The organism is Rhizobium sullae (assembly GCF_900169785.1).
Taxonomy (GTDB): domain Bacteria; phylum Pseudomonadota; class Alphaproteobacteria; order Rhizobiales; family Rhizobiaceae; genus Rhizobium; species Rhizobium sullae.
The window spans coordinates 1-56739 of record NZ_FWER01000055.1 but is presented as its reverse complement, the minus strand read 5'-3'; the positions used below and the strand labels follow the sequence as shown (position 1 = coordinate 56739).

The 56739-nt window shown below is 58.3% G+C and carries 53 protein-coding genes and 4 pseudogenes (1 of these 57 only partly in view); 20 read left to right on the top strand and 37 right to left on the bottom strand.

Translation table 11 applies throughout. The features are described from left to right. The 3 genes from nhaA to BN1800_RS32040 all read right to left on the bottom strand — a co-directional run. On the bottom strand, positions 1–555 hold the 5' portion of the coding sequence (gene nhaA / locus BN1800_RS32055) for a Na+/H+ antiporter NhaA (protein ID WP_087003510.1). Its footprint begins 636 nt before the window's first position; 555 of the gene's 1191 nt are visible here — the first part of the coding sequence; it begins with the start codon at positions 553–555; the stop codon falls past the left edge of the window. 843 nt (positions 556–1398) lie between these two features. Continuing rightward, on the bottom strand, positions 1399–2037 hold the full coding sequence (locus tag BN1800_RS32045) for a glutathione S-transferase family protein (protein ID WP_143534197.1): 639 nt from the start codon (positions 2035–2037) through the stop codon (positions 1399–1401). An 80-nt stretch (positions 2038–2117) separates the two neighbouring features. Further along, positions 2118–2687 carry a recombinase family protein gene (locus tag BN1800_RS32040; protein ID WP_087003505.1) on the bottom strand — a complete coding sequence of 190 codons (570 nt, stop codon included), beginning with the start codon at positions 2685–2687 and terminating at the stop codon, positions 2118–2120. A 144-nt stretch (positions 2688–2831) separates the two neighbouring features. Between BN1800_RS32040 and BN1800_RS32035 the strand changes: the two are divergent. Continuing rightward, positions 2832–5832 (top strand): annotated as a pseudogene (locus BN1800_RS32035) (Tn3 family transposase). A gap of 7 nt (positions 5833–5839) precedes the next feature. Here BN1800_RS32035 and BN1800_RS32030 read toward each other — a convergent pair. Further along, on the bottom strand, positions 5840–6217 hold the full coding sequence (locus tag BN1800_RS32030) for a winged helix-turn-helix transcriptional regulator (RefSeq protein ID WP_087003502.1): 378 nt from the start codon (positions 6215–6217) through the stop codon (positions 5840–5842). Between the two features lie 94 nt (positions 6218–6311). Between BN1800_RS32030 and BN1800_RS32025 the strand changes: the two genes are divergently transcribed. Beyond that, the gene (locus BN1800_RS32025; RefSeq protein WP_087003499.1) at positions 6312–7058 is read left to right on the top strand and encodes an NADPH-dependent F420 reductase; all 747 of its coding nucleotides are present in this window, start codon (positions 6312–6314) and stop codon (positions 7056–7058) included. 197 nt (positions 7059–7255) lie between these two features. On the opposite strand, the gene BN1800_RS44160 is transcribed toward BN1800_RS32025, so the two are convergent. The 8 genes from BN1800_RS44160 to BN1800_RS31985 form a co-directional block, all read right to left on the bottom strand. Next, positions 7256–7399 carry a hypothetical protein gene (locus tag BN1800_RS44160; protein WP_425299086.1) on the bottom strand — a complete coding sequence of 48 codons (144 nt, stop codon included), beginning with the start codon at positions 7397–7399 and terminating at the stop codon, positions 7256–7258. Continuing rightward, positions 7381–7734 (bottom strand): hypothetical protein, encoded by a 354-nt coding sequence (locus tag BN1800_RS32015; RefSeq protein ID WP_087003493.1) that lies wholly within the window; start codon positions 7732–7734, stop codon positions 7381–7383. The genes BN1800_RS44160 and BN1800_RS32015 overlap by 19 nt, the downstream gene beginning before the upstream one ends. Further along, complete coding sequence (locus tag BN1800_RS32010; protein ID WP_087003490.1) at positions 7731–8267, bottom strand: gamma carbonic anhydrase family protein; 537 nt, start codon at positions 8265–8267, stop codon at positions 7731–7733. The genes BN1800_RS32015 and BN1800_RS32010 overlap by 4 nt, the downstream gene beginning before the upstream one ends. Before the next feature lie 26 nt (positions 8268–8293). Next, positions 8294–9571, bottom strand: a complete 1278-nt coding sequence (locus BN1800_RS32005; protein ID WP_087003488.1) for a TRAP transporter large permease — start codon at positions 9569–9571, stop codon at positions 8294–8296. A gap of 16 nt (positions 9572–9587) precedes the next feature. Continuing rightward, on the bottom strand, positions 9588–10175 hold the full coding sequence (locus BN1800_RS32000) for a TRAP transporter small permease (RefSeq protein ID WP_087003485.1): 588 nt from the start codon (positions 10173–10175) through the stop codon (positions 9588–9590). A gap of 6 nt (positions 10176–10181) precedes the next feature. Continuing rightward, positions 10182–11093, bottom strand: coding sequence for a TRAP transporter substrate-binding protein DctP (gene dctP, locus BN1800_RS31995; protein WP_179213948.1), 912 nt, complete (start codon positions 11091–11093; stop codon positions 10182–10184). A gap of 109 nt (positions 11094–11202) precedes the next feature. Then, the gene (locus tag BN1800_RS31990; RefSeq protein WP_087003479.1) at positions 11203–12147 is read right to left on the bottom strand and encodes a beta/alpha barrel domain-containing protein; all 945 of its coding nucleotides are present in this window, start codon (positions 12145–12147) and stop codon (positions 11203–11205) included. Then, positions 12147–13328 carry a CaiB/BaiF CoA transferase family protein gene (locus BN1800_RS31985; protein WP_087003477.1) on the bottom strand — a complete coding sequence of 394 codons (1182 nt, stop codon included), beginning with the start codon at positions 13326–13328 and terminating at the stop codon, positions 12147–12149. The genes BN1800_RS31990 and BN1800_RS31985 overlap by 1 nt, the downstream gene beginning before the upstream one ends. A 95-nt stretch (positions 13329–13423) precedes the next feature. Here BN1800_RS31985 and BN1800_RS31980 point away from each other — a divergent pair, with 95 nt between their 5' ends. Then, a complete protein-coding gene (locus BN1800_RS31980; RefSeq protein WP_087003474.1) occupies positions 13424–14389 on the top strand; it encodes a LysR family transcriptional regulator in 966 nt (321 codons plus the stop codon). 278 nt (positions 14390–14667) lie between these two features. Here the strand turns inward: BN1800_RS31980 and BN1800_RS31975 are convergent, their stop codons facing one another. Then, positions 14668–15738 carry a LacI family DNA-binding transcriptional regulator gene (locus BN1800_RS31975; protein WP_244564729.1) on the bottom strand — a complete coding sequence of 357 codons (1071 nt, stop codon included), beginning with the start codon at positions 15736–15738 and terminating at the stop codon, positions 14668–14670. Between the two features lie 65 nt (positions 15739–15803). On the opposite strand from BN1800_RS31975, the gene iolG reads away from it, so the two are divergent. From iolG to BN1800_RS31955, 4 genes are read left to right on the top strand one after another with little or no spacing between them, the layout of a single operon-like run. After that, entirely contained in the window at positions 15804–16811 is a 1008-nt protein-coding gene (iolG, locus tag BN1800_RS31970; protein ID WP_179213947.1) for an inositol 2-dehydrogenase, read from the top strand. 29 nt (positions 16812–16840) lie between these two features. Further along, positions 16841–17755 (top strand): myo-inosose-2 dehydratase, encoded by a 915-nt coding sequence (gene iolE / locus BN1800_RS31965; protein WP_087003466.1) that lies wholly within the window; start codon positions 16841–16843, stop codon positions 17753–17755. Between the two features lie 22 nt (positions 17756–17777). Beyond that, complete coding sequence (locus BN1800_RS31960; RefSeq protein ID WP_087003463.1) at positions 17778–18950, top strand: Gfo/Idh/MocA family protein; 1173 nt, start codon at positions 17778–17780, stop codon at positions 18948–18950. A gap of 37 nt (positions 18951–18987) precedes the next feature. Beyond that, positions 18988–20034, top strand: a complete 1047-nt coding sequence (locus BN1800_RS31955; RefSeq protein WP_087003460.1) for a Gfo/Idh/MocA family protein — start codon at positions 18988–18990, stop codon at positions 20032–20034. Between the two features lie 14 nt (positions 20035–20048). Here BN1800_RS31955 and BN1800_RS31950 read toward each other — a convergent pair whose 3' ends face one another. From BN1800_RS31950 to BN1800_RS31875, 15 genes are all read right to left on the bottom strand, one after another. Then, a complete protein-coding gene (locus BN1800_RS31950) occupies positions 20049–20891 on the bottom strand; it encodes a MurR/RpiR family transcriptional regulator (protein ID WP_087003457.1) in 843 nt (280 codons plus the stop codon). Between the two features lie 73 nt (positions 20892–20964). Beyond that, positions 20965–21354: a tautomerase family protein gene (locus BN1800_RS31945; protein WP_087003454.1), complete on the bottom strand. Its 390-nt coding sequence runs from the start codon at positions 21352–21354 to the stop codon at positions 20965–20967. 58 nt (positions 21355–21412) lie between these two features. Then, positions 21413–22222 carry a 5-deoxy-glucuronate isomerase gene (gene iolB / locus BN1800_RS31940; RefSeq protein WP_087003451.1) on the bottom strand — a complete coding sequence of 270 codons (810 nt, stop codon included), beginning with the start codon at positions 22220–22222 and terminating at the stop codon, positions 21413–21415. Positions 22223–22233: 11 nt separating this feature from the next. After that, a complete protein-coding gene (gene iolE, locus BN1800_RS31935; RefSeq protein WP_087003448.1) occupies positions 22234–23151 on the bottom strand; it encodes a myo-inosose-2 dehydratase in 918 nt (305 codons plus the stop codon). 31 nt (positions 23152–23182) lie between these two features. After that, the gene (iolD, locus tag BN1800_RS31930) at positions 23183–25018 is read right to left on the bottom strand and encodes a 3D-(3,5/4)-trihydroxycyclohexane-1,2-dione acylhydrolase (decyclizing) (protein ID WP_087003445.1); all 1836 of its coding nucleotides are present in this window, start codon (positions 25016–25018) and stop codon (positions 23183–23185) included. A 1-nt stretch (position 25019) separates the two neighbouring features. Next, a complete protein-coding gene (locus BN1800_RS31925) occupies positions 25020–26957 on the bottom strand; it encodes a bifunctional 5-dehydro-2-deoxygluconokinase/5-dehydro-2-deoxyphosphogluconate aldolase (protein WP_087003442.1) in 1938 nt (645 codons plus the stop codon). An 82-nt stretch (positions 26958–27039) separates the two neighbouring features. Continuing rightward, on the bottom strand, positions 27040–27825 hold the full coding sequence (locus tag BN1800_RS31920) for a TIM barrel protein (RefSeq protein WP_087003439.1): 786 nt from the start codon (positions 27823–27825) through the stop codon (positions 27040–27042). A gap of 8 nt (positions 27826–27833) precedes the next feature. Continuing rightward, positions 27834–28844 carry a Gfo/Idh/MocA family protein gene (locus BN1800_RS31915; protein ID WP_087003436.1) on the bottom strand — a complete coding sequence of 337 codons (1011 nt, stop codon included), beginning with the start codon at positions 28842–28844 and terminating at the stop codon, positions 27834–27836. Positions 28845–28854: 10 nt separating this feature from the next. Continuing rightward, positions 28855–29754 carry a sugar phosphate isomerase/epimerase family protein gene (locus BN1800_RS31910; protein ID WP_087003433.1) on the bottom strand — a complete coding sequence of 300 codons (900 nt, stop codon included), beginning with the start codon at positions 29752–29754 and terminating at the stop codon, positions 28855–28857. Positions 29755–29847: 93 nt separating this feature from the next. Beyond that, on the bottom strand, positions 29848–30771 hold the full coding sequence (locus tag BN1800_RS31905) for a sugar ABC transporter substrate-binding protein (protein WP_087003430.1): 924 nt from the start codon (positions 30769–30771) through the stop codon (positions 29848–29850). A gap of 86 nt (positions 30772–30857) precedes the next feature. Continuing rightward, complete coding sequence (locus BN1800_RS31900; RefSeq protein ID WP_087003427.1) at positions 30858–31874, bottom strand: ABC transporter permease; 1017 nt, start codon at positions 31872–31874, stop codon at positions 30858–30860. A 25-nt stretch (positions 31875–31899) separates the two neighbouring features. After that, positions 31900–33438 (bottom strand): sugar ABC transporter ATP-binding protein, encoded by a 1539-nt coding sequence (locus BN1800_RS31895; RefSeq protein ID WP_087003425.1) that lies wholly within the window; start codon positions 33436–33438, stop codon positions 31900–31902. 68 nt (positions 33439–33506) lie between these two features. Further along, on the bottom strand, positions 33507–34448 hold the full coding sequence (locus BN1800_RS31890; protein WP_087003422.1) for a sugar ABC transporter substrate-binding protein: 942 nt from the start codon (positions 34446–34448) through the stop codon (positions 33507–33509). Between the two features lie 258 nt (positions 34449–34706). Then, entirely contained in the window at positions 34707–35735 is a 1029-nt protein-coding gene (locus tag BN1800_RS31885; protein ID WP_087003419.1) for a LacI family DNA-binding transcriptional regulator, read from the bottom strand. Positions 35736–36396: 661 nt separating this feature from the next. Next, positions 36397–36591: a hypothetical protein gene (locus tag BN1800_RS31875; RefSeq protein ID WP_087003413.1), complete on the bottom strand. Its 195-nt coding sequence runs from the start codon at positions 36589–36591 to the stop codon at positions 36397–36399. A gap of 163 nt (positions 36592–36754) precedes the next feature. Between BN1800_RS31875 and BN1800_RS31870 the strand changes: the two genes are divergently transcribed. After that, positions 36755–38007, top strand: a protein-coding gene (locus BN1800_RS31870; RefSeq protein WP_425299085.1) for an IS3 family transposase whose coding sequence is annotated in 2 segments (ribosomal slippage) — positions 36755–37007 and positions 37007–38007 — 1254 coding nt in all. Because the reading frame shifts where the segments join, the coding sequence is not laid out codon by codon here. Positions 38008–38076: 69 nt separating this feature from the next. On the opposite strand, the gene BN1800_RS31865 is transcribed toward BN1800_RS31870, so the two are convergent. The 4 genes and pseudogenes from BN1800_RS31865 to BN1800_RS31850 all read right to left on the bottom strand — a co-directional run. Further along, positions 38077–38511 (bottom strand): GNAT family N-acetyltransferase, encoded by a 435-nt coding sequence (locus BN1800_RS31865; RefSeq protein WP_087003410.1) that lies wholly within the window; start codon positions 38509–38511, stop codon positions 38077–38079. Positions 38512–38603: 92 nt separating this feature from the next. Next, entirely contained in the window at positions 38604–39257 is a 654-nt protein-coding gene (locus BN1800_RS31860; protein ID WP_087003407.1) for a class I SAM-dependent methyltransferase, read from the bottom strand. Positions 39258–39630: 373 nt separating this feature from the next. Continuing rightward, on the bottom strand, positions 39631–40206 hold the full coding sequence (locus BN1800_RS31855) for a histidine phosphatase family protein (RefSeq protein WP_087003521.1): 576 nt from the start codon (positions 40204–40206) through the stop codon (positions 39631–39633). Between the two features lie 107 nt (positions 40207–40313). Further along, a pseudogene (locus BN1800_RS31850) lies at positions 40314–40922 on the bottom strand (carbon-nitrogen hydrolase family protein); the annotation flags it as partial. Between the two features lie 24 nt (positions 40923–40946). Here BN1800_RS31850 and BN1800_RS31845 point away from each other — a divergent pair. From BN1800_RS31845 to BN1800_RS31820, 5 genes are all read left to right on the top strand, one after another. After that, on the top strand, positions 40947–41246 hold the full coding sequence (locus BN1800_RS31845) for an antibiotic biosynthesis monooxygenase family protein (RefSeq protein WP_087003402.1): 300 nt from the start codon (positions 40947–40949) through the stop codon (positions 41244–41246). 670 nt (positions 41247–41916) lie between these two features. Next, complete coding sequence (locus tag BN1800_RS31835) at positions 41917–42648, top strand: autoinducer binding domain-containing protein (RefSeq protein ID WP_087003518.1); 732 nt, start codon at positions 41917–41919, stop codon at positions 42646–42648. Positions 42649–42858: 210 nt separating this feature from the next. Next, the gene (locus tag BN1800_RS31830) at positions 42859–43929 is read left to right on the top strand and encodes a class I SAM-dependent methyltransferase (RefSeq protein WP_179213946.1); all 1071 of its coding nucleotides are present in this window, start codon (positions 42859–42861) and stop codon (positions 43927–43929) included. Positions 43930–44099: 170 nt separating this feature from the next. Further along, positions 44100–45335: a hypothetical protein gene (locus BN1800_RS31825; RefSeq protein ID WP_179213949.1), complete on the top strand. Its 1236-nt coding sequence runs from the start codon at positions 44100–44102 to the stop codon at positions 45333–45335. Positions 45336–45387: 52 nt separating this feature from the next. After that, the gene (locus tag BN1800_RS31820; RefSeq protein ID WP_179213945.1) at positions 45388–45957 is read left to right on the top strand and encodes a GNAT family N-acetyltransferase; all 570 of its coding nucleotides are present in this window, start codon (positions 45388–45390) and stop codon (positions 45955–45957) included. Between the two features lie 162 nt (positions 45958–46119). Here the strand turns inward: BN1800_RS31820 and BN1800_RS41685 are convergent, their stop codons facing one another. Beyond that, positions 46120–46329, bottom strand: coding sequence for a hypothetical protein (locus BN1800_RS41685; protein ID WP_179213944.1), 210 nt, complete (start codon positions 46327–46329; stop codon positions 46120–46122). Here BN1800_RS41685 and BN1800_RS44155 point away from each other — a divergent pair. After that, on the top strand, positions 46246–46491 hold the full coding sequence (locus BN1800_RS44155) for a M48 metallopeptidase family protein (RefSeq protein WP_087003394.1): 246 nt from the start codon (positions 46246–46248) through the stop codon (positions 46489–46491). The two genes, BN1800_RS41685 and BN1800_RS44155, sit on opposite strands and share 84 nt — an antisense overlap. A 177-nt stretch (positions 46492–46668) precedes the next feature. Here BN1800_RS44155 and BN1800_RS31810 read toward each other — a convergent pair. Then, positions 46669–47017, bottom strand: a pseudogene (locus BN1800_RS31810) (transposase); the annotation flags it as partial. Between the two features lie 23 nt (positions 47018–47040). Between BN1800_RS31810 and BN1800_RS40770 the strand changes: the two are divergent. After that, the gene (locus tag BN1800_RS40770) at positions 47041–47427 is read left to right on the top strand and encodes a hypothetical protein (protein WP_143534195.1); all 387 of its coding nucleotides are present in this window, start codon (positions 47041–47043) and stop codon (positions 47425–47427) included. Positions 47428–47543: 116 nt separating this feature from the next. On the opposite strand, the gene BN1800_RS31800 is transcribed toward BN1800_RS40770, so the two are convergent. Further along, a complete protein-coding gene (locus BN1800_RS31800; protein WP_087003388.1) occupies positions 47544–47831 on the bottom strand; it encodes a DUF3892 domain-containing protein in 288 nt (95 codons plus the stop codon). A 133-nt stretch (positions 47832–47964) separates the two neighbouring features. Next, a complete protein-coding gene (locus tag BN1800_RS31795) occupies positions 47965–48216 on the bottom strand; it encodes a hypothetical protein (protein ID WP_087003384.1) in 252 nt (83 codons plus the stop codon). Positions 48217–48383: 167 nt separating this feature from the next. Between BN1800_RS31795 and BN1800_RS31790 the strand changes: the two genes are divergently transcribed. The 5 genes and pseudogenes from BN1800_RS31790 (at position 48384) to BN1800_RS31770 (ending at position 55605) form a co-directional block, all read left to right on the top strand. After that, a complete protein-coding gene (locus tag BN1800_RS31790; RefSeq protein WP_087003381.1) occupies positions 48384–49007 on the top strand; it encodes a restriction endonuclease subunit S in 624 nt (207 codons plus the stop codon). 8 nt (positions 49008–49015) lie between these two features. Next, positions 49016–50611 carry a type I restriction-modification system subunit M gene (locus BN1800_RS31785; protein ID WP_087003378.1) on the top strand — a complete coding sequence of 532 codons (1596 nt, stop codon included), beginning with the start codon at positions 49016–49018 and terminating at the stop codon, positions 50609–50611. Beyond that, positions 50601–51773: pseudogene (locus BN1800_RS31780) on the top strand (restriction endonuclease subunit S); the annotation flags it as partial. The gene BN1800_RS31785 and the pseudogene BN1800_RS31780, both read left to right, overlap by 11 nt. A gap of 125 nt (positions 51774–51898) precedes the next feature. Further along, positions 51899–54868: a type I restriction endonuclease subunit R gene (locus tag BN1800_RS31775; protein WP_087003371.1), complete on the top strand. Its 2970-nt coding sequence runs from the start codon at positions 51899–51901 to the stop codon at positions 54866–54868. Continuing rightward, positions 54865–55605, top strand: a complete 741-nt coding sequence (locus BN1800_RS31770) for a M48 family metallopeptidase (protein WP_087003368.1) — start codon at positions 54865–54867, stop codon at positions 55603–55605. The genes BN1800_RS31775 and BN1800_RS31770 overlap by 4 nt, the downstream gene beginning before the upstream one ends. 603 nt (positions 55606–56208) lie before the next feature. Here the strand turns inward: BN1800_RS31770 and BN1800_RS31765 are convergent. Further along, positions 56209–56448, bottom strand: a complete 240-nt coding sequence (locus BN1800_RS31765; protein WP_087003366.1) for a transcriptional regulator — start codon at positions 56446–56448, stop codon at positions 56209–56211. Between the last annotated feature and the right edge of the window lie 291 nt (positions 56449–56739).

Here is a 56739-nt window from a genome sequence, read left to right as displayed (position 1 = left end):
GTAGTTCAGGTCGTTTGCGTAAAAGAGCGCAATGATCACGACCGCCCCGAGGTCGTCGATGATGGCAAGGGCTGCCAGGAAGACCTTGAGAGTTACCGGAACACGCGGGCCAGCCAAAGACAGGACGCCAAGCGCAAAGGCGATGTCGGTCGCTGTCGGGATCGCCCAACCCTGTGCTGCGGTGGGATCGCCCTGATTGAAAACAATGTAGATTAATGCGGGAACGACCATGCCGCCAACGGCGCCAGCACCCGGCAGGACGCGGCGCGACCAACTTGAAAGCTGGCCATCCAGCATCTCACGCTTGATTTCAAGGCCGACGAGCAGGAAGAAAAGCGCCATCAGCGCATCGTTGATCCAGTGCTCCAGGCTCATCGGCCCAATGAAAACGTGCAGTGCATCGAAATACACGGAGGCCAACGGCGAGTTGGCGGTAACGACAGCCAGCAAAACGACGATCATGAGCAACATGCCTGCGGACGTCTCGCTGCCGAGAAATCGTCGGACAGTAGAATGGATCGGGCCCTGGCCGCTCGGGCGGTGTGACAAAGACATAGGGTCACGCTCCCGTGTGAGAGTTGATCGAAGTCTCCGTCAATTTCGGGAATCCCGTGGCGCACGCAGCACACGCCATCGCCTGTAATCTAGGTCATTGACCGCAGTCGTGCCACTAAAATCGGTGTGATCGAAGCTAGATTGCCGGCGGTCACGCGATGGCGCTGCTACTGTTGCGGTTCTCCAAGCTGAGGTTGTTTGTGAAAACTCGATTTAGGAAGGTCGCCCGATCAAAATGAAACGCAAGCGCGTCTACCACACACTTGTTGATGTGCGAATGATCTTACTGACAAAGAGCTCTGCGAATACATCCACCTCATCGCGCAATCTGAAGGCTGAGCGCACGAACCGACCACGTGCGGACTAAGGCGACCTTCATGGCGCTCCCTCAAAGCTGCCCTTCGCGCAACGGCTCGAGCCGGACCTATAGCTGACCTTTGGCGAGCGGTTTGGAGACGTTTTCATTGCCAGCCGCCTACGCCCCGTCCGCGATCCATTCGAGCGAGGCGCCATGCGGGTCGGTCCAAGCGACAGGGGAGCCGTTCACAGATAGGAGGAAGCGGCCTGGCGGCCGGCTTTTTCCGGCGCGTGTTGCGATGCACGGGAATACGCGAGGGAACTCGTTCGATACCCAATACGGAGAGAGACGCATCACCTGCTCAGCGAAAGCCTCTCTGTCTGCGGGGTCGGAAACATAGTCGAGGACGGCTGTGTGAAAGACGACGAGGGTAGCATCCTTTGAGGCCGTAGCGTTGGTTTCCCGCTAAACAACGCTACGAGACATTTAAACACGACCGGGTATGATCGATGGTTTGCTAATTTTAGGATTCGGCAACGCGACAGCTACTCCCAGAGGGATATTCCCTCTTGTGTTAAGGCTCGTTGCACAGCCGCCCGCTCCTCCAACCGACGTGCATGAGCGGTCCAAGCGGGGTAGGTATTTCGCATGTCAACGGCCATACGATTTCCCCACCTGTAGAATACGAGCAAATACGGATCAACGATTGAATAGGCCTCTCCTATGGCCCAATCTCGGTCCGTCAACTTGGATTCTATAAGCGCAAACGCGGAAGCCAAGTGCTCTTTTCCTTTATGAACCAAGGGCCCGTACATCGATTGATCCGGTAAGAAAAAGTCGGCGCGCCAGATCATTCGGACGGCGACGGCGTGAACCGCACTCGATAGCCAGTTAAACCATTCGATGGAACGGACGATGTTTTCGGCATCCGCTCCCAGGAGCCGCGCGCCTGGATTCGTCAGGCCCAGGTGAAATAAGATTGCCGGCGCTTCAGTGAGAGTGAAATTCTCGGCAATGAGAACAGGGATTCGCCCTTTCGGGTTTAAGCGGCGAAACTCGTCGGTCTTGGCTTCGGGATGGCCTGGCGACATCAACGCCAGCGAATAGGGCCTTCCAATCTCCTCCATCACGATGTGAGGTGCAAAAGAGCACGAGCCTGGCGCAGCATGAAGCGTGTAATGCATCAGTTCCTCCGAAAACCGTATCTTTCCTGTTTCACTCTGTACTGAGTTGCCAAAGACGTCTTGCTGGATTTGAAAGACGCTCAAGTTGGGCGGCTGATGCCCAGCCGGCGCATTTCCCGATAGACGGTGGAGCGCCCAAGCCCAAGCTGTCGGGCGGCTTCAGCCGGAGTTGTTTTTGCCTCGATGAGTTTAATCGCCGCCTCGACCCTCTTCATGTCGAGGGGCTGCCTACCAGGCAACTTTCCTTTTGCCCGCGCGGCGGCGATGCCGTCCTTCGTCCGCTCCGAGATCAGCCGACGCTCGAAATGAGCGATGGCACCGAAGACATGAAAGATCAGTTCGCCAGCGGCTGAAGACGTGTCGATCTTCTCTTCGAGGCTCAGCAGGTCGACCTGGCGCTCGCGGAGCATCTTCACGGTTTCGAGCAATTCCGCCAGCGACCGACCGAGCCGATCCAGGCGCACGATCGCCAGCGTGTCGCCGGCGCGAGCATAGGCGAGCAATTCCGCTAGCCCCGGTCGATCCATGGTTTTGCCCGACTTGATGTCGGTGAACACCTTGATGGCGCCGGCCTCCTTCAGACGCATCGTTTGACCGGCGACATCCTGATCGCCAGTCGAAACGCGCGCGTAGCCGAGAATGCCAACCATAAAACTGTCCCCGAAACGGCCGTTCTGTGGACAACCGGCATTATGTATGTCGCACGGATTCGATTCCGTCCACAGAATATGTCTCTTTATTCCAGTCTGTCCAGGAACTCGTGAAGCCTTTTATGGACGCCGAGAGGACCGCCTATGCGCAAGCACGAACTGCTGAGCGAAGCCGAGCGGGAACAACTGCTGGGAATCCCGATCGACCGGGATGACCTGGTCCGGCTCTATACGCTTGAGCCGAACGAGATCGACCAGATCCGGCTGCGGCGGGAAGACCGCAATCGCCTCGGCGTTGCCCTACAGCTTGCGCTGTTTCGACACCCTGGCATGACCCTCGCTCAGATTCTTCAGAGCTCCGCCGGGCTTCCCGAAGAACTGGTATCCTTCGTCGCCGAGCAGCTCGACATATCAGCGATTGCCCTCGCGGATTACGCGGGTCGGGAACAGACGATGACGGATCACGCCCGTGAGCTCGCGGGCGCGTATGAGCTTCGCGGGGCGGCCAGGACAGATATCCCGTTCATGATTGAGGCGGCTGCTAAGGCTGCCTGGGCAACCGACAAGGGTATCGTGATCGCCGCCGGCATCATTGACGCGCTGCGTGAGGCCAAAATTCTCCTCCCTGCGGTTTCGACGATTGAGCGGGCCGGGCGCCCGCCAGGAAACAGGCGGCTCATGCGCTTCTCTCCGGTCTTCGGCCGGAACAACTGAACGCGCTCGATGCCCTACTGATCCCCGATGCGACCAAGGGTGCCATACCGCTCACGTGGCTCAAGGCAATCCCGGCGACTGCGAAGCCCGATCACGTCCGCGACGTCCTCGAGCGCCTGCGAATGGTAAGGGAAATCGGGATTCCGGCGAAACTGAGCGCCGCCGTGCATCCCGACCGATATCGACAGTTTGTGCGCGAGGGTCGCGCGTCTCCAGCCTATCTGCTCGAACGCTACACGACGCCACGCCGGCGCGCGACACTGGTCGCTTGCCTGATCGATCTGGAAGAACGTCTGACGGACGCCGCCATTGGCTTGGCCGACAAGCTGATCGGCAATGCCTTCAGCCGTGCCCAGAACAAACAAAGCCGGCACTACGCTGCCACCGCCAAGGATGTCGGCCGACTGATGCGCTTGTTTCACGGGACGATCGACGCACTTTCCACCGCTCTCAACAATGACTCCGATCCGATTGAGGCGATCGACGAGACCGTCGGCTGGGTGAACTTGCTCAAGGCTAGACCCGAAGTCGCAGCGCTCGCCGAAACGGCGGACGTGGATCCGCTCGTGGTAGCGGTGGACCGCTATGCGACGCTGAGAAAGTTCGCGCCGGCGCTGATCGAAGTGCTCGACTTCAAGGCCGGACGGGGAAGCGCCCGGACCCTCGCCGGCATTCATTTGCTTCGCGATCTCAACAGAGCGGGCAAACGAGATGTGCCGCCCGATGCGCCGATGCCCTTCAAGAAGGAGTGGCGCAAACTCGTGATCGGGCCGGATGGCAAGATCAATCGCCGGCTCTACGAGACCGCGATGCTCGCTCACCTGCGCAACAAGCTGCGTTCGGGCGACGTCTGGGTCGAGCGATCTGCCGCCTATCGGCGTTTCGACAGCTATCTCCTGCCGGAGCCTGCCGCCGCGCCGATCGTTGCCGAACTCGGCTGCCAACGGCCGCCGACGAATGGCTCCAACAACGTGGCCGCGAGCTCGACTGGCGGCTGAAGAAGTTTGCGCAGCGCGTCAAACGGGACGAGCTCGAAGGCGTGCGCTTTGTCGAGGATCGGCTGCAGATCTCGCCGGTCAAGACGGCGATTCCCTCCGAAGCGGAAGCGCTCGCCGATCGGCTCGATGCGATGATGCCGCGCATTCGCATCACCGAACTCCTGCACGAGGTCGCTCGCGAAACCGGCTTCATGGCCGCCTTCACAAACCTGCGCACCGGCGAACGCTGCCCCAACGAGAGCGCACTTCTCGCCGCCATTCTGGCCGATGCCACTAATCTTGGGCTCTCCCGGATGGCAGCCGCCAGCCAGGGTGTGACGCGTGATCAACTCATCTGGACGCAGGATGCCTATGTCCGCGAAGATACCTATCGGGCAGCGGTCGCCACCATCATCAACGCCCAACATCGTCTGCCGATCGCCCGGGCCTGGGGCGATGGCACGACGTCAAGCTCGGACGGGCAGTTCTTCCGCAGCGGAAAGCGCGGCGCCTCGGGCGGCGACATCAACGCCCGCTACGGCGTTGATCCGGGCTTCAGCTTCTACACTCATATCTCCGACCAGCACGGCCCTTATCACGTCAAGGTCATTTCGGCGGCGACGCACGAGGCGCCCTATGTCCTCGACGGCTTGCTTCACCATGAAAGCAATCTCTCAATCATGGAACATTACACCGACACTGGCGGCGCCACCGATCATGTGTTCGCACTCTGCGCCATGCTCGGCTTCCGCTTTTGCCCGAGACTGCGTGACTTTCCGGACCGGCGGCTGATCCCGATCGACCACCCCGCGAGCTACCCGACGATCGCGCCGCTTCTCGGAAAACGCATCCGCGCCGACGTCATCCGCGAGCATTGGGATGACGTCATGCGGCTTGTCGCCTCGCTCAAGGCCGGCCATGTCGCGCCCTCGGTGATGTTACGGAAGCTTGCCGCCTATGAGCGCCAGAACCAGGTGGATATCGCCCTCCAGGAAATCGGCAAGATCGAGCGGACCTTGTTCATGCTCGACTGGCTGGAGAATCTGGTGCTGCGCCGCCGATGCCACGCCGGGCTCAACAAAGGCGAGCAGCGCCATGCTCTGGCGCAGGCCGTCTACACGTTCGGACAGGGACGCGTAATAGACCGCAGCCATGAGGCCCAGCAATACCGGGCGTCGGGCTTGAACCTCGTCACCGCGGCGATCGTCTATTGGAACTCGATCTATATGGCCGACGCCGTGGCGCACCTGCGCTCGCAAGGCGAAATCGTCCCGGACGATCTCTTGACCCACACCTCACCGGTCGGATGGGAGCACATCGCCTTCTCCGCCGCTATAACTCGCGGCATAGAGACCGTCGTTCTCGTCGGCGACATCGCTCTCATCAACGAGATTGTCTTGGCGGCTCCGGCGAGCTTGCAGCGAACCACGGCGCTCCGGTTCGACGAGAACTAGCGATGGCTCACGGTGTGAGTTCGCCCGCCACCCACTCCCTTCGCATGAAGGCCCAGTCGATGAGTTCGGCCATGGACGGCCCCAGGGCCTTGCCCATCTCCGTCAGCGCGTACTCCACCTTTGGCGGCACCTGGGGATAGACGGTACGTGTCACGATCCCGTCCTTCTCCAGCTCCTTGAGTTGCTGGATGAGCATCTTCTGGTTCACGCCTTCGCACCGTCGTTCGAGTTCCGAGAAACGAAGGGCCTCCTTGGCTCCGAATAGTTGGCAGATGATGACGATCTTCCATTTGCCTTCGAGGACCCGCAGGGCGTCCGTCGTCGCGTCCGCCCACTTGCGCTGCTGCTGCGGGTCTCCGCATCTCCACTCTCGGTCCTGCGCCATACTTACCTTTTAGTGGGTAACCCACTTATCTGTCGGTTCTTGTTGAAGTCGCAGTATCCATTATCTTGGTAGGCAGCACGACAGGAGCACCAGCATGAAAATCGGCATTATCGGAATTGGCCACATCGGTGGCACTCTCGCCCGTAAGCTCGCATCAGCGGGACATGAGGTCTGGGTGGCGAACTCGAAGGGAGCCGACGCCGTCAGGCCATTCGCCGACGAGATCGGAGCCACTGCGACGGACACGAAGGGCGCGATCTCCGGCGCGGACGCGGTCATCCTTTCAATTCCGCTTCTCGCCATCGAAAACCTGCCCAAGGACCTCTTCAAGGACCTACCTGCCAACGTCCCGGTCATCGATACCAGCAACTACTATCCGGGCCTACGTGACCCGCAGATCGCCGACCTCGACGCAGGCGAGGTGGAAAGCGTCTGGGTCTCCAGACAGATCGGTCGCCCCATCATCAAGGCCTTCAACAACATCCTTGCGTATTCCCTGGCGGAACTGGGCCAGCCCGAGGGTACACCCGGTCGTCTGGCCGTGGCGGTCGCAGGAGACGACGACGCCGCGAAGAAGATCGCCATGGTAATAGCGAACGAGGTTGGGTTCGATCCGGTCGACGGTGGATCGCTCGCCGAATCCTGGAGGCAGCAGCCGCTGACACCCGGATATTGCTGCGACTTCGACGCCCCCACCATGCGCAAGGCGCTCGACGCTGCAGTTGAGGGTGAGGCACCCACGAGATGGCCGGTGTTCAAGAGCAAGATGGCAACGCTAGGGCCGGACGCGACTCACGAGGACCGCGTGGCGATGAACCGTTCGTTTGCACCGCTTCGATAACGCAACAGCACGCTATTCTCGATTCGCAACACGAAGAGATCGTGTTGCGGACCGGCGTCTACCGGAAAGCAACAAACCACCGCAGATTGGGTGTGCAACAGTCATTCCATCATCGAGTAGCGCGAAAGGCCTGCGAAGCGGGGCAATGTCTCCACTCACTCACCCAGCTTCAATGCCGAAACCGCACTCTTTGGAACTCAACCAGGCGAGCTCGCTGATGTGGTTCTTAGGACTAAGGTCAAAGACCCCGTATCGGCAGAGGCCAGCAGCCCTATACTGTCGCAATTCTGCCAGTAGATCCGCTCGAAGCTTGCCGCGATGATCAATCGAACACCGGCCAAATACTCTGACAACCGCGCATGTTCGCGCGATGACCCCTCGCCATAGCGTACCCCGCCACCAGCACAATGACAGCGCGATCCTCAAAGACGCCTTGAACCAGCGGCGTGTCGTTGCCGATCCGGGTTCCGGTATGGGATTCGCGAGCGAGTGCCTTTCCGTAATGAAGCAGTGCTGGCAGCGGGGTGATCTCGTTTGTCGATATTTTGTCGCGCAGCGGCCCCGCCTCAGCCAAGGTGAGGTCCTGCCCGGCCAATTGATGCTCGACCGCGCCCGGCGCAGTTCCCAGGATCAGGATGCGCCCATCCAGACGGAAACCATCTGCCCGGTCGTTCATTTGGTATCTATCTCTTTCAGTTTAGTGATGAAGCGTTTCCAGTGGCGGATGTAGGTCTGGGCGGAAATCTCCAGCCCTTCAATCGCGGCCTCGTCCAGGGCGCGCACGACCTTGGCCGGTGCCCCCATGACCAACAAGCCATCCGGAATCTCCTTCCCTTCCGTCACCAGTGCCCCGGCCCCGATCAGGCAGTTCCGGCCGATCCGGGCGCCGTTCAGCACCGTTGCCCCCATCCCGATCAGAGTGTTGTCCCCGATCGTGCACCCGTGCACAATCGCGCGGTGCCCGACAGTGACATGGCGGCCGATGGACACGGGATAGCCTGGATCGCTATGGACCATCACGTGCTCCTGAATGTTCGTTCCTTCGCCGATCTCCAGCACCTCGTTGTCGCCACGCAGGACCGCGCCGAACCAGACGCTTGAGTCGCGGGCAAGAACCACCCGACCGATGACGTGCGCGCCAGGCGCAATCCAGAACGATCCGGTCTCGGGCAGGGTGGGGCTTTGATCGTCCAGGGCATAGGCGGCCACGATTTCGGTCTCCAATCAAACAGGTGTCACAAAAGGCGTTCGGGAAGCCAAAGTGCGATGTCGGGAAAGGCGATAAGCAGGCCCAGAAACAAGAGTATCAGGATCACATATGGCGCCGCGCCGCTGACGATCCTGCCCATGGGTGCCGCCGTTATTGCCTTGATGGTAAATAGGTTCATTCCCACCGGCGGCGTGATCATGGCAAGTTCAAGATTGACGACAAGCAGGATGCCATACCAGATCGGGTTGATGTCCAGATGGATCATGGCCGGCAGGATCACAGGGGCCGTAATCAGGATGATGGCAACCGATTCCAGGAACATGCCCAGGATCAGGACCATGATCATCATGATCAACACGAAGCCGAAGGCCCCGAAGTCTGCCGCGACTAATGTCTCGACCACTTGCTGCGGTACCCGCATCTTTGTCAGCACGTGGCTAAAGACGGTCGCACCTGCCAGGATCATGAACAGCATGCCGGACATCCGCGCGGCCTCACCGGCCGAACTCCAGATCTCGCGCCATCCGACTGTGCGATAGATGCAAATGGTGATCACCAACGCAAGCCATGCCCCGGCTGCTGCGCCCTCGGTTGCAGTAAAAATACCGGCATACATGCCGCCAAGGACAAAGACGGGCATGAGGATGGCCCAAAACGACTTCCTCACCGCCCTTGCCAGTTCTCCGAGGCTCGCCATCTTTTCACGCTTGATGGTGCCTGCCGTCGCGTTGCGGAAGATTGCCCAAAGAATGAAAATCCCGGCCAACATGAAGCCGGGTACGATGCCCGCCATGAACAGACCGCCGATCGACGTATCGGTGGCCACACCGTAGAGGATCATCGGTGCCGATGGAGGTATGAGAATGCCAAGAGTGCCCCCCGCCGCAACGACACCATAGGCAAAGCGTTCGTCGTAGCCAAAGCGCAGCATCTGCGGGATTGCGACCGCGCCGACTGTCAGGGCCGTCGCAACGCTGGAGCCCGAGATCGCCGCAAAAACCGTGCACGCCAGAATAGTCGCCACGGCCAGTCCGCCCGGCAGGTGCCGGGTGAAGGTGTAGGCCGCGTCATACAGATCGTCGACCACCTTACCCTTGATCATGATGTTGGCCATGAAGCTGAAAAGTGGAATGGCCACGAGCAGATAGCGGTTGATCTCGTGGAAGACGATATCAGTGACCGGTCCCAGATTCCCCTGCGTCAGCAACAGCAGCGCGCCGCCATACAGAGTCAGACCGGCAAAGATGGGCAGGCCGGTGAACAACAAAACCAGCAGAGTGGCCAAAATAACGATAATGATCATCTTGTTCGTTCCGTTCCTAATCCAGCACCGCGGGTTCATGAACCGCCTCAGTCTCTGGGTGGTTGCAAGCGAAGACTGCCTGCCAGAACTGAAGAATGACAACGGGGAGCAGGAGGAAGCCGCCGAGCGGCATCAACAGTTGGAGCATCCAGAGCGGCAATTCCAAGTGCCCCTCGGTGAGCAGACCGATCATGCGCGAGAACATCGCCAGGGACCAACCGTTAAAGATCAAAAGCATGGCCGTCAGACAAACGGCCAAGGAAGACCACAACCGGATAAGAAAAGACAGGCGTCCCTTGGCCAGTTCCGTCACGATGTCCACTTCGATGTGACCCTTGTCCAGCAGCACCTGTGGCGCAGCTAGAACAGTGATTGCCGTCAGGGATAACGCGACGAGCTCGTCTGCCCAGGTGATCGGAGTGTTGGCCAAATACCTTGCAACGACCGAAATTCCCAGCAAACAAAAGTCAACCAGAACCAACATGGTCGCTACGGAAAAAGCGGCGTTGCATATCAGCGTGACGCCACGCTGATATGTCCGCAGGGCCGGTGACGCCGAGACAGGCCAGGCTTGGCCACCTGCTTTGTGATCAAGTCCCGCCATGATGACTTATCGCGGGCTGATCATGGAGAGAAGCTTTTCGCCATCTTGGCCCGTTTCGGCCAAGAAGGCTTTCTTCACGGCCGGTTGCATGATGTCACGCAGTACCGAGATTTCCTCGCCGCTCAGGACGTGAACTTCCATTCCTGCACCGGTCAGCGCCGTGACGTCATCGGGGTTCACCCCCTCACGCGTGATGATGGAGCTTTCCACCGCCGAATCCGCAGAGGTCTGAATGGCCGTGCGGATGTCTTGCGGCAGATCGCCCCACCATTTGGGGTTCACGACCAGGTTGTCAAAAGCGATGAAAATGGGCGAGGCCGTGCCATAGTCCTGCACTTCGTAGAACTTGCGGCTGAAGGCAGCGGACACACCCGTGATACCTGCGTCGATCACGCCGGTTTGCAATGATTGATATACCTCTGATCCCGGAAGCTGGACCGGCGTAGCGCCCAAAGCTTCCAGACCCTTGTCGAACAGCGGTGTCAAGCCGCGGATCTTAACGCCCTTGAAGTCTTCCGGCTTGATCATCAGCCCTTTTGAGGATGTGAAAATCAGATCGTTGGTATCGACGATCCAGCCGATGTTCTGGACGCCACGCTGGGCCATCTTGCGATCAAGGATTTCCGACGCTTCGGAGCCGATGAAGCTCTTCTGCGCCTCGGGCGAGGAGATCAGATATGGGATCACCGTAACCGCCATCTCGGGGATGGTGCCGCCCCATTGGAGGCTCACGATGGCAGCGGCCTCGATCTCGCCCGAGGCCACCGCAGCATGGTTCTGCTGCGGCTTGTAAAGCTGCCCGGCACCGAAGATCTGGACGTCAACCGCGCGGTCGGTGGCGGCCTCCACGTCCTTGGCGAACTTATCCAGGCGGATCGCCGTGTGATGTGTCGGCGGAAACTGGTGGCTGATGCGCATGACATAATCTTGCGCCATGACGGGGCTCGCCAACATAGCGGCAAGACCAAACACTGGAATTACGAAGTTCTTCATCTTACTCCTCCTTTGATGTTCATTCAGTCTGGTCTCAGGCGTCCTCCAACACCTTTGGCAGACCTGCACGCGCCAGGGCCCCGTGCAGCGGTTCGTCCGGCATCGAGGCAGCGACGACCTTGCGCGCAGCCAGAAGGCCGTCGATATCGATATTGGTTTGCAAACCCATCGTCTTGCAGAGGAAAACCATATCCTCGAAGACCGTGTTTCCGGTCGCTCCGGGGGCGAAGGGGCATCCACCCAGTCCGCCGAGGCAACCGTCAAGAACGCGGATGCCGTTGTCCAATGCCGCCGCGCAATTTGCGAGGGCAAGCCCGCGCGTGTCGTGAAAATGCATGGCGATCGGCTGGTCATCCCCGAGAGCGCGCCGTAATTCGCGGACCATCCACGCCACTTGCGCCGGGCCGCCAAATCCTACGGTATCGGCAATTGCCAGAACATCGGCACCCGCCTTGATCGCGCGTTCCGAGATATCGATCACGTCGCGCGGGTTCACCTCGCCTTCCAGCGAGCAGCCGAAGGACATGGCTATCCCGGCCGTCAAGACAGGAAGATCAGAGCGCCCTGCACGGCGCTGTGCATCTATCCGCGCGAGCATCTCGATCGCTTCCGCGCGGCTCCGCCGGGTGTTCGCCATGCTGTGGCTTTCGGTGGCGGAAACGACGAAGATCATCTCGTCGACCTGCGTTTCCAGCGCATCTGCGACGCCACGCTCGTTCAAGGTCAATGCCGTCGCGTAAGCGCCTTCCAATCGGCTCGTGGCGTCGATCAACTCACGGAGGTCCGCAAACTGCGGAAAGCGGGTGCTGGGCAGGAAAGAGCCGACTTCGAAGTGCCGTACGCCCGCGCGATATTCGCGGCTTAGCCAATCCAGCTTCTGTTGTGTCGTCGGATAGTGCCTGGTCAGCTGCAAACCGTCGCGGAGACCGACTTCTCTCAGGACGACCTGATCCACCGGGAAAAGGCGTCGCGCGTCCATTATGCGGTTTCCTTGCTGACGCCGGTCGCCGCCTCGACTTCCGCTATGGTCAGTCCCAGTGCCCCCAGCACTTCGGCATTGTCCATGCCGACGGTGGGCACGTCGCCGCCACCCGTCAACATCGTGCCGTCGACCTCAAAAGGCAGCGCGGGCGCCCGGAACGTGGTGTTTTCATAGGATGACACCGCGATACCGCCTGGGCGCATGACATGTGGATCGTTATACATGTCGCAAGGCTTCGAAATCGGAGAGAACGGCAGTCCTACTGCCTCGAATTGCGTTTCCAATTCCTGCACGCTGTGTTGCGCGATCTTCTCGGCAACGAGCGGAATCGTCCAACTGCGGGCGTTGATCTGGTCCATGCGCGTTTGCAGGCGCGGATCCGTCAGCAGATGGTCGAGGTCCAGCAGGCGGCAGATGGTCGCCCACTGGCCTTCCGTAACCGCCCCGACAAACATCTGCTTGCCGTCCTTGTCGGCGAAGATGTCGTAGACCGGCCAGGAAAATTCACGCTCCGGCATCGGAGGCGGGTTTTTCCCTTCCAGTTCGAACTGTACCATGTGCTGCGCAACAAGCAGGAGGCAGTTCTCGAAAAGACCGATGCGCATCTCGTGTCCGTTGCCGCTGCTCTGGCGATCCAGAATGGCCGCAAGCACGGAGAACGCGGCAAAAAGTCCGCCCATGATGTCGTTGGCCGACGATCCAACGCGCAGCGGCATGCCCGTTGGGCCGGTCATATAGGCAAGACCAGTCATCATCTGGACGACTTCATCCAGCGCCGTCCGGTTCTGGTACGGACCGGATAAAAACCCTTTGCACGCGGCAAAGATCAGACGCGGAAACTTCTTGCGCAGTGTTTCTGCATCTACCCCAGCCTTGACCAGCGAGGCGTCGCGGAAGTTTTCGACAAACACGTCTGCCGTCGAGAGCAGCCGCTCCAAGGCCTGCCGCCCCGCTTCGGTCCTGACATCGATGGTCACAGACTTCTTACCGCGGTTGAAGAGCGGAAACATCGGGCGCCCCATGCCGGTCAGCGTCCGTGTCTTGTCGCCTTGGGGCGGTTCGACCTTGATGACCTCCGCACCGAGATAGCCGAGGAACATGCCGCAGGACGGGCCCATAATCATGTGGCTCATCTCGACGACGCGAATGCCCTCCAAGGGACGAAACGTAGCTGACATGTAACTCTCCTCTTAATAAGAAGGTAGCTGACATCGCGACACTGAGGAATTACATAGTCTAGCGAGTTGATCTCAGGTTTTTAGAGAGCGTTGCCATGGACATCCGTCAGATTCGTATTTTCAAGGCGGTCTACGAAGCTGGAAGCATCGTAGGTGCAGGAGAGATCGAGCGTAGTGCCCCCTCAGTTATTGCCCATCACCTCGCCAACTTGGAACACAGCCTGAAGCAGCCACTGTTCGAACGCTCCTCCAGAGGCGTGATTCCAACCCCGGCAGGTCAACATTTCTATTCGCATGCATCTGCAATCCTGCGAGCCTTCGAGAATGCCGAAAGCGACATGCGCGACCAGACCGAAAAGCTTTCGGGGCATGTCATAATCGGGATGGCATTTTCGGCTGTTCTGGGCGCGGCAATGCCGATGGTGGTCCGGTTAGAAGAAGAACAGCCGCAACTGCGTATAGACATCGCCGAAAGCGTATCTGGCATGACTATAGAGAGGCTCATCGCGGCGGATGTCGATCTGGCGCTGGCATACAATCCGCCACGTGACCCACGGCTTTCTGTGAAGCCCTTGCTTGAAGAACAAATGATCTGCGTCGGACTGCCCGAACTTGTCGGGGACCCCGCCACTCCCCTGTCTTTCGAAGAATTCCTGACGATGCACTATGTGCTCACCAAGAAGGGGCGTCGCGGCAGGCCGACCCCTGAGGATACCGACATCCAGAAACGGCTGGAACACAACGCCGCGTTCTATTCCGAAAATGTGGCGGCTGCGCTTCTCTTCGTAAATCAGGGCTTTGGCGTCATGCTGGCAACGCGTGCAAACTTGGAACATGGAGTCTTTGCAACGGGCGTCATCGGGCGCGAAATCGTCAACCCTTCACTTACAAGATCGCTTTATCTGTGCGAGCGTCGGGACACACCGCCGTCTCGCTCGGCGATCTATATTCGCGACCTTATTCTGGACGTCATCTCCAAGGAGATCGAAGCGGGTAGGTGGAAGTGTCGATCACTCATGGTTAAGACCGAAAAAGCGCGGTCCAAAAAAACGGCGCACTGAAAAGATCTGGTCAGAGCATCTCAGCCTGAGAGCAGGCATTGCGGTTCGTTGCTTCCGCACATGACGAGACGATCGGTACGCGTCGCTTGCCAAATTCGGCGCACAGCTTGCCACGTTTGAAAGCAGCAGGCGGTCGACCGTCGGCGACGTTGGTGCTTTTGTCTTGGATGCGGCCGGCACTGTGGTGGCAAGCCCATTCCACTTGGCTGTATATATCGTGGGCACACCGTGAAGCCGCCCCTGCGCCAAGCCCGCTACGAATGTAAATGTGCAATTCGTCAACAATTCTCGATCATGTGAACCTGAATAGGCGTCATCAGCGAGATCGGAGGTTCATCTTTTCTCCGAAAGTATGCGGCAAGCGCTTCGACTGCAGTTCGCACCTCAACTACTGGATTTTGGTCGATGATTGCGTCGATCATGCCTTCGCGCATCAATTGGCGGCGCTCGTCAGTCAATTCGTGCGTGATGAAGACGATGTCACTCCTCCTCCCGAGAGCATTCATCGCGCTGGCCACCGATCGCGCTCCCGCGGAAGCATTGTAAATGCCTCGAATGCGAGGGTTGCCTATCAAGGCATTAAAGACGAGGTCCCCTGCCCTTTCCCCCCGCTCCATACTCTCTAGGACCTCTGCCACCTTGCACAGGGGATAGCGCTCGCGCAACACCGCGCGAAAACCCATCTCGCGCTCCTCGTGGCCAATCATGCTGAGCATGCCGGAGATGACGACGATCTCACCCCCTTCCTTACCAAGCAGGCGCCCCATCAAATCGCCGGCGACACGGCCTGCCTTCCTGTTGTCTGGTCCAACATAAGCGTATCTTTCGGCATCACGAATATCGGTCGCCAGTGTGATGACAGGCTTTCCGTTTCGGCCGAATGCCCTTAGGGCGGCTGCGATGTCCTCGTTCTGTGGGCTGACAATGACCAGTCCATCGCAGCGCAAGGAGAGTGCATTTGTGAGGGCGACCGTCGCCGCAGGCCGCGTTGGATCAATGTGGTAAACTTGAAACTGAAGATTATACTGGAGGAAATCCCTATTCGCGGCCTCAAAACTGTCCTGCACCGCAGCGTGAAACGGATTGGCGCGTGACTGAAGCAACACGGCAATGCGAAGGGTGCGTGCGGCTCGCTGATTCAGCGCCCGGTCGATCTTAAGCTTGCGCGCATATTCGAGCACGCGACGTTCCTTGTCCTCGCTTACTCCGCCGCGGTTGTTGAGAACTCGGTCGACCGTGGACAGCGACACCCCTGCCGCAGCAGCCAGATCCCGCGCCGTCGGCTTTCCCATCGCCCGATCTCCGTTTGAAGAAATCTCTTCAAAATTGACGTTCTCCTTCAGTAACACTCGGCTAATCTGGAGGCAACGGGATGGAGGCGGAAACGACGCCCGGCAAGAATGGGAGGCAATCAATGACGGATCTCGCTGTCTTCGGCGCGGGTCGTATCGGGCATGTGCATGCGTTGAATGCCGCCAGCTTGCCTTCGGTGCGAGTAAAGTACCTCGTCGATCCGGTCGCAAGCGAGCAGCGGGCCGGTCTTGCGGTAAGGATCGGGGCGGACATCGTCTCGGCCGATACCGTGTTTTCCGACGCGTCGGTCGACGGCATCATCATTGCCAGCTCGACCGATACCCATGCCGGGCTGCTCCTTCAGGCGGCCCGCGCAGGCAAGGCGATCTTCTGCGAGAAGCCGGTCAGCCTCGATTTCGTAACGGTGGAGGCCGTCACCAGCGCTGTCGAGACCTCCGGCGTTGTCTGCCTTCTGGCATTCCAGCGCCGCTATGATCCCGATTTCCGCTTCGTGCGCGAGCGGATCGTCAGCGGCGAGGCGGGTGCCCTTGAGCACATCGTCATGCACACCCGCGATCCCGCGCCGCCATCGCGCGATTATGTCGAGCGCTCCGGCGGCATGTTCCGCGACCAGGCCATCCATGATTTCGACATGGCTCGCTATCTGCTCGGCGAGGACATTGCCACCGTCTACGCCGTCGGCAACTGTCTCATCGATGCGGAGATCGGCGCAGCCGGCGACATCGATACGGCGATGGTGACGCTGACCTCCGTCTCCGGCCGGTTCGTGCAGATGGTCAACTGCCGTCGCGCGCCGTTCGGTTATGATCAACGGCTCGAAGTGCTGTGCTCGAAGGAGGTTCTCTATGTGGAGAACCGGCCGCAGCGTGGAGTGACCATCGCCGATGCCGACGGCTTTCGCGCCTCCGCCCCGATGAATTACTTCATCGAGCGCTTTGCCGATGCCTATCGCAATGAGATGGCGGCCTTTATCTCCCTGATCGAAACAGGAGGGCGGCCGCTTGCCGGCATCCGGGACGGACTGGAGGCGCAGCGTATCGCCGAGGCGGCACTTGTCTCCATGCAGCGTGGCATGCCCGTCCGCATCGGGCCGGACTGGCGACCTTAGCGCCTTCAACTTTCATCCAGGAGGACATCATGACGAGAGAGAAATTGGCGGCGCTGCCGGACGGGGTACGCCTTGCTGTAAGTCCGCTTTCCTGGGCAAATGACGTGCTCGAGGATCTCGGCGCTGATATAACGGTCGAGACCTGCCTGGACGATGCCGCCCATGCCGGCTACCAAGGCGTCGAGCTAGGGCGTAAGCTGCCGCGCAGCCGCGAGGCGCTGGCGCCGCTCCTGGAAAGCCGTGGCCTTGCGCTCGCCTCTGGCTGGCATTCCGGAGAGCTTGCCGAACGCGGTGTCGAGGCGGAGATGGCCGCGGTTGCCGCCCACGCCGAACTCCTGCGCCCCATGGGGTCAACGGTGTTGGTCTATGGCGAGGTGGCGATGATGGCGCCCGGTGCGCCGCTTGATGCGCCGATGTCGGCACGGTGCGTGATGCCGAAGAAGGACATCGCCGCCTATGCCGCCCGGCTCACCGAGTTCAGCGCAAGGCTGGCCGGAGAATACGGGCTGACGCTGGCCTATCACCATCACCTCATGATGGTGGCGGAAACATTTGACGAGGTCTCAGCCCTGTTCGACAAGGCGGGATCGGCCGCCGGACTGCTGCTCGACACCGGCCATGCCGCCGCAGGCGGCTTCGACTACACCCGGCTGATCGAGCGCTTCGGCGACCGCATCGTCCATATTCACCTGAAGGACGTGCGCGGGCCGATCATCGCCGAGGTCCGTGCCGGCGACCTCAGCTTCAATGCCGGCGTGCGCAGGGGTATGTTCACCGTGCCCGGCGACGGAATCGTCGACTTCGCCCCGCTTGCAGCCTTTGTTCGGCAAAGCGGCTATCAGGGCTGGCTGGTGGTCGAGGCGGAGCAGGATCCGGCGCTTGCACCGCCGCTACCGGCCGTCACCGCGGCCTTCCACCACATCCTCGACACTTTTGCCGCCTGAGCAGCTTCATCGGGAGAAAATTATGGGCAAGACAATCCTTAACATCGGCCTGATCGGCTCCGGATTCATGGGTCAGGCCCATGCCGATGCCTATCGCCGCGCGGCCATGCTCTACCGCGACTTGCCCGCCATTCCGCACCTCTGCCTTCTGGCTGATGCCACCGAGGAGCTGGCGGCCGGGGCCGCTGCCCGCTACGGCTTCGAGAGAAGCACGGGCGACTGGCGCAAGCTGGTCGAGGACCCCGAGGTGGACGTTGTCGACATTACCTCGCCCAACGCCCTGCATCATGAGATGGCGCTCGCCGCAATTGCGGCCGGCAAGCATGTCTATTGCGAAAAGCCCCTCTCCGTTACGCTGGCGCAAGCCGAGGAGATGGCCGCCGCCGCAAGGCGCAAGGGCGTCAAGACCATGGTCGCCTTCAACAATATCAAGACGCCCGCCGCCATGCTCGCCAAGCACTTGATCGACAGGGGCGACATCGGAGTGCCGATGCGGTTTCGGGGCTGGTTCGACCAGGGCTTCTTCAACGATCCGGACCTGCCGTTTTCCTGGCGCTGCACGCGCAAGGACGCCGGCTCCGGCGCGCTCGGCGACCTCGGCAGCCATGTGATTTCCGTCGCGCAATATCTGATGGGCGACGTCGACAGTGTCATCGCCCAGACGCAGACCTTCTTTCCGACGCGGCCGGTTCCGCAAGGTGGCTCCGGCTACGGTGCAAAGTCCGGCAGCGGCGCACCGCGCGCAGTGGTGGAAAACGAGGATCAGATCCAGACGCTCGTTCGCTTCAAAAGCGGCGCTGGCGGCACGATCGAAGCGTCGCGCGTGGCAGCGGGAAAGGTCTTCGGCATCTACTGGGAAGTGTCGGGCACGGAAGGCACGATCATCATGGACGGCGAGCGGTTCAACGAGCTGAAGATCGCGCGCTTCAATGATCCCAAACCCGACCGCGGCTTCAAGACGATCTATGCCGGCAGTCAGGTTCCGCAGTTTTCCGCCTTCTTCGGCTTCGACTTCGCCGGCGGCGGCCTCGGCTACTTCGACGTCAAGGTCATCGAGGTGCGCGACTTGATCGAGGGCATCGTCGACGAGCCGGACTGCTTTCCGAACTTCGAGTTCGGCCTTGCCAACGAGCGCATCATCGACGCGATGGAACGGTCACTGGAAAAGAAGACCTGGCAGCGGATCGCCGGCTGAGCGACGGGCGCTCACCGATCATGGGAGATAAAAAGACATGTCGTTTCCGCAAACCCTGCCCGCCGCGCGGACCGTGTCCGCCATGGAAGCCCCGCCGCTTCGCTGGGGCATCCTCGGCTCCGGCTGGATCGCCGCCAAGTTCACGGAATCGGTCAAGGCTCATACGCGCCAGGATATTGCCGCCGTCGGCTCGCGATCGCGCGCCGCAGCGGATGCATTTGCCGCGCAGTGGGGGATCGCACGGGCCTATGACAGCTACGAGGCGCTCGTCACCGCCGACGATCTTGACGTCATCTATGTAGCGACGCCGCACAATCTGCATCACGCACATGTGCTGCTGGCGATCGAGGCGGGGAAACATGTGCTCGTCGAGAAGCCTATGGCCCTCAACTGCGCACAGGCCGAAGGCATGGTCGCAGCCGCCCGCCGCAAGGGGGTGTTCTTGGCGGAAGCACTGTGGACCTATTTCCTGCCGAAATTCGATGTGCTCCAACAGGTGCTGGATGCCGGAGCAATCGGAGACATCCTGTCTGTTTACACCGAGTACGGCGAATATCTGCCGCGCAATCACCGTATTTTCGACGCGCGCCTTGCCGGCGGACCGCTTCTCGACCTCGGCACCTATCCGGTCTCGCTGCTGGCAAAACTCCTTGGCGTGCCAAAGAAGGTCGTTGGTATCGGACAGGCCGATTGCGCCGGCGTCAACGGGCAGCTGTCGGTCGTTCTCGCCAACGCCAGAGGAGCGCTCGGCACGATGTCGACCACGCTGTACGGCTTCACCCCGACGAACGCTGCCATCGTCGGGACCAGTGGGTCGATCCGGTTCAACACGGAATTCCACCTGCCTGGCTCCTTCGAAGTCCGGTCATTGGATGGATCCGCCCGGCTCCAATACGACGAGCCCAGGGGGGCGCATTTCGAGGGCCTCTACTATGAAGCCGCGGCCGTCGCATGGGCGATTTCGCAAGGACAACTGGAAAGCGTCTACCGGCCGCTGGATGCATCGCTTGCCACGATGGAAACACTCGACGCGATCCGAAATGCTATCGGTATAAGCTTCACCGAAGCGGGGCTGACCGAATAAACCTCGAAGCGGGGTTATATAGTGTTCGCTGCGTTCTGTAGGGTCTGTCGCGTGCAGATTGCCAAGGCTTCGCTGAGCGCGATCGCAGCCGTGGCGAGCAAGAGCCCATCATGGCCCGACTCGATCACCCTGAATCTGACCGAAGCAAGTTCCGACAATGGCGAAAAGTTGGAGTCCGTCAGAGCAATCACGGGAACTCTTCGATCCGATAGGTTTGATGCATGTAGCGTCGTTTCCTCAGCATAGGGCGCGCAACTGATGATGACCGCCGCATCGTCGGGCGTTGCAAACGCGAGCATATCGTCGCCGCCGACAATGTCCGTTAGCAAGGTCGAACGAATTCTCAATCGGGTCAGGCAATGTTGAAGCAAGGCAGCCATCGGAAAAGTGCCGTTCCCCGCAAGGATGAACACGCAGTTGGCTGAGGAAAGGATTTCCGCTGCAGCTTTGATGTCGGCCACGCGGATTGTCTTGGATAGTGTTTCGAGCGAACGATGACAGGCCTCTATCGTGTCATAAAACACCTGCGCTTCGCGTGCGACACCTTCCCGTCCTGATCGGCGGCTTCCGACTCTTTCGCCTGGTGCGATCTTTGCGCGGACAGCCTCTCGAAAAATCGCTTGTAGTGTGCTGAAGCCGTCATAGCCGAGGAACTGGGCGAAGCGTATCAGGGTTGAAGGCGTTACCTGCGCTGCAGTTGCGATGGAGGCGATCGAACCCAACGCAACCTCATCAGGATTATCGAGAACGTGGCGCGCAACTTGGGCAAGACGCTTAGGAAACAGCGCGTGCTTGGCATTGATGAGGGACCGCAATGCTTCGAAATCTTCTGGCGGCCGGCGGTGTTCGCTGCTCATTCGCTCCCCCAAACAAACATTCGGCTCGCATCGATGATGCCTGACGGTGCGTAGGCGGATCCCTCAAAAGTCTTCATAATTCGCCGGTGACGAACTGCGCTACTCCCGCGCCAAAGGACCAATCGTCATCGGTATTTTCCACGAACGACACCATGATGTCAGAGGCAGAAATCCCACATTTTTCCTCGAGTTGCGCGGCCAAGCCTTGGTAGAAGGAAAGCTTTTCCGTCCTAGACCGAGGCCGCGAGACGACTTCGACAAGGACAAAATTCTGCGTTCGCTCAAACCCAAGGCCAGTATCCAGAGCACGAAAATGCGAAGCCTGGTGTTCGAAGACCAATTGATAGCGGTCACGTTCTGGCACACTGAAGGCGGACAGCATCACTTCATGCACCATATCGAGTAGCAGTTCGACTTCGGCTTCGGAGCGGCCTTTTTGTATGTGAAGCTTAATGAGGGGCAAGGGAGATCCTATTAGCGGTTGGCCGATGGCGCCCCTTGAGGCACTCCGGATTATTCACCTAGCGTGCATCACGATCCATGATCCATTGGACCGCCGGATCAGGAACGAAGCGCCAATTGCGCAAAGGGCCTGCCATGACGTTGAGGTAATACATTTCAAACCCGTAGGGCGCGCCGCAGGGGTGATGACCGCGAGGGACGAGCACCACGTCGTGGTTTTTCAATGCGATCGTCTCGTCAAGCGAGCCGTCATCGGTATAGACCCGTTGCACGCCAAAACCCTGCTCCGGATTGAGCCGGTGATAGTAGGTCTCTTCGAGATAGGTGATCCGCGGGAAATCGTCCTCGTCGTGACGGTGGCTCGGATAGGAAGACCAATTGCCGGCCGGCGTGAAGACCTCTGTTACCAGCAGGCTGTCGCAATAGTCCTCGGCCTCCATCGCGATGTTGTTGATGAAACGCTGGTTGGCGCCCACCCCGCGCGGCGTGAGCTGGATGCCGTCGGGGCCAATGCGTCGTGCCTTGTGGCCACCCTTGCCGGGGGCAAGGCAGACGCCGAGCGTGCAATCGGTCGTGGCGCGCGCTTCCCACTGCTCGCCATTCGGCACGTAGAGGCAATGGGGCGGGGTCTTTTCGAAGACGTTCATGCGTTCGCCCAGTTCACCCCAGTCCTTGCCGGCCGCGGTGAAGCGGGCCTTGCCCTCGACCATGACCACGACCGCTTCCATGCCGCCGGTCGCCTCGCCGACGGTTTCGCCTTCCCGCAGGCGGTAGAGGCTAAAGCCGACATAGCGCCAGCCCGCCGATTGCGGGGTAATCTCGTGGACCTTGCCATGACTGCCGAACGGTCGGCGAAGGAGAATGCTCATTGCGCTTTTCCTTATCCGGCTGCTGTGGCGGCGGCCTTGTCCAGTCCGACGTCACGGGCGATCGACTTCAATGCCTTCAGGCCCATGTTCTGGTAGTGGAAGGGCTCGCGAACCGCGCTGTCCTGCTCGGCCTCGATCACCAGCCAGCCCGAATAGTCATGCTCGGCCGCGACCTTCAGCACCGGCGCGAAATCGACGCAGCCTTCGGGATCGCCGGGAACGGTGAACACGCCCCGGCGCACACCTTCGAGGAAGGAGAGGTTTTCGGAACGGACCTGCTTCATGATTTCCGGACGGATGTTCTTTGCATGGATATGGGTCACGCGGCCCATGTATTTCTTCGCCACTTCCTCCGGGTTCGCCCCGCCGAAGGTGCAATGGCCGGTGTCGAGCAGAAGACGGGTGTAGGGGCCGGCCATCGTCAAGAAACGATCGATATCGACAGCGCTCTCGATGATCGTGCCCATGTGATGGTGATAGCCCATCTTGACGCCCTGATCGGCAGCGTACTTGGAAAGCGCCTCATACCCTTCCGAGAAGCGCTTCCACTGTTCGTCGTTCATGACCGGGCGGTTGTTGACCGGCGTTCCGTCGCTGCCGTGAACGGTGTTGGAGCATTCGCAGGCATTGATGTGGTCGCCGCCGGCAGCCTTCGTCATGTCGATGAACTTCTGCAGCGCCGCCTTCTCGGTGACGATGTCGTTCACCAGAAGGTTAGTCGAATGCCAGCCGCCAACGAAGCGCAGGCCGAACTCGCCGAGCTTGGCCTTCAGCGCGCCGCCCTCGTCAGGCATCTTGTGGCCCTTCTCGATGCCGTCGAACCCGATCTTGCGGCAATCCGACAGGCAATCCTCAAGCGTCAGATGCGCGCCGATCGTCTGGTCGTCGTCGTTGGACCAGGCAATTGGGTTTGTTCCGTAAAATATCATAGTTCGGTCCTTCCAGGCCTTGTGGCGAGGGTTAGTTGATGCGTTGGCGGGCCGCGTTCGCCTCATAGTGCGCGCGGGCCTTCTTGAGCTTTTCGGTGATGCCGACTTCCGGCACGGCGACATCCCACCAGGCGCCGCCGATGCCGGCTCCGGTTTCCGCTTCTGTATCAATGACAATCACCGTGGGAATATCCCGGCTGCGCGCCGAGACGATCTCGGTTTCGAGCTGCGCGATGTCGGCGGCCTTGACGGCATACGCGCCCATCGAAGTCGCATGCGCGACAAAGTCGATCTCCGGCTGGGTCTCGACATTGCAGTCCTTGTACATGTTATTGAACTCAGCACCGCCGCATTCCTGCTGCAGACGGTTGATGCAGCCATAGCCGCGGTTGTCCGTCAGCACGATGGTGAAGGGCACGCGCAGTATGACGGCGGTCGCGAGCTCGGAATTTGCCATCATGTAGCTGCCGTCGCCGACGAAGCACACGACTTCCTTTTCCGGCGCCGCGAGCTTGATGCCGAAAGCGCCGGCAATCTCGTAGCCCATGCAGGAATAGCCGTATTCCATATGATAGCCGCCGGCGGCCGCCCGCCACAGCACCTGTAGGGCGCCGGGCATGGTGCCGGCAGCGCACATGGCAATCGTCTTTGGACCCGCATTACGCTGCACCGCTCCAATGACCTGGGCATCGGACGGCCGGAAATTCGGCTTCGGCGTTCCGGGGGCCGCTATGACGGCATCGGTCGCCTTGAACCAGGCCTCGCGCGCGGCGAAATCCGGATCGGCGAAACGGTGCGAACCGAGCGCAGTGGAAATGCGCCCCAGCGCCACCTTGGCGTCGGAGACCAGCGGGATGGCGCCGTGCTTGGCCGCGTCGTAGCCGGCGAGGTTGATCGAGACGAGCTTGCGGCTCGGATTGCTGAAGATCGCCCAGCTGCCGGTCGTGAAGTCCTGGAAACGGGTGCCGACGCCAAGGATCAGGTCGGCTTTGGCGGCGATCTTGTTGCCGCAATCGGTGCCGGTGACGCCCGGCGAGCCGAAGTTGAGCCTTTCTTCCCAGTCGATTGCACCCTTGCCGGCCTGCGTCTCGACGATCGGTATATTGTGCGCCTTGGCGAAGGCGAGCAGATCGGCTTCCGCGCCGGAATACAGCACGCCGCCACCTGCGACGATGACCGGGTGTGAAGAGGCCTTGAGCACTGCGACGACATCGTCGACTTCGCGCGGATCAGGCTCCGGACGACGGATGCGCCACGTCTTCGGCTCAAAGAAGCTTTCCGGCCAGTCGTAGGCCTCGGCCTGCACGTCCTGGCAAAATGCAAGTGTGACCGGGCCGCAATTTGCGGGATCGGTCATCACCTGCATCGCGCGAGGCAGGGCCGTCAGCAGATGCTCGGGACGGGTGATGCGGTCAAAATAGCGGCTGACCGGACGGAAGCAGTCCGTCACGGTGACAGTGCCGTCATCGAAATCCTCGATCTGCTGCAGAACCGGGTCCGGCCGCCGGTTGGCGAATACATCGCCGGGGATGAATAATACGGGCAGGCGGTTCACATGGGCGAGCGCTGCGGCCGTCACCATGTTCGTCGCGCCCGGGCCGATGGACGAGGTGATCGCCATGGCCTTGCGCCGGCGCTTGGTCTTGGCATAAGCGATTGCCGCATGGGCCATGGTCTGCTCGTTCTGGCCTCGCCAGGTGGGCAGTTTATCGCCAATGCCATGCAGAGCCTCGCCAATTCCGGCGACGTTGCCGTGGCCGAAGATCGCCCAGACGCCTTCGATGAAGCGCTCCTGCTCCTCAGTCATCTGTACGGCCAGCCAGCGGAACATGGCCTGTGCTGCCGTAAGGCGAATGGTTCCCGTCATGTCATACCCTCCTGCGCGACGGTCCTGCCGCGCTATTGTCCTGGCTTGCGCTGCGCGCTTCGTCCCAAATTGTGCAGAGCCGCTGATAGCGGGCCTGAATATCCTCGATCGCCTCAGCATCCGCGATGGTGCCAGCAAGCCAGTCGCGTGCGGCCTGCGCGAAGATCGTGCGGCCGACCGCAAAGCCCTTCACCAGCGGGAAGCCTGCCGCAACCTTGAAGCTCGCGGCGAGTTCGGCCTCCGGCGCGTCGAGACCGAGCACCACGATGCCGCGTGTGTGCGGATCGTTTTCATTGATCGCAGCGCAAGCCTTTTCCCAGGCGGCACTGCTGGCCATCGGCTCAAGCTTCCACCAGTCCGGAAAGATGCCGATCTCGTAAAACCGCCGGATCAGGGTCGCCGTCGTGTCGTCATCGACCAGACCGACCTTGGACGGGATGATTTCGAGCAGGAATTCCAGGCGGTTGCGACGGGCCGCCGCGAACAGCCGCTTGATCGTCTCTTCCTGCGAAGCTCGCATCTGCGCATCGTCGTCGGGATGGCAGAAGCACAAGACCTTGACGACGTTTTCAAGCGCCCACTCGTCAAGTCCGCCGAAGTCGTCGCCAAGTTCGGGTTCCAGCGTCAGCGGACGCGAGCCCGGCCATTCGACCGGTCGGCCGACCCAAAGGCCGGTGCCTGACGCGGCGTGAAGCGCACGGCGGCCGAGGCGGTGGTCGCAGAGGATGCCATAGCCCGGTCGGCCGCCCTGAACCTTAAGGGCCGCCTTCAGGCAGAGTTCTTTAAAGCGACCAATCTTTTCGGGCGTGGCACCTGCGATGGCCTCGAGCTGCATGCGGTGGTCGAAGGCGAAGACGCGCATGGTCGACCAGTCATTGTGGCGGTTGGTCGCCCAGTGGATCTGCTCGAGTTCCCTATCCTTGCGCAGCGCCTTGTCCTTGATGCCGTGCTTCAGGAAGAAGTCGAGCTCCTTGAGCGACGGATAGGCCGGCGTGCAGCCATGGCGGCTGACGGCGAAGGCGCCGCAGGCATTGGCATACTGAAGCGCGCGTGGCCAGGGCGCATCCTCCAGCCAGCCCTTGATGAGGCCCGACATGAATCCATCACCTGCGCCGAGAACGTTGAAAACCTCGATCGGATAGCCAGGCCCGCTTTCGCCCTCCTCGAGCGTATTCGGTATCGCACCGGTAAGGGCGACGGCGCCAGCCGCGCCGCGCTTGCAGACGAGCGTGGCGGTGGAGACGGCACGTACGGCACGCAGAGCCTCGATCGTGTTCGTCGAGCCGCCGGCGATATGGAATTCCTCCTCCGTGCCGACGATCAGGTCGAAGAGATGCAGCGTCGATTGCAGTTTGGCGGTCACCTTGCCGGATTCGACGAAGCGGTTCTCGCCGTCGCCATGGCCGGCCACGCCCCAGAGGTTCGGACGGTAATCTATATCGAGCGCGGTCCGCGCGCCATGCTTGCGCGCGAGCTCCAGCGCCTTGAGCACGGCCTTTTCCGTGCGCGGATGGCTGAGATGGGTACCGGTCGCGACGACCGAGCGGGAACGGGCGATCAGCGCCTCGTCGATATCGTCTTCGCAGAGCGCCATGTCGGCGCAGTTCTCGCGGTAGAAGATCAACGGAAAGCGGTCCTCGTCCCGGATGCCGAGGAGCACGAGGGCCGTTAGCCGCTCGGGATCGGTCTTGACCCCGGTGACGTCGACGCCTTCGCGTGCAAGCTCCTCGCGAATGAAGCGGCCCATGTGCTCGTCGCCGACGCGGGTGACCAGCGCCGAGCGCAGGCCGAGCCGGGCGGTGCCGGCAGCCATGTTGGTCGGCGAGCCGCCGATATATTTGTGGAACGACCCCATGTCTTCCAGCCGGCCGCCGATCTGTACCCCGTAAAGATCCACGGACGAGCGTCCGATCGTGATGACATCCAATGACTTGTTCATTTCTTCCTCCGGCACCCGGGCGCAATTTGCCTGACGTGCATGGTGCCCGCGCCGCTCGAGGCGCAGGCAGCGGGTTGTCGGCTCAGAGCTTGCCCGAAACGTAGCTGATGCTCTCGCGCACGGCGGTTTCCGGATCTGCCAGTCCATGCACTTCCTCGGCAAAAGGCTCGAAGCTGTAGGGGCCGTCGAAGCCTGCCGCGATGAGCGCATTGATCTGCGGAATGTTCTCCAGCCGATCTTTGGCATCGACGAGCACGCGGTGGGCGTCGAGCATGTCGTCCACGGCGACATTCGGATCGACGACGCCCGAGATGTGGACCAGACCCGTCCTTTCCGGGAAGAACTCTGTCTCGCCGGCAAGGTAGTGATGGAACGTATCGTGCACGAGTTTGTAGATGCCGCCTCCTTCAGCCGCGTCGATGGCGCGAAGCGCTTCCTTCTTGGTCCGCAGCGAGGAGATCGGGAAGCCGAGAGGTTCGACCAGGCCCGTCAGTCCGCGCTCCTCAAGGATGGGCTTCATGGCCTTTAGCGCCGCGACGAGATTATCGAACGACACGTTCGTGCCGTCGTTTAGCGGGCACATGACAAGCGCCTTGGCGCCGGAAGCGGCCGCATAGTTGGCGAGCGCCACAGCCTTCTTCGGTAATTCACCCGACCAGACGTTGAACGGGTAGAGCGCGTTGATCGAGATGATCGTGACGCCGGCGCTCGCTGCGGCCTTTTTGACGACTTCAGGCTCCACCGTCCCGACGATGTCGGGAAGATCGTTGCGGATCTCGACCTCCGTCAGGCCGAGATTGCGAGCCGCCGCAAAGAAGTTTTCAAGCGACAGCTTGGGCGCGGTGATGTGGTTGATGGCAAAACGCATGGAGGACCTCAGTTGTAAAGCGCGGGGCGAACGGGAAGATTAATCGCGACTGCGGCACCCTCTGCCTCCTGCGCGGCTACGCAGGCATCGGATGTGATTGCCGCCACATAACCGTCCCAGGAGTTCGGGCCAGCCGCCGTGCCTTTGGCAGCGGCGTTGATGAAGTCCTGCAGCTCAACGTCATAGCTGGCGATGAAGCGATCCTTCCAATCGGTGAGGATATCGTTTTGAAGCTTGGCGCCGAGACGCGTCTGGATTGCCATCGGCTCAGGCAGAGTGGCGACACCGTCTTCGCCAACGACCTCGCACTGAATGTCGTAGCCGTAGTGGCAGTTGACGAAGATTTCGACATCGATGATCGTGCCCTTGGCAGTCTCCAGAATGACAATCTGGGGATCCCTAAGCTTGGCATGACTGCGCGCTGCCGAACGCGGAAACAGCACACGAGCGGAAACGTAGTCGTCGTTCAACAGCCAGCGCAGCACGTCGATTTCGTGAATCATCGTGTCGTGGATGGCCATCGGCGTAACATACTGCTCGGGGACGGCTGGGTTGCGATGGGCGGCATGAACCATGATCGGCGCACCGATCTTGGTATCCACGAACTGCTTCAGGGCGACATAACCCGCATCATATCTGCGCATGAAACCGACCTGTACAAGTCGTTTGCCGTGCGCAACTTCGGCATCGACGATGCGCTTGGCGCCATCGGCGGTCGTCGCCAGAGGCTTTTCGCAGAAGCAGGGCTTACCGGCAGCGATCGCCGCCAGTACATATTGTTCGTGAGTGGCACCCCAAGAGGTGACAAGCACAGCGTCGACATCGGGTGAGGAAATCAGTTCCTCCCCGGTGGTGAAAATTGCAGCATCAGGCGCAATGTCGCTTTTCACCGCTTCGGCCGAGGCGCGGTTGACGTCACTCAACGCGACGACTGTCGCCCCGCCAAGGACCTGATTGATGCGGCGTGCATGATCGCGTCCGATCGCACCGGTGCCGATGACACCTATTCTAACAGTCATTTGGAAAGCCTCACTTTTTGTACTTTTTGATGTAATTGTTCATTTCACTGCACATGAAACGTCCGGACTCGTCCGCCTTATCCTCCCAGGCGAAGACGCAGGAGGTCATGATGCCGTCGAAGCCGATCTCGGCGAGCGTGCCGAAGAAGTCGTCCCACGGCACTTCGCCTTGGCCGATGTTCAGGTGCTGATGGACGCGCGCCTGAGTGCCGGGTGGATTGAGGATGTAGCGCAGACCCGAAGACGCTTTGTGATTGAAGGTATCGCCCACATGAACGTGCGCGAGAACGTCCTTGGCCTCGCGCAGCATCGCCTTGGTATCATCGCCAAAGTAAAAGGTGTGCGGAGCGCAATAGAGGAACTTGACGTTCTTCGAATTCACCGTGCGGATGATGTCGAGCGCCGGCTGCAAGGTTTCGCACCAGTCTTCGGGATGCGGCTCGACGTGTAAATTGATCTTCTCACGTTCGAAGATCGGTACAAGTTCCTCCATCGAGCGCCACCACGCGTCTTCACAGGCTTCGATCATCGAACCGGTGTGGCAGCAGTAGCACGAGCCCTTGTCGGGGTGCGGACCACGCCCGAATTCCGAGTTCATCGTATCGACTTCCATCTCTACCGCGATTTCGATGGCGCGCTTCCAGTGACGCACCGCGGCCTGACGCTCGGTCTCGTCATTCGAGGCCCAGCGATACATCGGCAACAGCGAGGCGATCTTCACGCCCTCTGCAGCGAGCGCTTTCTTGAAGGTTTTGATACGCTTGGGGAAAACCCGGGGAGCCTTGAACCACTCCAGAAAATCGGCGCGGGGGCTAAGTTCAATCCACTCATAGCCGAGCTCACGAACCTTCCGCGGCAGCTCCTCGAGGCTGAGATGACGATGCATAAACGGGTCAAGGGCAATACGCATATGTTGCTTCCTTCGTGCTTTAACGACACGCCTTAGAAGGCGTCGATTGGTGGGCCGCGGGATCCGGGAGGAGATCGACCGCGGCCGCGGCCGTCATTTTTGGTAGGCGGCCATGTTGTCGGGAGTGACGAGTTCGAACGGTACCCAAAGGGTGCGCTCGCTGGCCTGCTTTCCTGCCAACTTGACAGCCGTCTGGACTGCGGCTTCGCCTTGCTTTGTTGCGTTCTGGAAAACTGTCGCGTCGATATCACCGGCCTTCATGGCGGCCAGTCCATCTGGCGTGGCATCGATGCCGGTGATGACAACGTCGTTCATCGCGACACCAGCCGCCTTCAAAGCTTGAGCCGCACCAATGGCCATCTCGTCATTATTGGCAATCACCGCATCGAACTCCAGCCCAGCCGTCAGCCAGGAAGACACGAGATCCTGCGCCTGGGTCCTGTTCCAGTTCGCTGTCTGCTTTTCGACGATATCGATCCGGCAACCGGGTTGGGAAAAGACGGCCTCGACATCCTTTGTGCGCACAAGGGCTGCATGGTTTTCAAGCGGCCCCATCAGAATGACGGCGCGACCTTTGCCGCCCAGAAGCTTGCAGGCGGCTTTCGCTTCCATCGTGCCGGAATCGAGTTCGTTGGAACCGACAAAGGCTGTGCCTTCCGGCAATCCCGCGTCGAGTTCGGCCGGCGGATGGTTGACGTAGACGAGCGGGATCTTCGCATCAACTGCCGCCCGTGTGATCGCGGCCGTCGAGTCGACGTCAACGGCATTCACGATGATTGCATCAACACCGTTGGCAATGAAGTTTTGGATTTGGTTGAGCTGTTTGGCCGGGTCGAGTTGAGCATCCTCCGTGAGGAGTTCGACATTTCCCTCCCGTTTTGCTTCATCGCGGATTCCGTTCAGCAGAATCGTCAGAAATGGATTATCAAACGACGTCATTGTCACTGCAACGCGCGTACCAGCAAACGCCGGGGCGGCTAGAAGGCAAAGCGCGGTCGTCATTAAAAGCTGTCTCATTGCATTTCTCACAAATCGAACTTGGTTTTGGCGCCGCAGCGCAGCGAAAAAGGGTCGGCCGACCGGCCCTCTTTTGCTTTGCAAATTCAGGACTTCACGCGCTTGCGTTGCCGGTACACGTCCGCCACCACGGCTGCGACGATGATCACCCCCTTGAGCATTTCTTGGTAATAGGCATCGAGGCGCAGAAAGGTGAAGCCGGAGATGATCACGCCGAAGATGACCATGCCGATCATCGTGCCCGGAATAGATCCGCGCCCGCCCGAGAGCGACACCCCTCCGATAACGGCCATCGCGATCGCATCAAGCTCATAGCCTGTTCCCATACCGGCTTGTGCGGTCAGTCCGCGAGAGGCCACGACGATTCCTGCCAGTGCCGATAGGAGGCCAGCAACCGCATAGACCTTGACCGTATGCCGTTCGACATCGATCCCGGACACACGTGCAGCCTGCCGGTTCGCGCCGATCGCATAGGTGAATTTGCCGTAGCGGGTGTAGCGCAGGATGACGTGCATGACGGCTGCCACCGCCAAAAATATCAACACTGGCGCTAGGCCCTTGCCGATCGCTGCAAAGCTCTCCGTCGGAAAGCTGATGGGTTGGCCCTTGGTGTACCATTTGGCAAAGCCGCGTGCCGTCACCATCATGCCAAGCGTTGCAATGAAGGGAGGAATCCTGCTGTAGGCGATCAGGAAACCATTGATCGCTCCACAGACAATGCCGACCAACAACCCGGCCGCGACTGGGGCGACGACGGGAAGATCGGTCAAACTGGGGTAAAGTGCCCTCGGGAAGGAACTCGCTTGCGCCAGACTCATCGAGATCATGGCGGTCGCACCGACGATCGAGCCGGAACTGAGATCGATGCCGTCGGAGATAATCACCTGGGTGACGCCAATTGCGATGATCCCGATCACCGATACTTGCAGGATCATGATCGCAAGTCGTTGCGTGTTCGCCAGAAAACTTTGTCCCTGCAGAATCCACCCAAGTATCTCGAACGCCAAGGAAATGCCAACGAGCACGAGGAGAATTGTAAGCTCGGACGGCAGACGACGCCGTGACTGGGTGATCTGCGGAATGGTCTGTGTTGTGGTGTTCATGGTGCGTTTCCTCCCGTGTGCGCGGCTATCGCGCAGCAAGGTCCATTATCTTGACTTGATTTGCCTCGGCGCGATCGAGAACGCCCGACACACGGCCTTCATGCATGACGACAATGCGGTCACTCATTCCCAGCACTTCCGGCAGCTCCGACGAGATCATCAGTACGGCGACCCCCTCCGCTGCCAGAGCTGTTATCAAGCGGTGTATTTCCGCCTTTGCGCCAACATCGATGCCGCGTGTCGGCTCGTCGAGAATAAGGATACGCGGCTTGATCAGGAGCCAGCGTGCGATCAGCAACTTCTGCTGATTGCCGCCTGAGAGATTTTCGACAGCCTCATATAGATTTGGCGTTTTTACCCGAAGCGTTGCTGCCATTTCCTCGGCAAGCTTCGTCACCGTCGACTGATCGACAAAACCCGCCTTTACATGGGATCGCGTAATCAATGCGGATTGGATGTTTTCGAGGCAATTCAATATCAGGAAGCAGCCTGTTTCCTTGCGATCCTCGGTAAGAAAGGCAAAGCCGTGCGACATCGCGGCGCTGGGACTGTCGATCTTTACCGGCTTACTCTCGACCAGAATTTCACCCGACGTTGCCGGCGTGACCCCAAAAATGGCTTCGGCAACGTTGGATCGCTTGGAACCCACCAGGCCAGCCAATCCGAGAATTTCTCCTCGTCTCAGGGAGAAGGAGATGTCGTAGAAGACACCAGGGATGGTGAGGTTCTTGACCTCAAGGACCACGTCACCGATCGGGCAATCGATCTTGGGAAACATATCGGTGATGTCCCGCCCAACCATCATACGGATGATGTCGTCGCGGGTTACATCCTTTGAAGAGTGCGTACCGACATATTTTCCGTCACGAAAAACCGTGAACTCGTCGGCAATCTCGAAGAGCTCGTTCATCTTGTGGGTGATGTAGACGACGCCGATTCCGCGTTTCCGCAAGTCGCGGATAATGGAAAAGAGGTGCTCCACCTCTCGGTCGGTCAGCGCCGATGTCGGTTCGTCCATGATGAGGACAGAGGATTCGTAGCTGACTGCGCGCGCAATCTCGACCATCTGTTTTTGAGCTACTGTCAATTCGGACACTTGAGCTCGCGGATCGAGTACGATGTTCAGGCGAGCAAAAAGCTCCTCCGTCATCGTCACCATCTTGGAATGGTCTATGAGTCCAAGGCGGTTCTTGGGCTCGCGTCTGATCCAGATGTTCTCCGCCACTGTCATCCAGTTCATCAACTGGAGCTCCTGGTGGATCATCGCGATCCCCTGCTCCAGCGCGTCAAGCGGTGACTTCAGCACTGTCGGGACACCGCGAAGACGTATTTCACCAGCGTCGGGCTGGTATATCCCGGCGATGATTTTCATGAGCGTCGACTTGCCGGCCCCGTTTTCGCCCATCAATGCGTGGACAGTTCCGGGTCTGACGCGAAGCTGCACGTTGTCGAGCGCCAAAACACCCGGGAACTCTTTGCGAATACCCTCGATTGCAAGCAGGCCGTCGGCTTCCGTGGCCTCGAGTACGCGCTTGATAGCCGCCGCTGTGGTGGGACTTACCATGGCTTATCCTCCATCGCTCGGAAATCGAAGGAGGCGGCATAGTCGCCTCCTTCGAAGCTTTGAGCTGTTTAGTTCTTGGCCTGGTAGTCCTTGAGATTTGCCGGCGTAACGAGTTCGAACGGCACGTAGCCTTTCTTCTCGACCGTCTCGCCGCGCGCAACCTTAAGCGCCGCATCTACAGCGCCCTTGCCCTGCCCCGCAGCGTTCTGGAAGACAGAGACATCGAGGTCGCCAGCGGCCATGGCAGCAAGCGCGTCTTGAGTGGCGTCCACGCCGGAGACAATGACCTCTTTCATGTCTTTGCCCGCAGCCTTCAGCGACTGGATCGCGCCAATTGCCATCTCATCGTTGTTGGCAATGACAGCGTCAAACTGCACGCCGGCAGATAGCCAGTTGGTCATCAGGTCGGCGCCCTGTGTGCGCGACCAGTTGGCGGTCTGCTCCTCAACGATCTTGATGAAACTGCACTCGGGTGTCGCAATCACGTCCTTGATGTCCTGCGTGCGCATGCGGGCGGCCTGGTTGGAGAGCTCGCCCATCATGACGACGGCTTTCGCCTCTGTCTTCCCTGCTTCCTTCAGAAGACGGCAAACCTCCTTGGTTTCGAGCGTTCCGGACTCCTTTTCGTCGGAAGCCACGAAGGCCTGCTTTTCGGGAAGCTGGTCCACGTTTACTGGCTGACGGTTGACATAAATCAACGGAATACCTGCCGCATCGGCGGCTTGCGAGATCGCAACTGTGGCGTCGGTATCAACTGGATTGACGATAATGGCGTCGACGCCGGAGGCAACAAAGTTCTGGACCTGGCTGAGCTGCTTACCAACGTCGTTTTGCGCATCCTCGATCTGAAGTGTGACGCCGTCCTGGGTCTTGGCGTAGTCGGTCATGCCGTTCCGCAGGACGGTGAGAAAATTATCGTCGAAGAGCGCCATCGAGACGCCGATCGTCTCGGCCGACGCGGTCGTCGCCAACATGCTGGCGAAAGCTGCAATAATCAGGTGCTTTTTCATTTCATTCTCCTCCAGAGGTTATCGCGGGCCAAAAGCCCCAGGTCAGTCATTTGGCAACAAGAATTCGCTGACGAAGATCAATGATCTCCATCATCGGTTGGTCAGGATTTTAGTTATCCCGGTGGGGCAGCCTCCTGTCTCCACCACCTGGCAGGACAATTTCCTAGTGGAGGGCCGTCGTCAACGTCTCTTGACGGCTACCGGCTATCAGCGCTGATAGAAACAATGCAGCTGTGCATGATAGAACCCATCAAACCATCACAGACTCTCAGGCACCCAAAGCTGTGCGGGCAGGAAGCGTTGTCCCGGCGTTTCTGCCATGCCGTGTTCGATCGTATGAACCATGGTGGCAATGAGGTCAGCGCATAATTCACGCAAGGGCGTCTGAAATACACCGGTGATACGCCGTTCAAGCAGCGCCTGTCGTGATTCCGGCGTCAGTTCATTGACGAGGCAGCCGATCTTTTCGCCTTTGTTCGTTTCCTGCAAGGCTTCGATCGCGCCTTCCATGCCGCCCCCGATGCAGTAAACACCCACCAGGTCATCATGGCGAGAAACGGCATCCATCAGCAATTCATACGTCAAGCGGCGAGTTTCAAGGTTGATAAGCGCATCCAGCACCTCGAACTCGGGAGCGTATTCCCGCATATAACTGCGAAACCCAGTCTCGCGTAGCGAATGCCCGTGAAATCGGTGCCCACCCAGAAGCAGGAGCAGTTTGCCAGGTGAATGCGACAGCTTGGACAGGAGCCATGCTGCGGTCCGCCCCACTTTCATGTTGTTCGTACCGAGATACGCCTCCCGCACGCCTTGGGCAAAGTCGGAAAGCAGCGAGAAGGTAGGAATACCCTTCGATTTAAGCGCGCTCACCGCCGCCGTGACGTCATGATGGTCTGGTCCGATAGCACCAACGGCCTGCACCTTTCCCTTCATACCAAGCAGCAGCTCCGAAATCTCACCAGGCTCACCGGACTTTGCAAACTGCACATGCACTTGAAGACGCCGGTCCTTGACTGCATGTGCGGCGGCCTGCAGCTCTTCGGCAAATGCTTGATAGAACGCGTGGCGTTCTTTGCGCAACACGACACCCAGAGTGTAAGAAGGCAAATCTGCCAGCATTCGCTGCCTAATGATGTTGGTACCGTGAAATCCGACCCGCTCGGCGGCAGAGAACACTCGTTTTGATGTTTCTTCGCGTACTGGGAGTCGGGCATTTAATACGCGATCGACTGTTGCAACGCTAACGCCAGCCGCCTCTGCGACGTCCGCGATTGTAGGGCGTTTCATCGAGATCACCTCAGGGAAAAGACAGGGTTTACTTCATAAGGTGACATAGATTGTCATGCGAGCGGAGGGAAGCCAATCAGCATGTCAAAAATATCCTTGTTCTACCCGCAGAGAGTACGTGAGGCCGTTGCCCCGCGAGCGGCGAGCCTAGCGCGTAAGGCTTCCCCAAGATGTTCGTCTAAACCGACTACGCCAGCACCCTCGGTGGGGATTGTGCTGAAACGGCCGCGTGCTGAAGATCCAGGGTGACATGGGGCAGGTCAGACTTTCGCGAGGCGATGGTTCGCGTCGTGCTCATATTTCCAGATCCGACCTCGCGATCGCGGTAGGATGAAAGGTCGAGCTTGTGATGGGTGAAGCACAGAACACTAAACCGCACATTGTTCAAGCGCGTTAACGTATACTTGCCTAGCTGAATTCCGCGAGTAGCCACAACGCTCCCATCTAGCGATTGTCTCGCGAAGGAAGGTGTTTCCGGTATCGAAAAAGCTGCAGCGGCTTACTGCTGTCATGGTGGAAAGCGCCCTGTCCTGGGCATCGAACAGCGACAAAGAGCGTTCAGTATCCTTATATTCGCCTGAGCAACCGTTGTCGAGGAACCGGTAATACTGAAGAGAAATCAAAGCCAAGATAAATATTATAATAAATAAGGGAAGCTTTGTCATGTAAACCTAGACTTATCTCCTCTTCGCACCGCGCGTAGCATAGAAAAGAAAAGGGGAACAAAGCCAATCAGCCCTGCTGGGATTGCACTAATGCCCAGCTTGCCTTTAGCCTTGGCCACCAATTGTGCTTTAAGAGCTAGAAGATGCCCCTGCTTTGCGCCCGCATCGAGATAAAGGTTCTCTTCGTTCATCGTGGACGCAAGCTCTGGACTCTCATGAAGCAAGCGGTAGGCCCAGTAGGCTGCTGACGGATTGGTATCTGCTATAAGCCGGTACCTTTCTAGCGCACCTGACCTGCCACTGCGAACTTCCTCGAGAATGGACTAGAGCTCCGGCCCATTAAAGGACGGACGAATGAAGAAGCAGAGATTTACGGAAGAGCAGATTATCGGGGTGCTGAAGGAGCAGGAGGCTGGCGCGAAGGCCGCCGACCTTTGCCGGAAGCACGGGATTTCAGAAGCAACGTTCTATAACTGGAAGGCCAAATACGGCGGCATGGAACTCTCCGAGGCGAAGCGGCTGAAGGCGCTTGAGGATGAGAATGCCAAGCTGAAGAAGTTGCTCGCCGAGCAGATGCTGGATGCCGCCGCACTCCGCGAGCTTCTTGCAAAAAAATGGTAGGGCCCGCCGCCAAGTGTGACGCCGTCACGCATCTGAAGACCGTCATGGGTCTTTCGGAGCGTCGGGCCTGCCAGATTGTTTCTGCTGATCGTAAGACCGTGCGCTATCGGTCCTGCCGACCGCTGGAGATTGAATTGCGAGCGAAACTACGCGAGTTGGCCAATGAGCGAAGACGCTTCGGCTACCGACGGCTGTTCGTCCTGCTGCGGCGGGACGGAGAGCCGTCCGGCGTCAACCGCATCTACCGGCTGTATCGCGAGGAAGGACTTTCGGTCCGCAAGCGGAAAGCCAGACGCCGTGCTGTCGGCACGCGTGCGCCGATCCTGGTCGAAGCGAAGGCCAATGCCCGCTGGTCGCTGGATTTCGTCCATGACCAGTTCGCCTGTGGCAGACGCTTCCGCGTGCTCAACATCGTTGATGACGTGACACGTGAATGCCTGGCGGCGATCCCCGACACCTCGATCTCCGGCCGTCGTGTTGCCCGCGAACTGACAGCGCTGATCGAACGCCGTGGCAAGCCCGACATGATCGTCTCTGACAACGGCACGGAATTCACCTCGAACGCCATCCTTGCCTGGTCGAAGGATCACAAGGTCGAGTGGCACTACATCGCGCCGGGAAAACCGATGCAGAACGGCTATGTCGAGAGTTTCAACGGCCGGATGCGCGATGAGTTGCTCAACGAAAGCCTGTTCTTCGGCCTCGACCATGCCCGCAGTGCCATCGCTGAATGGGCCGAAGATTTCAACAATTTCCGGCCACACTCGTCGCTCGGATATCAGACCCCGGCAAGCTATGCCGGGTCCATCGCCGCAACCGGCTCCAACGCTGCGCAAGATGAAAGCTTCGTGTTTCCGCCGGTTGCTCNAGCTATGCCGGGTCCATCGCCGCAACCGGCTCCAACGCTGCGCAAGATGAAAGCTTCGTGTTTCCGCCGGTTGCTCTCACCGCGCCACTCGGCGTATTCAAAACCGCCGGGGCTCTAATCGCCGCTGGATGAAAGTTCAGTGGCAGGTCAAGCTGCCTAGCAAGAGAAAGTTGCCATCTGACGCGCCCTATCTCCTGCTCCAACGATAGAGGGAGTGCTCTTCGTTGTCGCTGCCATCCGTCGCGTTGACCAAGACGAAGCCGCGTTTCTCATAGAAGCGTCGAGCGGGCGTATTTTTCTGGAATGTCCATAGTTGGAGACTTGACGCTGCTCCTTTGGCCACTTCGAGAAGCGCGTCACCAGCGCCCTGCCCGTGCCAAGACGGCAACACATACAGCTGGTCAATCCAATCAGTCCGGAATGCTATGAACCCTACGAGTTCTTCGTCCACCGCACCCCATACCTCGCATTCGCTGAATACGCGCTCTCGAAAATAAGCGCGATCTTCGGCAGGCGTATGGAGCCCCGCCAACCACGGGAGCCGCTCGTCAAATGCGGTCCGAAGGATAATGGCGGCGCGGTCCATCTCTTCCAGATTCAGACGCCTAAGGCTGAATGACATAGGAGCTTTCGTCTTCGTTGTGGCTGCCTGCGTTATCGCCTTGCATGCAGCCGCCGATGATCTACCCGACGTTCGTCAATTCACTATGATGCTCAGAGCCAAAACGGCGGCAATTTCCTGAAATCCGACTTCACCGGCGTTTCCGGCAACCGCAATGCACGGAGTCGTCCCGGCGTGCCGTTCGCAACTTCTTGCGACTGCCAGCCCAAATTGGTCTCGAAATAGCGTGACGCCGTCGCTACCCCCGGCCACCAGTAATCATCGAGAACAACGAGTCCGCCGGGCCTTACCAACATCTGCAGGTAATAAAGGTCGACGAATACGTTGTGAAACACATGGCTGCCATCGACGAACGCGGCATCCGCCAACAACCCTTCTGCGGCAAGCCGGGGCAGTGCGATTTGTGATTTTTCCCTCAACAACGTAGCGATACCGTCCAACTGGGCTGCGCGGATCGCTTCCCAGCCAGCATCGCGAAACTCGCTTTCCTGGAACGGATCGAGAATTAGATGCCGTTTGCCGCCGACCGAAATCAGGGCCTCACCGATCGCCAGGGCCGAGCTGCCATACGCAAGGCCAATCTCTATAACCGTGTCGGGATTTTCGGCAGCCATCACATCGCGAATTGCGTCGCAGTCGCGTTCGGGCAGCGTTACCTTGGCGAAATCGTCGACAGTGCGGGCCCGCGAGGGGCCATTAGTGGCCAGTTTTCGCCGTACTTCTCGGATCCTATCGAGATGAACCATCGCGGCAACCTTCCCTTCAGCGTGCATGGTCTGCCTATCAGAACGCTGAAGAAATTGCAGTCTTGTTTTGCTGCGACTACTGGGCTATTGCACGGCTAAGCGGGATATTCCACCATCGAGCGCGACAGCGATGTCGGCGCAGGGCCGACATTGCTCCCCATGGTCCGACGATTTGATCCCCATCAACGCCGCATTCTCGCTTGGGTTTGCTTCCTGAGCAACTTCTGGAACACATCGCCAACAAGAGCCCTTGACCTTCCCATTATGGGAAGGACTATGTGTGCCGTTCAATGAGGGAGCGACCTCTAGGCACAGATGTGGTCCCACCCCCGTCCTGCTCCAGAGCCATTTGGCTCGACGGCGCGAGTATCAGTCATTCGAACTCCGGAGCGTCCTGGACATTGATAACATTCATCTCGTTTCCGTTCAGCACAATGGCGGTTGGTATGGAAAGGCTTCGCCAGAACGCCAGCGGATCGACGCTGAGAACCCGTGCAGCGTAAATCGACATGGCAGTGCCATGCGATACGATCATCAGGTCGCCGCCCGATTGGGCCATTCTGGCTCGGGCGACCGCTTGCTTCATTCTATTGAAAACAGCATCTGCGCTTTCGTCGCCGAATGTGAGTTGGTGAGGATTCTCCAAGAGTCGGGTGATGCCTGCTTCAAAATCACCTCGCGCGATATATCCCACCTTGGATCGGCCATGTTCCCGGAAATCAGGATCAATACGGACAGGCAGACCCAAACGATCAGCAATCAAGGTGGCGGTTTGATGGGCCTTCTTTTCAGGACTGCTGATTATTTCCTTGACGCTGAACCCGGAGAGGTTTTTTGCCAATTTGATCGCGGCTGCCTCACCGGCTGCACTGAGCCGCCAATCGATGGATGGCGTATTCTCTTCGATGGCTGGGATACTGTGACGAACGAGAACAATCCGAGATGTCATAGTTCCATACCGGTTCGTCGTTGATTCATGGCCGTTCGAAATTGCCTCAACGAGCATTCAGCCGGACGACCAGTTCGTCAACGCCAGCTTCCACGGTTTTCGACGCGCTATCGGTGACAATCGCCGCAGGGAATATCGAAGCACAGCAATCCTGGTTCGCCAAGCGGTAGTTGCGCCACAGCTTCACCTTCAGGATTCAAAATAGCAGTTGGTCCCCAGGCAACCCGCCCATCGCGCTCGCCGGTGACATCTGAGGACACGAGCCACAACCCCGTCTCTTGGCATCGATCGGCTCGTACGGCATTGTGCAAATCCTTGAAAACTTGCGCCCTCTGCCGTGGCATCATGTTGTTTGCGCAGCAGACAATCAGCGATGCCCCAAGATCGGCGACCTTCCGCGCCGCCTCGGGAAAGTTGGTGTCGTAGCAGATGTTGATCCCGAAACGTAGGCCATCGACTTCCAAGACAAGGGTTTCATTTCCCGCGTCGAACACCGCCCGCTCGCCATCGAGAAGGTGCTGCTTGCGATAGTGACCGACAACGACCCCGCGTTTCACAACAACGGCGGTATTGAATATTCGCCCATCCTCTATTTCGATTAAACCGAGGACGATCATCGGCCGCGCTTTCGAGAACCGTCTCAACACGGAATTGAAGACATCTGATCGGAGATCGACGGCGACACGACGAGCGGACGGTTCGTCAGTCAGATAGCCGCCTTACCAGAACCACCATACTATATGGTTAGCTTCACCTCGCAGCGAACAAACCTAGACGATGGATATGGCGAGATTGGTTACGCAATGACCAAACTTGCTAGTCAACAACCGGGGTATCTTGGCTTCGAAAGCGCTCGCGGCGCAGATCGCTTCGGAATACTGGTCTCGTTCTGGAAGGACGAAGACAGTATCCGCGCATGGAAGGCCGTCGTCGACCATGTTGAAGCACAACGAAGAGGCCGCAAAGACTGGTACTCGAAATACGAAATTCGCGTCGCTCTTGTTCAGCGAGCCTACGGGTTTGACAGCGGGAGCCAATAGATGGCGAGTGCCACATCATGGAAGCGCAACTCGATAACTGTTAATGGCCGACTGCGGCCTTTACGATGTTCAGCATACAGGCGTGATAAGCTTCAAAATCTCATGGTATCGCGTGTCGCTAATGCCTCTTCGCTGCTCTTCCGCGAACGGGCTTGGATCACCAGATTTTAGGTGAAGCGTAAGGCGTTCAGATGGCCCTCTAAAATGAATCTCGACGGCCGCGCCAAATGACTCTGGATAGGCGTCAAGTGCGCTCGCCAGCGAACCCTCAAAGGCGGCTTCAGTTGACCCGTCAGCCTCGTAAAGACAGACACCGACCAGAATTGAGCCACTTACGCCCACTCCGGTTCCCCAACCGCTCACCTCAACACTCTCGAAAAGTGGATCGACCAAACCTGCGCTTACCCCCATAAGAGTATAGCCATACGCTGCTCCGGCTCCCAGAGCCGAGAGAGCCGCGTAGGCTAGATCTAGGTCGTCACCTGGATAGTCGCCCGGATAGGCGACTACTCTACGCAGGAGCCCGCGCGGCCGCCCTTTGCCTATATCTGCCACTTGTATTTCCTACAATTCCGCTGCCGAAGCGCTGGCATTAGGATCCGGTTCTCCGATCTGAAGAGTCAGGTTCGAAACACAGATTGAAATGGCGGCAAACCGAAGCATCCCCCCGATAGTCGATCACCGTAGACTGTCATTGTCCCTGAGGACGCTACAGGCAGCGCAGCACCGCGAGGACCTTCACCCTGCACTGGATGAACTTTGCGTGCGATACGGCCTGTCGCACGTGACATTCCTCGTGGTTTGCAGCGGGGGCAGGTCGGGCTTGTATCCTTACTACTGCACGACCTATCCAGGTAGGTGGACTGAAATATACGTCGACAAGCAGTATTTCGATATAGATCCGGTGATTAACGTTCTTCGCTGGGGTTTCATGCCAGTGGATTGGTCCTCTCTCAATCAGCCGCCAGCACAGGTCTCCCGTGTATTTGAAGAAGCGCGTTCCTACGACATCGGTCCCCATGGCTTGACAATCCCTATCCGAGGCCCGAAAGGCGAACGCTGTCTGTTTTCCGTGACCTCGAACCTACCCAAGCGCGATTGGTCGCGGCTACGCGCTTCGAGCATTCACGAGCTGCAGATCCTTTCCCACTATCTTCATGAGACGATGCTTTCTGCCAGCGGCCTTCGAGAGGTCAACCGTTATCGGAATCTCTCCAGGCGCGAAAGCCAGTGCCTTCAGTTGCTTGCGAGAGGTCGGATTTCCAAGCAGATAGCAGCGGACCTGGGCATCTCAGAAAACTCCGTGAAGTTGTACCTGCGTTCGGCGAGACTCAAACTCGGTTCTGTTACAAGTCATCACGCCGTTGCCAAGGCAAGCTTCCTCGAGTTGATCAAAATCTGACCGTGATCGATCGCATTCGTCGCCCGTGTCTCTGTTTCGACTTTCCTGGAAAGATCAACCTGCCGAAATCGGTAGATTGGCTGCCCCCTCGCCTGGGTCCACAGATGGCATTCCAGAAGCTCACGAACGGCGGATGCTGGCGGCAACTAAAACATCTCGATGAACGCTGAGATGAAGCGCGCCACCCGCCGGCTACGATGGGAGGTGGCTATGGTGGATCGCCTAACGATTGAACACTGGCGAAACGCTCCTAGGCTTACATCATTCGCAGAGTTTTTCGAACGAACCGCAAGCGGACAGGGTGCAGCACCGGACCTCGCCGAGCCGCAACTCGACATGAGCCTGCTCGACTTCGATCTTGAAGGCGCGGTTTTCGCGGATACGCATCGGCGTCTTTGGGGCCATTTTGACCGTCATTACTTTGCCAGCATTCCCTACAGGCTCGAAGAGGAGTGCCGCCTGGGTGCTGCGATACTTTCCTTCGGCCTGAGGATCTGGGCACGCAGCGCCACCCCTACGACAATATACACGCTGGGCACGGGCACTGGTTGCCTTGCGCGCACCCTCGCCACACTTGGCAATGGTCGCATCGAGGCGCTCTGCTGCAGTCCAACGGCAGCCAATCGGGCATCGTTCTTTGCGAACAGGGGAAGCGAGCACGCGCACTTCTTTCATGGACCGTTCTTTGAGTTGGACGACGACCGATACGCGACCGACGAGGATCTTTTCCAATTTCGGGGCGGATTTGACGTGCTGTTGGAGGACACGACGTTTCAGATGTACGACCGTGATCGGCTAAAGCAGCTGGAATTCGTCGTTCCTCGTATACGGCCTGGCGGTCTCCTCGTGCAGGTGCAGAAGCTCGCTCATGAAGACCGCGACATCTATGACGAACGCGAGCGGCAGAAGGACGAGCTTTTTAAGTCCCGTTTCTTCTCGACAGGTCACATCTCCAAGAAAAAGGATGAAGTCCTGAACACGATGACGGATCTTCAAGTCGATCTGGCGACCACTGTAGCCGCTCTAAGGACGTTTCTCCGATACTCCGTGCTAACCTGGAACAGCGGGAACTTCTACACTATCGTGTCATCCAACTCCCGGGCTTCCGTGTTGGAACTGATTTCGCTGATGGTGAAGCCGGCTATTCCACCCGGCTATTGCTACGAACGTTTGCCAGCCGCGATCGTCGATACCGAGGTAGAGGCGTTGGCTCCTGATCTGACGTGGCGCAGCGCGAATACCATGATGCTGCTCGCGCCGAAGCTTGGCATCATGAAATGACGGCAACCGTAAACGCCGACAAGCATTGCAGCGCAGCCGACGTGCGACGCGCATTGTCTGCCTTGATGCCGCATCTTACCCCCTTCTGGGATCGTCCCCTTCGAGACTACGCGTCGGCTGCCTACGACGCCGACAAATTCCATTCCGAGTGTCACCTGCGTCGTCATGCGATGGAGCTGCTGCTCGGCTGCATCGAACGGGCGGCGCGGAGGTCCGATTACGACCTTGAGGAGGCTCGAAGCGCCAGCCTTCAGCTGATGGCATCGCCGGTACTACAGACCGGTCCGCACTGCCTGCTGCTGATCGAACCGGATGCGTTCTACACGCATCTGTTCAGCCTGTTGGGCTTGAACGCCCATAGCCGCGAATGGTACATCACGTATCACGCCTCGACGGTCAGTTTCTCGGAGAAGTCAAAGAAGGGTCCCGGCTGGCTCTGGCTCCAAGATGAACCCCTCAACGTCTTCGGCTTACCCCGGAGCCGGATGGATTCTTTCAGCATCTGCGGTTTGAATGGTCCCTATCGCTTCGCTTTCTCGAATGCTAAAGGCGCTCCGGCTCCAAATGACTCTGCCGCCTATCTCCTCGTCGAACTGCCGTCGGATGAATTTACTTCTGCGGCCGACGCAATCAGGGCGGCCAACCAAACCCTCTGGCGCGGCAAGCTCCCCTCCCCCATCAAGCTGCTGCAGCTCGATGATTTCGACATCGCAGACCTGGTCGCCGACCATCTCGACGACGCGGGATCCTGGATGTCGGCTGGCCTTATCGGAGACGGAAGGGTTGCCGAGAGCATCCTGGACGCCATGGATCGCCTGAACATTGGACCTTGGCAGGGTTGGGTACGCAGAACGACCGATTTCTTCTGGCGCATGGAAAAAGGCAGGATTGTTCCGCTCCGCCTCCAGGAAAACGCCCTCAGGGCGGCGGCCCCGTCCGGTTTCGAAGTGAAGTTCCGGCCGGACAGTATCGCAGCGGCGCTTCGGCAACGAGCGATCGTGCCCAGCCTCTATACAGTGTTCCTGGTGATTTCCATCCTGCCCGGCGTGAGGGCACTTGGGGGATGTCGCCAGACCGTCTACTACCCGCTAATGCGCCACCTTACGGCGGTCGGCCTTGAGCAATCGGGTCATTTCGATCTCTTGACTGAACTGCGTGGGGACGAGCGACCCGGGCTTTGGGGCCATCGTGTCTTGAAGCCTGCTGGCGGCTATCCGTTCCAGGAGATCGATCTTTTCGGAGCGGCCGCGATACCCCTTTCAAAATACGCGGAGATGCCTTTGGTACAGTCGAGCGGTGATCTCGCAAGTTTCACCGGGGATCCCATCTGGGCGAACCTGTCCGAGAAAATCGTAGGCGGGGCCATCACCTCGGAGTCGGTCGAGTGGCAGTGGCCGGGTTCGTGATCGAGCATGAATGCTGAGCGGCTTGGCTGCTGGTCTACGTCCATTCGATTAGATGCCGAGGGTGGCAAGATGGCGTTTTCAGCCCGACCTAGGAACCTTGGTGGAGGCCGATGTGTCGATTGAAGAAGGGGCGGTAATCAGACGCCTGTCCGTCGAGGACGTAGACGTGTTTCGCCAGATACGTCTGGAGGCGCTTTCACACGAACCGCTTTCGTTTGCGAGTGTATTTGACGATTGGGTCCATCTCTCCGACCGGGAATGGCGCCAACATCTGGACCAGCCAGTCTTTGTCGCGTTCCTGAGGGGGCAGCCCGTCGGCATGATGGGGCTCAGGTTTCAGCGTGCGAGGAAAATGGTGCATCGCGCGACGCTTGTCAGCGTCTATGTTCGGAAAGGCGAAAGAGGGACCGGGATTGCGGCAAACCTCTTGCATGACGTTACAGAGCATGCACGAAACCACGGAGTTCTGCAGCTGGAGCTTTCGGTGAATGCAGAGAATTCGGCAGCGATACGCTTCTATCAACGCTGCGGTTTCGTCGAGGTTGGCCGCATTCCAAACGGGTTCCTCGGTCACGGCATGGAGAATGACGAGTTGATCATGGTCCTGCGCTTGAAGAGATAACCATTTCCGTTTCACTTCACTCCGCCTCATTTGGTGACGCTGGGACGACCTTTACCCCCATGTGGTTGACGGCTCTAGCGTTGCGGTCGAGCATCGGCACATTATCATACATGCGCGGGACAATGCGCGGGCGCAGAAAAGGCAGGCGCTTCTCGATGATTTCTACCGGCGTGAACATAAGGAAGCGGCGCGGCCGTTTATTCCGAATGGGAAAAGCAACTGGGCGCCTGTGTTCATCGTTTTTTCGTGCAGCGCCTGAAAACCAAGTGAGGCAGCAGCAAACTCCGCGTGCGAACCATCAGGCTCAATCTCGACCTGGCGAAGAAGCCCGCAGAATGCCTCGACTATGTCATTCTGCACGAGATGCTGCATTTTCTCGTTCCCGTAGGCCGCCAAGCGAGAGAATCGCGATTTCCCGGAAAACCCGTGGGCAACATCGCGGCAAGCCAAATCAGGAAACCAGAACAGGCCCAAGATGCTCTGGAGTTTGGTCTTTCCTTGGTCGCCGTCGGTCAGGACGTGGTGATGGGTTGAGCTCGCGGAATGAACAGGTCACGATCGATTTTGCCTCAAACCCATTCATGGTTTCGGCGATTGTACTTCCGGCCGAGCTCTGAAACGTCATTCGTGCCACGATGGTCTTGTTCTTTGCAAAGCGGGACAGTCGCTCCACCGGGAGACCCTTCCGAAGCCTGCTAGAGCGCGTCCATTTTAATCGGGGTCATATCCGGCCGCTGCGAAGTAGTTTGCACATTCCTGCGGTTTGAAGAGCGTGACGATTTTGCCGACGGAATCCCACAAGGCGTCAACCGAGCGCTCGGCTCTTGCCCGCAGAAGCGCTTTAAGTTTGGAAAAGGCCATTTCAATGGGGTTGAAGTCGGGACTGTAGGGCGGGAGATGGAGAACCCTGCCGCCAGCAGCTTCGATGGCTGCGGACACCATCGGCTTTGTGAGCCGGCAGGTTATCCATGACGACAGTATCCCCCGAACTGAGCGTCGGCACGAGAACCTGTTCGATGTAGGCCAAGAATGCCGCACCGTTCGTCGGGCCGTCGAGGACCATACCCATACGAGGGGAGCATTATGGCTACGATACCCGCTTTTCAACCCACCGAAAATGGGTTGAAAAGCGCAGCTGTCGCGGCGAAATTGACGCTGACGCGGCCGTGCTCAAGTCTAGAAGCCGAGCAACTCCCAGAAGCCTCTGGAATAGCAGGAGCCATCTCGCTCTCTTTCTTTGCATTCCGGCTTGAGCTTGAACTTCTGTCTTGCCATACACGCGTCGATAAGCGGGGCTTCCGTTTTCGCAGCAAATTTTCCTGCCTGGATAGCCTCCTGTCGACACAACTCGACAGCGTCATTTACTGGACCTGCAATAGCGGTCCGCTGTTCCGCTTTGGCGCTCGCCGCCAAAGATGCAGCACAGATCGTTGCGAGGACAATGTTTCGCATGATTTCTCCGAAATTTGATGTTTGTCGAACCCATCGCGGGCCTAAAAAGACATGCTGCGGTGACACCGCCGCGCATCTGCTGCCAGGCTACAGAAGCCTCGCGACCTATGCCGCGAGGCTTCTATCTTGATGAGTTAGCCGCACTCCTGCAAAGAAAGCAGGTTATTGCTCCAATACCCGTCAGCCTGGGTCTGAAGGTATTTGCGGCCGCTGGGGCTCACGCGCACATGCACCCAGGCAACAACACCGTTTTCCTTGGTGTAGAAGCGGTGGGTGTTACGCTCGATGAACCCGACAACATTCGGGACGGTGTCGCGCCACCGTCCGGATCCATCAGGCTGCGGCCCACCAACGTGAGTGATGTGCTCGTGGGTGCTGTTGCGGTCAGGCTTATTAATGCAATCAGTACGATAGTCTGCCATTCCGGCGATCTTTCTCAGAAATATGACCTGCCCGAAGCGTCAGGTCATTGATTTTTGAAACAGGGCCAGCTAGTTTTGCGATTGTTCAAGTCACGACTAGCGGGCTTCGGCCCTGGTCTTTGGAAACCGGTTGTTAGCGCAGCCGGTTTTCCATCCAAGTTACCTTGGGCGTCAGATACGGTCCCCTCGGCGGAAGTTCGTCAGGATCGGCCGACTGGACATCTGAGAACCGTGACCCGTCCTTGATTTCAGCAATCCTTCCCTGGTTTACGCCGAAGAATGCAGCGATGTCGTGATGGCGGTCGCCCCGCCGAATCATGCCCTTGATAAGGGCCGCGTCTGCTTCCGTAAGTGAGAGCCGGCTCGGCTCGGCGCGTGTATACATATATTTTTTCTCCATAAAAGTTGCGTTGAGTCGGGTTTTTGCCTGACTATCCCTATATGGCAGACTCAAAATCATATTGCAAGTCTAGATCCAATCGTGAGGCTCCGTATTAGGCTACAATTTCGAACCGTATTGACTGCGAGGTCGGTTTCAGGCATAACGCGAGCATGAAAAAGATAGAAAAAGAACATCCATCTGCGCTGCGCTTGGCGGAAGTTGCCGAAGTCTTTGCTGGCGTCGGCGTCTCGCGGGAGGAGACGATTGAGCGGCCAGGCGACAAGCTGCCAGTGATTGGAGTGCGTGATCTTCAGGATGGCGCCGTCTCGCCTATAGACCAGCTCGATACCGTCGGTTTCCATGACCGCAACCGCGCTATCAGTTATGCTGTTCGCGAAAACGATGTCCTCGTCACGGGCCGCGGCACGCAGCTCAAATTCGGCCTTGTTGGTAGTGAGACTGCAGGCGCTGTCGCGAGTGGCAACGTGATCGTCATTCGACCTAAAGGCTCCGCCATAGGGGGAGCCCTTTTTGCCATCCTTTCAAGTGACGTTTTCCGTCCAAAGATTGAGGTGCTGCGCAGAGGAGCGACAACTCTGTTGTCGCTATCGCCGAAAGACCTTGCAAAAATCGAGATCGACTTGCCGCCCGTCGATGAGCAGCAGCGAATAGCCGCTCTCGTCACAGACACCCAAACTGCTTATCGCACCGCCATTGAAGCAGCCGAAATCCGTCGTGCTCTTGCGCGTCGTTTGATCGACGCACGCCTCTTCGGCACCATCAAGCAATTATGAGAAGAACTATGGCCAAACTTACGCTGGACGAGCTTTACAATCATCTATGGAGATCCGCCGACATTCTGCGCGGATCGATCGATAGCTCGGATTACAAGATTTACATTTTCGGCTTTCTCTTCCTAAAGCGTCTCTCCGACCGCTTCGAGGAGGAAGCACAAGAGTGCATTCGTAACGGTCTCAGCCCCGAAATCGCTTACAGCGATCCGGACGAGCATGAATTCTTCGTGCCCGAGCGCGCGCGCTGGTCAGAGCTACGCAAGCTGACGACCGGCATCGGCGACCAACTCAATAAAGCTTGCGAGGCCATTGAAGACACCAACCCGGTGATAGCGGGCGTACTTGTGAACATCGACTTCAATTCTGAATCGAAGCTGGGCGAAGCCAAGGAGAAGGAAGGTCTTCTCGGCCGGCTGATCGACCATTTTTCTCGGATCAATCTGTCGAACGCCTCCCTGTCCGAACCGGATATGCTCGGGCGTGCTTATGAATATCTCATTGACAAGTTCGCGGATGACGCCGGCAAGAAGGGAGGCGAGTTCTATACGCCGCACCATGTGGTCCGCCTGATTGTCGAGCTGCTCGATCCAAAACCGGGAATGCGCATTAGTGACCCCACTTGTGGGTCCGGTGGCATGCTGATCGAAAGTGCTCGCCACATCGCCGACATTGAGGGCAAGCGGCTGGGTCAACCGGTGAACGTTACCCTTCATGGCCAGGAGAAGAACCTCGGTACCTGGGCCATCGCTAAGATGAACTTGTTGTTGCATGGTCTGCGCGATGCCCGCATCGAAAAGGGCGACACCATTCGCAATCCTCGTCTACTTGATGGGGATGGCAATCTCATTCTGTACGATCGAGTGATTGCCAACCCCCCGTTCTCGCTCGATAACTGGGGGGCGGATGACGTCTCTGGCGAAAATGAGCGGCAGGGCTATAACCGCTTTAGCTATGGCATTCCTCCCAAGAACATGGGTGACCTTGCGTTCGTTCAGCACATGGTGGCGACGTTGAGCCATGGAGGCATTTGCGGCGTCGTCATGCCGCATGGTGTGCTTTTTCGCGGATCTGGTGACGGCCGCATTCGCGAAGCGATGCTGAAGGCTGATCTTTTCGAGGCGATTGTCGGACTTCCGGAGAACCTATTTGCGGGGACCGGAATTCCCGCGACAGTCCTGATCCTCAATAGAGACAAGCCTAAAGCCCGCAAGGATAAAGTGCTCTTCATCAACGCTGCGAAAGAGTTCGAGGAGCGGGCTAAGAAAAACGTGCTGGGCGAAAACAACATTACCCGAGTTGTTGATGCCTTCTCCGCATGGGGTGAACGTGAGGCTTTCTACGCACGTGCAGCCAATCAATCAGAGACTGAATACCGGCGCTCAATTTGCGAACCGACTGAACGATTTATGCGCGTCGTCGATATGGATGAGATCAAGGAGAACGACTTTAATCTGAATATCTCCCGATACATCGATACGCTTGAGCCGGAAAAGCCGATAGATGTGAAAGCCGAACTGGAAAAGCTGTCGGTGGCTGAAAAGGCGCGTGATGAGGCCGCCGCGCGCATGAACGCTCTCCTCAAGGAAATGGGCTATGCTGTCTAGTATTCCACAGGACTGGGAAGAAATTCGTTTTGGAAAGGTTGCACGCGAAGTTTCTGCTAGAAATCGCGAATCCAACGACATTCCTGTTTTGAGCGTGACGAAACACAACGGCTTCGTTCGATCCAGTGAGTATTTTTCAAGGTCAGTCCACAGCGACGATACGTCAAATTACAAAGTTGTTCGCAAGGGGCAATTCGCCTATGCCACTATCCATCTGGATGAAGGTTCCATCGCGCTATTAAAGGAATTCGATCGGGGAATAATAAGCCCGATGTATACTGTATTCGAGACCGATGCGGATTTTGTTTGCAGTGATTACCTGTTTCGTTGCTTGAAGCGTTTTGCTCTTTCGGGACGTTTTGATCCTTACAGCAATGGCGGAGTGAATCGACGCAAATCGATCTCGTTTAGCGACCTGCAAGCATTTAGATTTGCTCTCCCACCGCTCGCCGAGCAGCGTGCTATCGCCGATGTTTTAGACACGGTGGATGATACAATAAAGCTCCGGGAAAGTGCGATTGCTGCGATCGCCAATGCGAAATTTGCAGTGATGCGTCAGTTGCTCACCCGAGGCGTTCGTCTTGACCGAGTACCGATGAAGCCTCTTTCCGAACGGTGGATACTCGGCCGAGTGGCCGAGGGCATCAACGAGATGCCAATCGACTGGCAACTGATCACGCTCACACGGGTTGCAAAACTCGAAAGTGGTCACACACCAAGCCGTGAACGACCAGAGTACTGGGGTGGAGATATTCCGTGGCTGTCCCTCGCTGATACGAATGCGCTTGACGCTCTACAAGTCTACCAGACGGCAGAGTGTGTGACGTCGGAAGGTATTGCAAATTCGTCTGCTCGCATATTGCCGAAAGATACTGTTGCTTTTTCTCGAACGGCGACGGTAGGCAAAGTCACCCGGTTAGCTCGACCGATGGCAACTAGCCAGGATTTCGCTAACTGGATTTGCGGCCCCAGAATTCGTCCAGACTATCTCGTTCAGGTCTTTCGACACATGAAAAGGGAATGGAAGCGCCTGCAGGAGGGTAGTACTCACCAGACGATCTACATGCCAGTCTTCAAAAAACTTCAAGTTCTGCTCCCGTCCCTGGAGGAGCAGCAGAAAATTGCTACTGTTGGTGAGGCATTCGATGTGCAGATTGAGAGTGAACGAGCAGTCGTTGATGCGCTCAAGGCCAACCGTGATGCTCTCTCTAACGAACTCCTCTCTGGTCGGCTTCGCATTCCGGACAAGATGATCGGAATTCAACGCGACAGGGCGGAGCAAGCGGCATGAACGATGGTGCCGACAGGCTAGAACTTGAATGGGTGGAGGAGCCAGCGGCGGATTTATTGCGTGTTTTGTTCGACTACAAGGCACTAACAGCCAAGGATCTTAGCCATCTCCGTGATGGCGTCGCGACCGAACCCGTTCTAACGAAGCGACTAGCCGACTGTCTCCGACATCTTAACCCTTGGCTTGATGAAGACGGCATTCGACGTGCAATTGCTGCTGTAACGCGAATTGCAGCAGTCGATCTCCTTGAAGCCAACGAGAAGGCCCATACGGCAATTTCTTTTGGAGTCACAGCGTCCCACACGGAGAATGGTCGACGCCAGGATCGCACCGTTCGTTTTTTTGACTTCGACAATGTTTCCGCCAACACCTTCGAGTTCTCCAGGCAGACATCGATCAAGGGACCGCGCCAAACCATCACACCCGATATACTCATCTACGTTAATGGCCTGCCACTGGCTGTTATCGAATGTAAATCGCCCGCACTCGCAGACCCGATCGGCGAGGCGATACGGCAGTTTCGACGTTATGATGGACGAGATGAGTTTTCTGGCCTAGGGGCCCCCAGGCTTTTCGAGATTGCGCAAATTTCGATAGCGCTTGCTCGCGATGTTGCGAAATATGGAACTACGCAGACTCCTTCGCGCCATTGGGCTGAATGGAAAGACTCTTATCCACTCTCCCTCGATTCTCTTGCTTCCCAGCTCGGCAGGCCAGCCACCGGGCAGGACGTTCTGCTCGCGGGCCTGCTGAATCCGTCAAACCTGCTCGATCTGGTTCGAAACTTCATTTTGTTCGAAACGATCGATGGTCGCCGTATCAAGAAGTTGGGTCGCTACCAGCAGTTCGTTGCCGTCGGCAAAACCATCGATCGCATCCGTTCAGCTCCGGATTTGAAACGGCGTGGCGGTGTAATCCATCACACTCAAGGGTCCGGCAAGACCCTGACGATGGTGTTCTTGGCAACGAAGTTGCGCAGGTTACCGGAGGCCGAGAACCCAGCACTGGTGATTGTTACAGATCGCACGGATCTGGACGATCAGATTTCGGCGCAGTTCAGGCGCTCGGGCTTTCCCAACCCAATACAAGCATCAAGCGGTGAAGCGTTGCGCAACGCTTTGACAGGTGGGGCGGGAACGACGGTGCTCACCACCGTCCACAAGTTTCATAGCGCGGTACCCAGGCGCTCATCGGTTATATCGGACGCTTCAAATGTGTTTGTGATGGTCGATGAAGCACATCGGACGCAGTATGGAGCGCTGGCAGCCCGCATGCGCGCTGGTTTGCCAAACGCTTGTATGCTCGCGTTCACTGGGACGCCGATCGATAAGAAAGACCGCAGCACAAAGGAAGTCTTTGGAGACTACCTTCATCGCTATCTGATAGACCAAGCCGTGAAGGATGGGGCAACGGTTCCGATCTTTTACGAAATGCGAGATGCGCGCCTGAGGATTGAAGGGCGTGATCTAGAGCGAGAGGTTCGCGAATCCTTTCCTGAGCTAACCGAAGATGAGATCGTTGAGCTGAAAAAGCGTGCGCGCCTGCAAGAGAAGCTTGCCGGTGCCCAGGTTCGTATCGACGCTATCGCCGAGGACTTGCTGAAGCACTACCGAACCACTATCGAGCCCAACAGGTTCAAGGCGCAGGTTGTTACCATTGGCCGTGACGTGGCTGTGACGTATGTCGAGACGTTAAAGAGACTCGGAGCGCCGGAATGTGCGCTGATAATGTCAGCTTCACACAATGACACCGCTCGACTACAGGCTTACCATACAAGCAAACGGGAACGCGACGAACTGATTGCGCGGTTCAAGCGCTCTGACGACCAACTCAAGATATTGGTCGTTTGCGACATGCTGCTGACCGGCTTCGATGCGCCTATCGAGCAGGTCCTCTATCTCGATGCGCCTCTGAAAGAGCATACGCTGCTACAGGCAATCGCCCGCGTCAATCGGACGGCGGATGGAAAGAGTTACGGCCTAGTCGTCGATTACTGGGGCGATAACCGACGGATAACGGCTGCCCTTGATCTTTTCTCTGAGGAAGATGGGGTCTTAAACGCAATGCGTTCCTTCAGCGATAAAGTCCAATTGCTTGAGAGCCGTCACCGTGCCGTCATGAGGCTTTTTGAAGGTCTGGACAAGCAGGACGAGGAGGCATGTCTTGCATTGTTGGAACCAGATGACGTTCGAGCGAAATTTGAGCTTGATTTTCAACGCTTCAGCGAAGCTATGGATATGATCCTGCCTGATCCGAAGGCTCTTGAGGAGCCGTATTACACGGACGTGAAGTGGCTTGCTCGAATTCGTGCCATCGCCGCTCGGCGCTTTCGAGATGAACGGTTCGATGCCACGCCGTATGGTGCAAAGATCGCAGAGATCATCGCCCGTCATCTATCGAGCGACGGTGTAGAGCAGCTGCTTGCTCCGCGAGATATCCTCGATCCCGCGTTCAAGCAACACCTTGACAAGCTTACTTCTGCGGAGGCAAAGGCCGCGGAAATTGAGCATGCGATTAGGCACGAAATTCATGTCCATCGGGATGAGAATCCGACGGCCTATGCGTCTCTTTGGGAGCAAGTTGAGCGTATCGTGAATGAGCGGCGCGAAGCAAGAGTTTCTGCCGCCAGCGCTCTCGCCCGGCTTCAGGAGATAGCCGGCCGGGTGGCGACTGTTCGGGCTGGAGCTGCGTCTACGGGCCACGGTCTGTCAGGTACGGCCGGCGCTATTTTTCCTTTTATCGATGCTGCGTTGGACGGAAAAGCAAGTGCTGATGCCGCCTCAGACTTGGCAGGAGCGCTCGAAGGCTATGCGACTGTCGTAGATTGGCAGTTGAAAGACGATGTGCAACGCCAGATGAGGCGTGCAATCAAGGAAAGATTGCGTGCACAGGGCTTGGACGTAGCAAAGATCGAGTCCGTCACGGCTATGATCATGGACGTTACCAGAGCGAGACTTACCCGATGATGCCGGCCAGTACGCAGTTCGTCGATTTTGGCGGCGAACGTATCGTATATGCGGTGGAACGGACCGCACGACGCAAGACCGTTGCGATCTCGGTTGGCTATGACGGAGTGCGGGTTTTGGCGCCGTCTGATGTGGATGACACCGATATAACTGAGGTGGTTCGAAAAAAAGGGCCATGGGTATTAAAGAAGCAGGCCTTGTATCGGGAGCTCGGTGGCAATCCGCCATTTAGGGAGTTCATCAGTGGGGAGACCTATCACTATCTGGGTCGGCCTTATCGGCTAAAGGTCATTCCGGACACCAATACGATTGTCACCAGGATCACGGCACGCGGGGCAATGCTTATCGCCCCGGCGCCTTCCGGCGTTGATGCTGCGATTCGCCGATCTTCCGTCCGAAGCGGACTTCGTCTCTGGTACCGCGATAAAGCCAAAATTCATTTCCCAAAGCGGGCGAAGGCTATGGCGAATCTCCTGGGCATACCGACCCCAGTTGTCCAGATTGTGGACCAGTCCAAGAGATGGGGTAGCTGTGATGCCCATGGAAAAATCCGCCTGAACTGGCGTCTTGTTATGGCGCCCATGGCGTTAGTTGATTACGTCATCGCGCACGAGACCTGCCATATCTTGGAACACAATCACTCTCACCGTTTTTGGCGGTCACTTGAGACAATTATGCCCGACTATGAGTTGCGTGTTCGTCAGCTCGATCGGAACGGGCGTATGTACATCTGGTAGCGGCAGGCCCTTCAGTTCGGCTACACCTGTCATCCAGAAACCAGGTTGCAATACGATAGTCCTAGCGATCCAGGCTTGGCTTCCAGCCACGCGTCAGGCCTTGCCGATGCAATGCCGCACGCCACCCCATTTTGAGCTTGTCGCGGCGTCCTGGATGAGCAAGATGGGGGCGCAAAGCGGGCATTGGCGACACGCGGAAGATAGGTCCGCTGCGTGTCATGGCGGAGAATTGATCCGGAGCAAGCGAGCTTCCGCTTAGCGTCAATTCCGGCCGCCTGGTTTTCGCAAAAGCCCGGATCTGATTTTTGCACCGTCCCACAATAGGCTTTCGCGACCACCGCAACCATGGCGGTTGCGGTGGTCGCGTATTTCTGACCCAGCCGTCCGGGACGTCTGTGCCTGGACCAAATGAACCTCCACAATAATTCCCGTTTGACAGCGTTGCGTCGAGTGGAGATAGCCCGCTCACGTGCCTATGCACGGCAAAAGTTGTGCTCGGACGATCATGAAATCCGCGAGCCATGTGCTGATCAAGGGACTTGGGGGCCCGCCGACGTCCTCGGGCCGTGACCGGTTCGGGGCGTGAATAGCCCCAGCCTGCCACTACTTCTTGAAACGAACACCCACGCCGCCACCATTTTCAGGGATGAACTCTATACCGGCGGTTTCGAGAGCAATGCGGATGAGCTTTAGATTTGCAGCCGTAATGGTTGGTAGCCCATCTTCCGCTTCTGCGCGCCGTATCGTCGAGATACCTACACTGGCTGAACTTGCAAGCTCTTCAGCGGTCCATCGGACTAACGCCCTCGCCGCGCGGATTTGAGCTCCCGTTATTGCACGCATTAAATTCGCTTTTCCGGTTGAACTTTTTTCGTTCATATGGCAGTTAATGGTTCACAACGGCCGTGCCCGGTGCTCACAACACCGAACACAGCCTGACCACAACCAAGCTTATGGGAGCTCGGATCATGGCTGATTCCGACAATAGCAGAACTTTGTCTGCGGTCACCCGGGGGAACTTCCATTCCTTCGTGGCCGCGTGTTTACCCACATATCCAGAGCTTGCCACGCCGAAGACCGTACCTTCCGACGCGTGCAACGACGATCCCGCGCTGGCGGTCTGGCAACAATGGT

What these genes read in the sequence shown, in the direction of transcription:
- BN1800_RS32045 (WP_143534197.1), bottom strand. Translation starts at nt 2,037, where the DNA reads ATGCATTACACGCTTCATGCTGCGCCAGGCTCGTGCTCTTTTGCACCT.
- BN1800_RS32040 (WP_087003505.1), bottom strand. Translation starts at nt 2,687, where the DNA reads ATGGTTGGCATTCTCGGCTACGCGCGCGTTTCGACTGGCGATCAGGAT.
- BN1800_RS32030 (WP_087003502.1), bottom strand. Translation starts at nt 6,217, where the DNA reads ATGGCGCAGGACCGAGAGTGGAGATGCGGAGACCCGCAGCAGCAGCGC.
- BN1800_RS32025 (WP_087003499.1), top strand. Translation starts at nt 6,312, where the DNA reads ATGAAAATCGGCATTATCGGAATTGGCCACATCGGTGGCACTCTCGCC.
- BN1800_RS32015 (WP_087003493.1), bottom strand. Translation starts at nt 7,734, where the DNA reads ATGAACGACCGGGCAGATGGTTTCCGTCTGGATGGGCGCATCCTGATC.
- BN1800_RS32005 (WP_087003488.1), bottom strand. Translation starts at nt 9,571, where the DNA reads ATGATCATTATCGTTATTTTGGCCACTCTGCTGGTTTTGTTGTTCACC.
- BN1800_RS32000 (WP_087003485.1), bottom strand. Translation starts at nt 10,175, where the DNA reads ATGGCGGGACTTGATCACAAAGCAGGTGGCCAAGCCTGGCCTGTCTCG.
- dctP (WP_179213948.1), bottom strand. Translation starts at nt 11,093, where the DNA reads ATGCGCATCAGCCACCAGTTTCCGCCGACACATCACACGGCGATCCGC.
- BN1800_RS31990 (WP_087003479.1), bottom strand. Translation starts at nt 12,147, where the DNA reads ATGGACGCGCGACGCCTTTTCCCGGTGGATCAGGTCGTCCTGAGAGAA.
- BN1800_RS31985 (WP_087003477.1), bottom strand. Translation starts at nt 13,328, where the DNA reads ATGTCAGCTACGTTTCGTCCCTTGGAGGGCATTCGCGTCGTCGAGATG.
- BN1800_RS31980 (WP_087003474.1), top strand. Translation starts at nt 13,424, where the DNA reads ATGGACATCCGTCAGATTCGTATTTTCAAGGCGGTCTACGAAGCTGGA.
- iolG (WP_179213947.1), top strand. Translation starts at nt 15,804, where the DNA reads ATGACGGATCTCGCTGTCTTCGGCGCGGGTCGTATCGGGCATGTGCAT.
- iolE (WP_087003466.1), top strand. Translation starts at nt 16,841, where the DNA reads ATGACGAGAGAGAAATTGGCGGCGCTGCCGGACGGGGTACGCCTTGCT.
- BN1800_RS31960 (WP_087003463.1), top strand. Translation starts at nt 17,778, where the DNA reads ATGGGCAAGACAATCCTTAACATCGGCCTGATCGGCTCCGGATTCATG.
- BN1800_RS31955 (WP_087003460.1), top strand. Translation starts at nt 18,988, where the DNA reads ATGTCGTTTCCGCAAACCCTGCCCGCCGCGCGGACCGTGTCCGCCATG.
- BN1800_RS31950 (WP_087003457.1), bottom strand. Translation starts at nt 20,891, where the DNA reads ATGAGCAGCGAACACCGCCGGCCGCCAGAAGATTTCGAAGCATTGCGG.
- iolB (WP_087003451.1), bottom strand. Translation starts at nt 22,222, where the DNA reads ATGAGCATTCTCCTTCGCCGACCGTTCGGCAGTCATGGCAAGGTCCAC.
- iolE (WP_087003448.1), bottom strand. Translation starts at nt 23,151, where the DNA reads ATGATATTTTACGGAACAAACCCAATTGCCTGGTCCAACGACGACGAC.
- iolD (WP_087003445.1), bottom strand. Translation starts at nt 25,018, where the DNA reads ATGACGGGAACCATTCGCCTTACGGCAGCACAGGCCATGTTCCGCTGG.
- BN1800_RS31925 (WP_087003442.1), bottom strand. Translation starts at nt 26,957, where the DNA reads ATGAACAAGTCATTGGATGTCATCACGATCGGACGCTCGTCCGTGGAT.
- BN1800_RS31920 (WP_087003439.1), bottom strand. Translation starts at nt 27,825, where the DNA reads ATGCGTTTTGCCATCAACCACATCACCGCGCCCAAGCTGTCGCTTGAA.
- BN1800_RS31915 (WP_087003436.1), bottom strand. Translation starts at nt 28,844, where the DNA reads ATGACTGTTAGAATAGGTGTCATCGGCACCGGTGCGATCGGACGCGAT.
- BN1800_RS31910 (WP_087003433.1), bottom strand. Translation starts at nt 29,754, where the DNA reads ATGCGTATTGCCCTTGACCCGTTTATGCATCGTCATCTCAGCCTCGAG.
- BN1800_RS31905 (WP_087003430.1), bottom strand. Translation starts at nt 30,771, where the DNA reads ATGAGACAGCTTTTAATGACGACCGCGCTTTGCCTTCTAGCCGCCCCG.
- BN1800_RS31900 (WP_087003427.1), bottom strand. Translation starts at nt 31,874, where the DNA reads ATGAACACCACAACACAGACCATTCCGCAGATCACCCAGTCACGGCGT.
- BN1800_RS31895 (WP_087003425.1), bottom strand. Translation starts at nt 33,438, where the DNA reads ATGGTAAGTCCCACCACAGCGGCGGCTATCAAGCGCGTACTCGAGGCC.
- BN1800_RS31890 (WP_087003422.1), bottom strand. Translation starts at nt 34,448, where the DNA reads ATGAAAAAGCACCTGATTATTGCAGCTTTCGCCAGCATGTTGGCGACG.
- BN1800_RS31885 (WP_087003419.1), bottom strand. Translation starts at nt 35,735, where the DNA reads ATGAAACGCCCTACAATCGCGGACGTCGCAGAGGCGGCTGGCGTTAGC.
- BN1800_RS31875 (WP_087003413.1), bottom strand. Translation starts at nt 36,591, where the DNA reads ATGAACGAAGAGAACCTTTATCTCGATGCGGGCGCAAAGCAGGGGCAT.
- BN1800_RS31865 (WP_087003410.1), bottom strand. Translation starts at nt 38,511, where the DNA reads ATGTCATTCAGCCTTAGGCGTCTGAATCTGGAAGAGATGGACCGCGCC.
- BN1800_RS31860 (WP_087003407.1), bottom strand. Translation starts at nt 39,257, where the DNA reads ATGGTTCATCTCGATAGGATCCGAGAAGTACGGCGAAAACTGGCCACT.
- BN1800_RS31855 (WP_087003521.1), bottom strand. Translation starts at nt 40,206, where the DNA reads ATGACATCTCGGATTGTTCTCGTTCGTCACAGTATCCCAGCCATCGAA.
- BN1800_RS31845 (WP_087003402.1), top strand. Translation starts at nt 40,947, where the DNA reads ATGGTTAGCTTCACCTCGCAGCGAACAAACCTAGACGATGGATATGGC.
- BN1800_RS31830 (WP_179213946.1), top strand. Translation starts at nt 42,859, where the DNA reads ATGGTGGATCGCCTAACGATTGAACACTGGCGAAACGCTCCTAGGCTT.
- BN1800_RS31825 (WP_179213949.1), top strand. Translation starts at nt 44,100, where the DNA reads ATGGAGCTGCTGCTCGGCTGCATCGAACGGGCGGCGCGGAGGTCCGAT.
- BN1800_RS31820 (WP_179213945.1), top strand. Translation starts at nt 45,388, where the DNA reads ATGCCGAGGGTGGCAAGATGGCGTTTTCAGCCCGACCTAGGAACCTTG.
- BN1800_RS41685 (WP_179213944.1), bottom strand. Translation starts at nt 46,329, where the DNA reads ATGCAGCATCTCGTGCAGAATGACATAGTCGAGGCATTCTGCGGGCTT.
- BN1800_RS40770 (WP_143534195.1), top strand. Translation starts at nt 47,041, where the DNA reads ATGGCTACGATACCCGCTTTTCAACCCACCGAAAATGGGTTGAAAAGC.
- BN1800_RS31800 (WP_087003388.1), bottom strand. Translation starts at nt 47,831, where the DNA reads ATGGCAGACTATCGTACTGATTGCATTAATAAGCCTGACCGCAACAGC.
- BN1800_RS31795 (WP_087003384.1), bottom strand. Translation starts at nt 48,216, where the DNA reads ATGTATACACGCGCCGAGCCGAGCCGGCTCTCACTTACGGAAGCAGAC.
- BN1800_RS31790 (WP_087003381.1), top strand. Translation starts at nt 48,384, where the DNA reads ATGAAAAAGATAGAAAAAGAACATCCATCTGCGCTGCGCTTGGCGGAA.
- BN1800_RS31785 (WP_087003378.1), top strand. Translation starts at nt 49,016, where the DNA reads ATGGCCAAACTTACGCTGGACGAGCTTTACAATCATCTATGGAGATCC.
- BN1800_RS31775 (WP_087003371.1), top strand. Translation starts at nt 51,899, where the DNA reads ATGAACGATGGTGCCGACAGGCTAGAACTTGAATGGGTGGAGGAGCCA.
- BN1800_RS31770 (WP_087003368.1), top strand. Translation starts at nt 54,865, where the DNA reads ATGATGCCGGCCAGTACGCAGTTCGTCGATTTTGGCGGCGAACGTATC.
- BN1800_RS31765 (WP_087003366.1), bottom strand. Translation starts at nt 56,448, where the DNA reads ATGCGTGCAATAACGGGAGCTCAAATCCGCGCGGCGAGGGCGTTAGTC.